This window comes from Acinetobacter sp. M5A5_2a, from assembly GCF_053345265.1.
This window is the reverse complement of record NZ_JBKEZV010000006.1, coordinates 115,343-173,013: the sequence shown is the minus strand read 5'-3', so window position 1 is coordinate 173,013 and position 57,671 is coordinate 115,343. Positions and strand designations below refer to the sequence as shown.

The following is a 57,671-nucleotide window of genomic DNA, read 5'->3' as shown; positions in this document are numbered from 1 at the left end:
TAAGTAATGTCCAACATGTAAACCAAAACCGAAAATAAGGCTGAGTACAGTATGAATAGGAGACAAGGGCTGAATTTGATTAGCGACGTAAACTGCCACACAAACGGCAACAATGAAGATGAGTTTGATATGGCGTGGAGCGTTGTACCAATAAGCCAACATGAAAACTAAACCTATTTTTTAAAAAGTGATTGCGGTGAAAAAATAAAAGCAGCAAGTGCCATAAAAGCAATTCCTTGCACACCCCAGATCAGCAAGTTCGGCATCGCTTTAACAAAAATAAGGGCAAACAAAAGGGCAATAGGGATCCAAGTAAATAGACGGTAAAGTAAACCAGTTGGGTTGCTTTGAGCGAAATGCAATTTAAAGTAACGACAGATTAAAAAAATTACCCCAGTTCCAGTAAACATCAGAATCGTATCTAAAGGCAGTGGTTGGTATTGATATAGCGCAATACAAATAAGCAGCGTAATAATTAAAATCACTAGTTTTTTAAATGTTGGGACTTGCGTATTAAACCAGAATTCCAGCATGGTATATCTTCATCTTGGGAGAGTAAAAACTGTAGCATAAAAAAGAAAAGAGGAGCCGAAACTCCTCTAATTTAGATATTAACTATTCTTTTGTGGACCCCAGTCGTAAATTTTCTTTTGATAGGCATACCACATCATCCAAAGGCCAATTAGCAACATTGGAATTGTTAGAATCTGTCCTTTTGTCATCCAGCCTAATAGAATAAAGCCTTGGTCGGCATCTGGCTGACGGAAGAATTCCATCACAAAGCGGGCAACGCCATATCCCATTAAGAATAGGGCAGAAACGGCCATACGAGGACGCGGTTTTGAACTAAACCACCACAAGATAATAAATAGAATTAAACCTTCGCAAAGCGCTTGATAGATTTGTGATGGATGGCGAACTAGGTGTAACGGATCTGTCGGGAAAATCATACCAAATGGATAATTTGGGTCAGTTACCGCACGACCATATAACTCTCCACCAATAAAGTTACCAATGCGTCCGAACATTAAGCCAGTCGGTACACAAGGAGCAATAAAGTCGAGGGTTTGGAACCATGTTTTTTGGTATTTTTTACACCAAAATAACATTGCAATCATGACGCCTAAAAAGCCGCCATGGAAGCTCATACCGCCTGTCCAGACTTGAAATAGCCAGATTGGGTTTTCGAGGAATTTATCAAACTCATAGAAAAGTACATAGCCGACACGACCGCCCAGAACGACACCTAGAGCACCGTAAAATACCAGATCGGAAACCATGTCCGATGTCCAGCCATCACGCTGTTTGGCACGGTAGGAAGCAAGCCCCCAAGCACATAAAAATGCTAATAAATACATGAGTCCATACCAATGGACTTGAAGAGGTCCTAAGTGTATTGCGACCGGATCGATATTAGGATAGGTCAGCATTGCTGCTCCTTGATCTTACGTTTTGACAGATTGTAGCGGAATGATGTGAAAAATGTTGTACATTCAATGTGTAAAGATAGGGAACAAGAATTAATGTGTATTGTGGCTTTAGCATGGCATGTTCTGGATGATCTGCCCTTGTGTCTTATGTCAAATCGAGATGAGTTTTATCATCGACCAACTGCATTGTTGCATCAGTGGGAACATACGCCAATTGTTGCAGGGCAGGACTTACAGTCCGGTGGTACTTGGATGGGGGTTACGCCTCAAGGCCGGTGGGCTGTTTTAACCAACTTCCGTGATGGGCGAGACCAAAAAACTTATGAAACTTCTCGGGGGCATTTAGTTCAGGCTTTTTTAGAATCTGATTTATTACCGATTCGTTTTGCACAACAATTAGAACAGCAACAACAAAATTTTGCTGGCTTTAACTTGTTTATGGGCAATGCTGATCAGGCTGTCTATATGAGTAACCGCGGTGAAGCTCCGCAAGTATTGGCTAACGGTGTGTATGTGGTTTCGAATGGCTTGATGTCTGATCATTGGGAAAAAACCAGACATTTACGAACACGGTTTACGCAAGAGTTTTTGCCTATGCTTCAAGGCGAGACAGAAGAATTAACATTGCAACATGCAGCGTGGGATATTCTGGAAGATGAGCGTAAGGTCACAACGGCATTATTGCCGAACACTGGCATTCAGCCAGAAATGGAGGAGTTATTATCATCCACCTTTATTCAAAGTCCCGTGTATGGAACACGCTGTTCGAACTTTCTAAGAATGACCAATAATGAATGGCTTTGGTTTGAAAAGACCCAACAAGGTGAGCACAGCGGTCAAATTGTGCAGCAGCAGATTCTTTTAAATCGATAGCAATAAAAATGCCGATCAATTGACCGGCATTTTTATAAGCATAAATGAATTAGCCTGCGATCACACCGCCATCTTTACGGGTAATCACAACAGTTGCTGAACGTGGACGTGCAGTTTTATTGCTTGGATCTTTTTGAGTTGCAGGCCAGTTACTGTCTGGTGTGGCATAACTCTTAGAATCTTCACCGGGATGTTGAACATTAATAAAAATAGCTTTGTGGTCAGGTGTCATGGCAATGCCTGTAATTTCACACTGTTTTGGTCCAACTAAGAAACGGCGTAATGTTGAGTCTGTAACTTTAGCGCCGACTAGCGTTTGTTGGCCATTTGAAGTGGTTGCAGTAGCGCCATCACCAATTTGGCCCGGTAACGCAGCAAGCATCATACAGTTCGTAACATCGGTGTAAGCACCATCATCTGTTTGAATCCAAAGCACACCACGTGGGTCAAACCACATACCATCTGGCGATGACAAATCATTGTTGTCTGTCAGACCCGATAGGTTAATGTTTGAAGCCATAGATGCTTCTGCACCAAATAGGTAGATATCCCATTTGAAGGTTTCTGCAGTTGTTTTATCATCGGTTTCTTTAAAACGGATAATATGACCGTTAACGTTACCTTTTTGCTCTTTGGTGCCGTTATATAAATCTGTGTAGTTACGTGGGTTGGCTGCATCTGTTGGGTAGTCTTTACCACGATTTGAGTTGTTGGTTAGGGTGACATAGATTTCGCCATTCACTGGGTTAACCGTACACCATTCTGGGCGGTCCATTTTTGTAGCACCGACAGCGTCGCCAGCCAAACGCGCAAATGTTACAACATCTGCTTGAGATTTGAATGGGTAAGTGGTGTTGCTTTCATTTAAGCCATTTTTGCCATAGGCAAGTTCAATCCATTGACCTGAACCATCGTTATTAAATTTGGCAACATACAATTTACCCGCGTTCATATATTTGTCACCGACCGTATAGCCGCCGTTTACATCTTTGGCATCCCATACAGCGGTAGAGACAAATTTATAGATGTATTCTCCGCGAGAATCATCACCCATATAAAACGCTAATGGTTGACCTACAACGGCACGGCAAGCACTATCTTCATGTGCAAAGCGACCTAATGATGTACGTTTAACTGGATTTTGGCGAACATCAAACGGGTCAATCTCGACCATCCAGCCGAATGTATTAGGTCCATTGCGGTAGTCTTGTGTCGGCTGTGCAGCTTTTACATCAGCATTCCAACGGTCATATAAGTCTTGTGATTCAACTTGACCAATTGCCGTTTCCCAGCCATAACGCGAACTTGTGCCTAAATAAATTTGTCGCCCTTGTTCATCAACGTTAGGGATTAACTCACCATTTTTATCTTTTAAATAAATAACCTTGCCATCTTTATCTTTTTTAGGCGCACCTTTTTCATCTTTCTCATAAAGATAGAGTTCATCTTTTTTAACGCCTAAACCGTAACGTTTTAATGCAATTTTTTCTGCATCTGTACGTGCATATTCATCGCTACCTGAACGTTGGAAATAACCAATAAAGTTTTCTTCGGTAGTTAAGTATGTGCCCCAAGGCGTATAACCGTTACCGCAGTTATTATGTGTGCCTCGAGTTTGACGGCCAGCAGGCGAGAAACGAGTTGCAAGTAGGCTAGAACCAGCTGCTGCACCCGCAAAAACCATCTCTGTTGATGCTGTAATACGTCGGTTAAAAATTGATTTTTTAACAATTTCTACTTTTTGAGTTGCTGCATCTTTTTTGATATGAACGACAGATACGCCGTGTGCATTGGTTTCACGAATCACTTCATCTTCAGGGCGACATCCATCAACTTTTGTTGGGCCTTTAGAGTGAAGGAAGGTCTGATTAATATATTCGTGATTCATCACTAACAAACCTTCAGCTGAAACACTTTCATCAAAGCGGCTTGTCGATGTATTTAAACCAAAGAAATGCATGCCGTCATGGCAGTCACCAGAACGGAACTGGAAGCTTGGACCTGATGGAATATTATTATCATCCCAGTCCCCAAACGCAGGGTTGATTGAATCACCTAAAGCGTAAATGACATTGGCTTCATAGCCTTCAGGTACAGTCACGATATCGTTGTGGTTTTTCGCAACAGCTGTGAATGTTAATTTTTCTGGTCTTTTATTTGGGTCTACAGGCGGGATTCCACCGTTATTAGAACCTGAGTCATCATTACTATCATTACAGCCTGTTAAAGTAGAGGCTAAAGTCAGAGCTACGGCACCGCTTGCTGCTTTAGTAATTAAACTACGGCGACTTACATGTTGTTCTAAAATGTCACGAAAGTGGATATTGTCAGAAGTATTATTATCCAATTCTTGGTCTTCATGATATGGCGTCAGCTCTGTCATGGGAAATTCCTAAGTAAGTAAATAAAGAGATTGTTCTAAAAGTCTCCATTAGCTTAGGTTGTGAATATGACGTGGCTTTGACGTTTTGATGATAACTTAGTGAAATATTTGATCGTTTAGTCAAAAATAAAAGAAACCTGCACAAAGCAGGTTTCTTTTATTCTGGTGAAAGAAATTATTTCTTCACAACAGATGGAGCAATTGGGTCGGCAGTGATATAGCCAACTGCTGCTGCAAATTTGTTGCTGTAGTTTGTATTAATTGCTGTATCAATTTGCGCAAGTAAATCTGCACTGATACCAGTACGAACACCGTTAGTTTCTTTGTAGAAACGGTTCCATTCATCACCAGGATGTTGGAAGTTACTCATGATGTAAGTCCAACCGTTCACTTCATCGACCGCATGTAGACCAGTCGATTCGGCACCTGCTGGTGTAGACAAGATACGGATGAGCTGTTTAGTGTCGACATTGTAAGCCCATAAGAAGTTATTCAAATGGTTACCAGAGTCTTCACCAATAAATAACGTACGTAGCTTTTCAGAGAACTTCAAGTTATCAGGGCTAGCAATCTGCTCTGGGTCAGCAGTATTACCTAAACTGTCAAAGCTAATATCTTTACCTTTAATGAGAAGGCTAGATTGGCTAGGCACCCATTCACTATTGATTGCGACATTTAAGCTGTCTTTTTGGCCGCCTGTAAGCTTATGCTCCAAAATACCACCAGCCGTGATTTTCGGGAATTTAACGTTGTGCTCAGCAAGATAACCGCTACCACCTTCAACCATTGAATCAACAATGTTAGCTAAAGCCGAATATGCTCGTTTATCTGCAATATTTACAGTCGTACCTTCGTTCTTAGTCAATGCCATTGAAGCACCGACGTAAGCAGCATAGCGGTGTGTTTCAAGGAAAGCAGCGGCAAGTTTAGTTTTGTCACTGTTATCTTTAAGCTTGAGATAAACACCAGTTTTGCTCAAATAAGTAAATTTGAAACCTTGTGCTTCCAATTCTGCTTTTTGAGCAGCTTGTTGAAGTTTTAAACGATCTTTCGCAGCTTTTGCTAAAGCTTGTTGTTCAGGATTACCTTTGTCACCTGCATCAATAGCATCTTTCTCTGCTGTTGTTGCATCGCTTGGATATTTAGCAATTTGTAGAACTGATTCAAAAATATCAGTTCCTTTAATACCGCTCTTGATTAGGTTTTCAATCTCTACACTTGTTGCATGACCAAGCTTGATCCATGAGATCTGACCAGTCGTTGTATCTGTAAGCACTGTTGTATATTTTGCAACGTAGAGTGTACCCGCAGATAAGTCTTTCTCTTTATCTGCAACGAACATGAAGAGGCCGCCGTTGGTATAGTCATCGCCCATCAAGACTGTACGATTGTCTGGAAAAACTTGTACGAGTTCGTGTGAAATACGACCTAAACAGTAGTGCTTTGTCACGTGACCCGTACCATCTGCATTTACAGTAATTTCTGGTAAATGACCGTAGTTATATGGATTAGCCGCATTTTCATCACCATACACATTTTTACTGAATGCTTTAAGTATTGAAAGTGATTGACCTAACTTTTGGTTGAAAGCATCTGGCTCATATTCTTCACTCGATAAATGAGTTCCCCATGGTGACAAGCTTGCACCACAAGTAATCCATAAACCATGCGCATTTGAAGTATCTACATTGTGATATTTAATTAAAGTCAAATGACCAGTTTTCGGGTCTTGGTCTAAAGTAAGAACAGCAATCGGAGATGATAATTTACCGTAAGTATCACCACCATTTTGGTCCTTCGATAAATATTCAAACTGGACTACATGGAATACTGGGTTACCCGTTACACCTAATGCTTTCTTGTCTGCATCTGTGAAATCTTTGCCTGTAGCTTGTTTGAAGCTAATCAGAGAACTACCGTCTGGACAGTCAGAGAAGAACTGACGCTCTTTACCAGCAACTGATTTATCGATAATTGGCTTATTATTAATATCGTAATAACCACCCGCGATAATCTTTCCACCTTTACCATCAGGAACTTCTGTACCTGTTAAGAAGAATGGTTTGTAAGCGAGTTGGTATTCAGTTTTACTGCCATCTTCCCATGAAATCGCAAGCTTTGATGCACATGCTGTCGTTGCCATCTCTGCTACAGCAGAAGGAGCTGGCATTGAAGTGAACGTTGCATTTTTAAAGTTAATTGGTTTTGACGGAGTAGTGATATCTGAATCATCATTACTGTCGTTACATCCTGCTAACGTTGCTGCCGTAGCCATCGCGCCTAATGGAAGAAAAGGAATCCCCGTAAACCATTTTAAAATATCGCGACGTGTTGGGTGGTTAGAAGCAGTTGTCATAATAAATCCGTAACTTTTGTGAGTATATTTGTTGAGTTGATTCTATGGACTAGAAATGACACTTTTCTTACACTTTTAAGTCACTTTGAAGACAGTTTATGGGTTTGTAGATTAAAAAGTGGTCTATATAAAAAAGCCTGAACTTTACATTTCAGGCTTTTTAAAAAACATGATTTTTTATTCAGCAGATTGAGCTTTTCTTTTCTCAAGAATTTTACCGAACAATAATCCAAGTTCAAAAAGCAACCACATTGGAATGGCTAACATCACCATAGAAATTGCATCTGGCGGGGTAATGAACATCGCTACAAAAAAACATCCCACAATAATAAAACGTCTTTTTTCAGCCAGACTCTTTGTATTCACCACACCTATTAAAATCAATAGAAGCGTCGCGATTGGAATTTCAAAAGTGACACCAAAAACTAAAAATAACTTTAAGCAAAAGCTTAGGTAGCTATTAATATCCGTCATAGGTGCTACCGTTTCAGGCGATACACTAATAAAGAAATGTAAAATCGCTGGAAGGGTAATGTAATATGCAAAAGCAACGCCGGCATAGAACAAAACAATGCTACCAATAAGTAACGGAAGTGCTAAATGACGTTCTTTTTGATACAACGCTGGACGAACAAAGGTCCATATTTCATACAAAATAAATGGCATTGTCAACACGAGCGCGACAAATAAATTGAGCTTGAACGGTGCCATAAAGGTTGCAGTCACATCTGTAGCAATCATTGAAGATGATGCTGGAAGTTGCAGCCTTAAAGGTTCAGATAATAATTGGTAAGTGTTATTTCTAAAGGGCAATAAGCAAAAGAATAAAAATAATGTTACCCCGACAATCCTAAATAAATGACGTCTTAAAACGACCAAATGGTTCATGATTGGCATTTGGTCTAAATTTTCTTGCGTATTTACAGTCGTTGAAGGCAGTTGGTTCATACGGCAATCTTCAATTTAACGGGGGGTGTTTCTAAAGTGTCGCTTTGAGATGCCAAAGGTGTAAATTTGGCAAGAAAGGGCACTTCATAATGGCCCGATACAGGGGAGTACATTGTAGACTGAGATATAGTTTCAGCTACCTCAGCTTTTTCTGCGTTGTCTGAAGTAGTCTGTTTTTGTATTTCTTCAAGTTGTTGTTGTACTTTGCGTTCAAGTGCTTCAATGCGGTTGAGTTCTTCTTGCATTTCTTTTCGAAATTCAGAAAGACGCAACTCTTGATCAATCTCATTTTGCAAATTGGTAATATAACGTTTTAGACGGACATACCAACGACCAGCAAAGCGGGCGGCTTCTGGAAGTTTATCCGGACCTAAAACTAAAATTGCAATAATTGCAAAACAGAGTAGCTCTGTCATTCCTACATCAAGCATGGTGGAAAACCTTTAGCTTTTCACTGATGTGCTGTCAGGAGTTTTGACTTGGGCATCAATTGTACGTGGAGTATTAAGAGCAGCAGTTTCGTCTTCTTCACGAACTGATTTTTTAAAGTCTTTTACTGCACCGCCTACGTCTTTACCGATATTTTTTAATTTAGATGTACCAAATAATAAAATAACGACAATTGCAAAAATAACAACGTGCCAAATAGATAAACCGGCCATGATCTTATACCTCTTTTCAGTTCGTTTTATATCAACAGGTTGCTATGACAACAATGTGACATTTATATGTCATTTTTAAGACAATGGCCGTCAGTCAAAATCTAAAAAGATGGGTTCTAGAAAGGATGTGTTTGTTTTTTTACTTTAGAAAGAGTTAAAAAAGAGAAGCTTAAATTACTTGAAAAGGAGAGTACATTTCATTTTGAAAAGGTGTAGCATAACAAGCTGGCTTTAATAGGGAGAGGGGCAAACGTGGCGTTATTACTGCCAATATTGGCGTTCATCACTGGACTTTTACTTGCCCAGACTTCTCTTTCAGAAACGATAAAACCTGTTCTTTCCGCTTGGCTTGCCCGCTTACTTATTCCAGTTGTTATTATTTACAACATGGTATTTTATCAGCCGGGTAGTTTGAGTTTAATGCTCTTTAGCTTCGGTTCAGCATTTCTTATTTTCTTTGCTTATTTAGCTTTATTTAAAGATAGATTATTAGCGCTTTGCGTAAGTTACACCAACATGGGCTGGCTCGGCTTTCCTTTTGCCATGGCTTTATTTGGCCCCCAAGCTACGGCGCCTATTGTGGCGTTATATATTGGAATGTCTCTGTTTGGCAATGCTTGGGCCGTGACTGCTGTAACAACTGCACCGCAAAGTAAGCTCAATATATTAAAAAAAGTTTTAACATCTCCACCATGTATTTCGATCTTTTGCGCGCTTCTACTTAGACTTCTTGGTGCTCAGCATATTGAACATCCTGCCATACACTGGGTCTATGAAGTTGCCAAGTTCGCAATGACTTTTGCTGGGATGTGTGTGTTGGGAATGTGGCTGCGCCGTACTAGAGTTTATGTAAAAGACTTAATCTACAGTACGAAAGCCCAAGCTTTTAAGGTTGTGTGTGGTTTTATTCTTTGTGGACTTACTTATAGATTTTTACCGATTCCCAATATGAGTCAGCAAATTGGAGTCATGTTTTTAATGTTCTGTTTGCCACCAGCAGCCAATATTGTAGCGCTAGAAACACATTATCAAGGGACGGGTAGATCTGCGGCTTATATTGCTTCAGGGACGATTGTGAGTTGTGTGTGTATTGCGATTTATGCAGTGTTTTTGCATCTTTATTTCTAAGTAAGATGATTAAGATCAGACTGCCTTTGAATAGTGGTTATATGCTTATTTTGTGTATATAGGCAATATTTACTTTTGTTTCGTCAAAAGTAACAAAACCATTTGTCGAACTGACGACACATCCTGAGCGATTTCCGAAGCACTGCTTTGGGAATCTGCGCAAGGCAGTGACGTGGCGACATCCATGTCGCCTAGCACGATGGCAAATGGCTTTAAAGTTAAACTAAATAAATGCTAAATAAATGCTATATAAAGTTTTACTTCTGCAAACTTTCTCTAAATAACTGCATCGCTTGTCCACGATGACTAATCTTATTCTTGTCTTCTTTAGAAAGTTCAGCGCTAGAAACTTGCAATTCAGGCAACCAGAACAGTGGGTCATAGCCAAAGCCATTTTCACCACGAGCAGCTTCTAAAATTTCACCGTGCCAAATACCTTGGAAAATTTGTGGCAAAGGATCTTCAGCATGCGTTACTAAAGCAAGTACACATACGAACATGCCTTCAATCACTTCACCATTTTTACGAAATGGTAAAAGATCATTTAATAATTTGGCATTATTCGCTGCATCGTCACCATGTTCTCCAGCATAGCGTGCTGAGTAAATACCAGGTGCACCGCCTAAGACAGGAACGCAAATGCCTGAGTCATCAGCCATAGCAGGTTTACCTGAAATTTGAGAGGCATGACGAGCTTTAATAATGGCATTTTCAATAAAGCTTAAACCATCTTCAATTGCATCAGGAATATTAAGGCGACCTTGAGGAATAATTTCTACAGGTAACTTAAGCTGTTCAAAAAGTTTTTCAAACTCTGCGACTTTACCTTTGTTATTGCTGGCAAGAACTAAACTGCCCTGATCAAACCAATGTGGGGTAGACATAATAAAACCAAACTTTATAGCTAATATCGAACGTGAGTTATGTTACGTGTTTTTTAAGAGGGGATATAGAGGGAAATAAATAGAATATAAAATGGTATGATCTAAACTAAAACCACCTTGTAGAGCATACAAGGTGGTTTTAGTCGAGTAAGGTTTTTTACGGTTGAACCGTTATTATTGTGCTTGAATCCATTTGTCTGCACGGTCACGTGCTGTACGGATTTGTTCTTGAGTCAAGTTAGCCGCAAGAGCAGTTTTCTTACCTTCTGATAGGCTAATTACTTTATTGTCGAGCATGCCATCACGAGTTGAAAGCTCATACCACTGGTAAGCACCTACGTAGTTTTTCTTTTGCTCTTCCATCATCGCGAGGTTATAGCTTGCACGGTTATCACCATTGCTTGCCGCTTTCTCGAAGTATTTACGAGCCATTGACTCATCTTTTCTAACACCAATACCGTCGGCATACATACGGCCTACGTTTAATTGTGCTGGCGATAAACCTTGATCAGCTGCTGCTTTAAACCATGTGAAAGCTTGCTTTTCATCTTTTTCTACATCTTTACCATATTGGTAGTGTGTACCAAGGTAAAATTGTGCGCCTGCTTGACCAGCTTTTGCAGCTTTCTGAAGGTCATTAACCCCCATTGTTGAAAAGCGTGCAGCCTGACTCGCAACCGATTGTGGCTGGGCGATATAATCTGCATGAGCCTGCATACTTAGCAGTCCTGCAAATAGTGTGCTAAATAATGTCTTTTTCATAGTGCACTCACTCGATAAATAGCGACTTCACCAAACAAATTAGGAACATGTTTGCTTAACAGGCTTGCCTGCTGATTTCCATTGACGGCGAGTCGATTAATAATTTGTATCTGATTTTCCGCACAAAGTGCTTCGAAATCTTTAAATGTACATAAATGAATATTGGGGGTGTTATACCACATATATGGTAGAGCATCCGATACAGGCATCATACCTTTTAATGCAAGAAAAGAACGAGTCTTCCAATGCGCAAAGTTTGGAAAAGTAATAATTGCCTGTTTACCCACACGCACCATGTCTCTTAATAAAACATCCGGTGCATCTACAGCTTGCAAAGCCTGTGCCATAACCACATAGTCAAAAGACTGGTCAGCAAAACGGCTCAAACCGAGATTCAAATCTTGTTGAATAATATTTAACCCGCGACTGACGGCAATTGCAATCTTTTCTTGATCAATTTCTAAGCCATAAGCACGAATTTGATGCTTTTGGCTCATATGAGCGAGTAATTCACCATCACCACACCCCAAGTCGAGTACGCTTGAGCCTGGTTTAATCCACTTTTCTGCCAGTTGTTGATCAATACGCATTAGCTTGCCTCCAGTGACGTCGATTTTAAGAGTTCTTCACCGCCTAAGAAAGCGCGCATTGTTTTTACATACAATGGAATCGGGAATAAGAACGAGTCATGTCCTTGTTCCGCATCAATATCGAGGTAACTTACTGGCTTATGATTGGTAATGAGTGCATCAACAATCTCTTGAGAGCGACTTGGTGTAAAACGCCAGTCTGTTGTAAAAGAAACGATCAGGAACTGACATTTTGTTTTACCCATCGCATCTGTTAACGAGTGGTTGTATTCACGTGATGGATCAAAATAATCCAAAGCTTTGGTCATGATGAGATAAGTATTGGCATCAAAGTTACGGCTAAACTGTTCGCCTTGATAACGAAGGTAGCTTTCAACCTGAAACTCGACATCAAAACCATACATAAATTTGCCTGATTTTAAATCACGACCAAATTTTTGTTTCATGGCTTCTTCTGAAAGATAGGTAATATGACCTACCATGCGAGCCAAAATCAGGCCGCGTTTTGGGTAGCTATCATTTTCCAAATAACGACCATGATGGAAGTCTGGATCAGACAAGATTGACTGGCGAGCAACCTCATTAAAGGCAATATTTTGTGCTGAAAGCTTTGGCGCACTGGCAATAATCACACATTTTTGTAAGCGGTCAGGATAGTCTACCGACCATTGTAGTGCCTGCATGCCCCCTAAAGAGCCACCAATAATGGCATACCAAATATTTACACCCAACCGGTCAGAAAGCATGGCCTGAGTTTTTACCCAGTCACGTACCGTTACTAATGGGAAATCTGGTCCATAAGGGCGATTATCATTTTCAGGATTTGGGGAAGTTGGGCCAGTTGAGCCATTACACCCACCAATATTATTTAGCGAAACTACAAAAAACTTATTTGTGTCGATTGCTTTACCCGGGCCAATACAACTATCCCACCAGCCAGCTTTTTTATCATCTTCGTGGTGATAGCCCGCTGCATGATGATGTCCAGATAAGGCATGACAGATTAAAATGGCATTTGATTTATCTGCATTTAAAGTGCCGTAAGTTTCGACCATTAATTCAAAACGTGGCAAAACACGGTCACATTCAAGATGTAATGGTTCTTCAAATTGGAACTTTTGCGGAGTGACTAACCCCACTGAATCAGCTGGAAAAGACACGGGAACATTTCGCCTTTTAAATCTTTCAGGAATAAAAAGAAAGGATACCAAGCTAGGTATCCTTTCCAAAGTCTTTTTTTAAATTAAACAGCAGCAGCAACAACCTGGTCTGTACTTAAAACGCCTTGATCAATCAAACGGTTAGTACATGCAATAATTGCTTCAATTGATGAGGTGACTGTATTGTCATGAACACCTGCACCAAATGAACCTCTACCTGTACCTTTGACTTGAAGTTCAATTAACGTTAACGCTTTCGCATTTGCACCTGAACTAATACTGCGTTCTTCATAGTTCAATACGTCAATTGGTAACTGAAGCGCATTTAAGAATGCAGAAATCGGTCCGTTACCTTCACCACGAAGTTGTTGTGTTTCACCTTCGACATCAACATCAAGTTCGATGATTTGAGTACCATTAATGTCAGATAATCTGTAGTTTTTGACTGTGTAATGATGGTTTTTCACATCAACATACGTGTCTTTAAATAAGGTCCAGATTTCTTTTGCATTAATTTCTGTACCATTATCATCAGCATATTGTTGAACAACCTGACTGAACTCGATTTGTAAACGACGAGGTAACACAACGTTGTAGTTCGCTTCTAATAAGTAAGCGATACCGCCTTTACCAGACTGGCTGTTTACACGAATAACTGCATCGTAGTCACGGCCCAAATCTTTCGGGTCGATTGGCAAGTAAGGCATATCCCAGATTTCTTCGTTTTTCTGGTACTCAAAGCCTTTTTTGATTGCATCCTGATGTGAACCAGAGAATGCAGTAAATACCAAGTCGCCTGCATATGGATGGCGAGGGTGTACAGGTAAACCAGTACATTCTTCAACCGTTGCAATCACTTCATTAATGTTAGAGAAATCTAACTCTGGCGCTACACCTTGGGTATACATGTTCAATGCAATCGCTGCAACGTCAACGTTACCTGTACGTTCGCCGTTACCGAACACACATCCTTCAACACGGTCAGCACCTGCCATAATTGCAAGTTCTGATGCAGCAATACCACAGCCGCGGTCATTGTGGCAGTGAACAGAAATGATTACGCCATCACGACGTGCCAAATTACGATGCATCCATTCAATTTGGTCTGCATAAACATTTGGCGTAGAAACTTCTACAGTCGCAGGTAAGTTTAAAATAACTTTATGATCTGGACGTGCATCCCAAATTTCTGTGACGGCATCACAGACATCTTTAGCGACTTCTAATTCTGTTGCAGAGAAACACTCTGGGCTGTACTGAAAAATCCAGTCAGTTTGAGGATATTGCGCAGCGTACTCTTTAACTTTTTGAGCAGCATTAATTGCTAATTGTTTTGCGCCGTTAACATCTACATTCAACACTTTTTGACGGAAGGTTGGAGAATTAGAGTTATAAATATGCACAATCGCACGTTTAGCACCTGCTAAAGACTCAAAAGTACGTTCAATTAAATGATCACGTGCTTGAACCAAAACTTCAATGTATACGTCATCAGGAATATGATTTTCTTCGATCAACATGCGGGTAAAATCGAAGTCGATTTGAGATGCAGAAGGGAAGCCGATTTCAATATGTTTGAAACCGATTTTTACAAGCATTTTGAACATTTTGAATTTTTGTTCCATATCCATTGGTTCAAAAATTGCTTGGTTACCGTCACGTAAATCGGTGCTCATCCAGATTGGCGCTTTTGTAATTTCGTTATTTGGCCATTGGCGATCTGGTAAATCCACTCGTTGGTACATACGGCGGTATTTTTTGCTTGGGTCAGCCAACATCATGAGAAAACTCCTTGTCTTGTAGCGCGGTTGCTCTGGATATATTTAGAAGGCAACGTCTCTACGGTTATATATGGTATCTAATTGAGAAAAATTAAAGATAATTTCGAAGTGCTGCTTTAAAAAGCAGACAAAATATTTATACGCGCGCGTGGCGCAGCATCAGGAGTTGCAGATGATGTCTTGCTTGAGTAGGCTGGGCAAACAAGTAATTCGTTTTCATCTCTAGACCGTGAAATAATAAGTTTGGTGGTTTGCTAATATGTTTATCATTTAGATATATCACATCTAAACAATGATTACACGTTGTGCAAAATTCTTATAATAATTTTAATCTCGGAAATTAGAAAATAATTTTCTAATTTTGCGCTACTTTCTAATTTATGGGAAATATTTTTCGTTATTTTGCCTTATTAAGGTAAAAAAGATTGCATCGTCTCAATAAGGCAAAAATAAATGTAGTTACAGTTCTGACCACATGCGAATTAAGTTGTGGTAAATGTTGGTGAGTTTCATAACTTCAGAATAACTATCACCGTGTGCCTTACGCAGTGCTCTGATACTTTCATCTAAATTAAATAAAAGGTGTCGCTTACTATCATCGCGGACCAGACTTTGAACCCAGAAAAAAGAAGCAAATCGAGTACCAGATGTAATACTACTTACCTCATGTAAGCTAGTAGAAGGGTAGAGTACGACATCACCTGCTGGTAATTTGACTTCGTGATAACCATAAGTATCTTCAATAACCAGATCACCACCTTCATATTCATCAGGTTCACTTAAAAATAATGTACAAGATAAATCGGTACGAATTTGCTCAGAAGTACCACGGATAAGACGAATTGAGTTATCTACATGGAAACCAAAGCTTTCATGTTCATTATAACGGTTAAAAAGTGGTGGAATAATTTTGTGAGGTAGGGCTGCGGCCTGAAACACAGGATTTTGCCAAATTGCTTTGATCACAATATCACTTAAATGATGTGTAAGTGGATCTTGTTCAGAGAGTTGCTGATTTCTTTTAACCGAAGCAGATAGAGTGCCAGCAGTAACTTTTCCTCCCACCCAATTCGCTTCTTTCATGAGTTTACGAAACTCGGCAACTTGCTCTTTGCTTAAAACATTAGGGATATGATGAATCACAGCAAACACCTTTAAATAGATATTCCATTTATAAAAAATAGCCTCGTGATGAGGCTATCTTATATGAACTTTAATTAATTCCATAAATAAAATATGGAATTTAAACTTAGTACTTAAAGTTAATTGCTAACACTGCATTACGGCCAACACCTTCAAACGCGTAGTGAGCTGGGTGAGCACTTGTGAAATAGCGCTTATCAGAAATATTGTTAATATTAAGCTGTAAGTTTACGTTTTTGTTGACGTCGTATTTAGCCATCGCGTTGTAAATGGTATACGTTGGTAAATACTTGTCTTCAAGCATCGTTGTACCCGTGTTTGTATTAGTAAACACTTTGTCACGATACTCTGCACCTGCACCTAAAGTTAGCTTAGGCAGTACTCGATAAGTAGACCATAAAGTAGCACTATTTTTAGCTACAAACGGTAATGGTTTACCTTCTTGAGCAACTGCGTTGTAAGCTGCTTTTGTGAGTTCGCTGTCTAAATAGCTATAGCCAGCTGAAACTTCCCATTTGTCAGTTACTTTACCGTTAAATCCAACCTCGAAGCCATCAACTTTACTTTCACCAGCATTAGTTGATGTATTGGCATCTATGGCGATACGAGTGTTTTGTTTCTCTGTACGGAAGATTGCAGCAGTTAAGTTTGCTCTGTTATTAAATAGATCCCATTTTGTTCCTATTTCGAAGGTACGTGCTTTTTCTGGGTCTAAATCATTTGCCTGCTGAGAAGATGTAGATAGTGCATCTGCGCCATCACCTTGGTCTACACCAACAGGGTTAGCAGAAGTTGCAAAGCTTGCATAGATACTGCCATTTTCAGTTGGTTTATAGACTAGACCAGCTTGATAAGAGAAATAGTCACTGTCATTTTCAAATTTCTGACCAGCTGCAATGCTTACGTCATTTGAGTAATTACCGTTAGCTCCACCTACTGTTTTATAAATATTTTTATTATATTTACGTTCAGTCTCGAATTTATCCCAACGCACACCTAAATTTAAAAGCCATTGAGGATTAAATTCAATGCTATCTAAAGCGTAAAGAGAAACAGTGCGGCTACGAGTCGTATACTGATTTGTTATGCTACCCAAAGTATCTGTAAATGCACCATTCATTGGATTATTTACTGATGTACACCAGCCATTCGAAAGAGCACTGCTCGCAGGGCAACTTGTGTTGTGTACAGTTGAGGTTGTACCAGAGCCATCTGTAAAAGTGTAAACACCCTGACTTGATTCTTGATAGCTCCACTCAGCACCTGTATTAAAAGAGTGCTTAAGTGCGCCAGTATTGAATTTTCCTTTTAACGCAAGCTGATCACTATATGCATCAGTATCAACAATACGACTTAAAGCACGACGAACAATAGTACCATTTTTGGTTACGTTGCCTTTAGAGTCATCTGCATTTGTATAGATGTAATCTGATTTAGATTTTGTATAAGACATTGTATTTGATAATGTTAAATCATCAGCAAGATCTTGCTCTAATTTAAACGTACCAATGTGGTTTTCACGTTTATCAAAATCACGTTCTTTCCAGCCATAATATGTCCCTTGTTTTACATCAATTGGCTTTCCACCAACAGGAAGAAAGGGAATACCTGCATCCGGTTCATCATTACTACGTAAATAGTAGTAGCTAAGTGTTCCGCGAGTTGCTGTATCTAGGCCAAATGCAAGGCTTGAGGCAATACCTGCACGGGCATATTCAGCACCATTGTTAGCACCAGCTTTTTCGTTTTCATGGCCCATAACAACAACACGACCAGCAATGCCGTTACCAAAGTCTTTGTTGGCATCAAGTTGAATATGACGATAGTTGTCAGTACCACCTTGAACACTACCTTGGTAAACATCACCTTCGTGGGCTACTTTAGGGATTAAGTTAATACTTCCACCTACACCGCCGCCACCGCCAAGGGCAGAAGAAGAGCCTTTAATCACTTCAACTTGTTCAATGGCAAACATATCGCGGTTTTGAGAAGTCGAATTACGAACACCATCAACATATACAGAAGATTGAGCGCTATAGCCACGAATGTAAGGCATATCTGTAAATGGTGTACCGCCTTCACCAGCACCTAAAGTAATGCCTGGTTCATAACGTAAAGCTTCGAGTAGGGTATTAGAGTTTGTATCTTTAATTAATTTTTGAGAAAGAATAGAGACCGATTTTGGCGTGTCTTTGAGAGGAGCCACGAATTTAGAGTTGGCTGACTGATCTACTTTTAAAGATTCTTCTTGAGTCGCTTGAGTATGAATCGTTGGTAATTGTGAAATTGCTTCTTGTGCCATGGCTGTTGTTGCAATCATTGATAGCGAAGAAGCTATCGCAGAAGAAACAATTTTTTTACGTGTTCTAATCAAAGACATGACTTCAGGACTCTAAAACTAAAAGGTTATGCGAATAATAATAATTCTTATTTATATGTACAGTTTGTGTTAATTGGATTTGCCAATTGAATTGTGAAGAAAATATGAATAACTGAATGGTTGAATGTGCATTTATGCAGCTAATCTACTGATTCTTAGTAATTGTTTGTAAAAACGATTAAACTTGAACTTTGATTGTAATTTTAGATTTATGAAGAATAACTAAAAAATTAGTTTTACTTAAGGCTTTATGAAAAATATTTAAAGAATCATAAAATTACTGTGAAATTTACGAGAATAATGACCTTCACTTAAATGAAGTGGTCGGTTAATTTTGTATATCTTGAAAGTTGTCATATAATACAGCACTTTTAAAAAAACTGTTCCTACTCACTAATTTTTATCGAGGAAGCCATGCAAGTAACGACTGAAGCGGTTTCGGGCGTTGCCCGTCGTTTAAATGTTTCTGTACCGACGAGCCGTATTAACGAGCAATTTGAAGCTCGTTTGAAGCGCACTGCCAAAACTGTGAAGATCAACGGCTTCCGTCCAGGTAAAGTACCTGAAAACGTTGTTCGTCGCGAATACGGTGCGGGCATTTATCAAGAAGTTGTAAATGACATCATTCGTGATAGCGTTTTTGAAGCAATTCAACAAGAAAAAATCAATGCGGTAGGAATGCCGAACATTGATAAAGTTGAACATAAAGAAGATGCTTTAGTTTTTGAAGCGACTGTAGAAGTTTATCCAGAAGTTACAGTACAAGCATTTGACGGTTTAGAAGTTGAACGTAAAACAGCTGAAATTAAAGATGCTGACGTTGACGCTATGATCGAAAACTTGCAAAAACAACGTCAAACTTGGGCTGTTACCAAGGGCATGGCGAAAAAAGACATGCAAGTGACTTTTGACTTTGAAGGCACTATCGACGGTGAGAAGTTTGAAGGCGGTTCTGCTGAAGACTTTAAACTTGTGTTAGGTTCAGGTCGTATGATTCCTGGATTCGAAGACGGCATCATCGGTATGAAAGCTGGCGAAGAGAAAGTAATCGATGTTACTTTCCCTGAAGACTACCAAGCTGAAAACTTGGCTGGTAAAGCAGCTCAGTTCAAAATCACTGTGAAGCAAGTTGAAAAATCAAAACTTCCAGAAATTGATGCTGAATTCTTGAAAATCTTCGGTGTAACTGAAGAAGAAGGCGTTGAGAAGTTAAAAGCTGACGTTCGCAAGAATATGGAACGTGAAGTTCGCAATGGTTTACGTAACCAAGTTAAACAAGCTGCTTTTGATGCACTTGTTGCTGCGAACGAAGTTGAAGTTCCAACTGCAATGGTTGCTCAAGAAATTGACCGTCAACGTCAACAAATGGTTCAACAGTTCACTCAACAGTTCGGTGGTGCAGGCGCGCAATCTTTTGACAAGAGCATGCTTCCTGACGAATTATTCAAAGAGCAAGCAGAGCGTTCTGTTAAGCTTGGCGTATTGGTAAGCAAAGTTTTAGCTGACGCTAAACTTGAAGTTGATCAAACTCGCGTTGATGCTTACATTGACGACATGGCTTCTTCTTACGAAGATCCAACTGAAGTGATTGAATACTTCAAAAATGATGCTCAACAACGTGCTCAAATCGAAGCAGTTGTATTAGAAGATCAAGTTGTTGATCACATCTTAGCTGCTGCTAAAGTGACTGACAAAGCTGTATCTTATGATGATTTGTTAAAAGAACAACAAGCTCGCCGTATGGGCTAATCTTTTAAGAAGTCAGAAAAAGGCGCTTTAGGCGCCTTTTTTGTTTTTCACTATGTGGTTAATTTGAGTGCGACATTAAGTACTTAGGTATAAATAATATAATATTTCAGTGCGAACCTTTTGCAATTTGAGAAATTATCCCGCATATTGTTGCCATAGGTTAAGTCACAAAAAATTTAGGAATAAATAACGTATGTATGTTCCAACAATTGAAAATGCTTTAGTTCCTGTTGTGGTTGAACAATCTTCTCGCGGCGAACGTTCTTTTGATATTTATTCACGACTTTTACGTGAGCGCGTCATTTTCTTAACAGGTGAAGTTGAAGACAACATGGCAAATCTGATTGTTGCCCAAATGTTGTTTTTAGAAGCTGAAAACCCTGATAAAGATATCCACCTTTATATCAACTCTCCAGGTGGTTCTGTGACAGCGGGCATGGCTATTTATGACACGATGCAGTTTATTAAACCTGATGTCGTGACATATTGTATGGGTCAAGCTGCTTCAATGGGTGCATTCTTGTTAAATGCTGGTGCTAAAGGCAAACGCTATTGTCTAGAAAATGCCCGTGTCATGATCCATCAACCATTAGGTGGTTTCCGCGGTCAAGCATCGGATATTGAAATTCATGCACGTGAAATTCTATTTATTAAAGAACGTTTAAACCGCTTAATGGCAGAGCACAGTGGTCAAGACTACGAAACCGTTGCTCGTGATACTGACCGTGATAACTTTATGACAGCACAGTCTGCTAAAGAATATGGTTTGGTTGATCAGGTGTTAAGTAAGCGTCCATAAGGACCTTCTGATGTAAATAACTTGAGATGTTGAAAAAGATCTCCATTTAGTTATTTATGCAGTGCATCTTGCCCTAATATTTAAGATTCTATTTGTGGAGTGAATATGTCCGAACATCCTCAAGGACAAAAACATTGTTCATTTTGCGGTAAAACGCAGTCTGAAGTCGGGAAACTGATTGCAGGTGAGGACGCATATATTTGTAATGAATGTGTGGATGTCTGCTTAGACCTTGTACAAACCAGCCAACAGGTTGAAGCAGGGGACTGGGCGAGTAAGGCATTGCCAAAACCACATGAAATACGTGCTGCGCTTGATCAATATGTGATTGGTCAAGATCTTGCCAAAAAGACGTTATCTGTTGCGGTTTATAACCATTATAAGCGCCTAAAAGTTGGTCATAATGGCCATGTGTCTAAAGAAGTAGAAATTGCTAAAAGTAACATTCTACTGATTGGACCTACAGGTTCGGGTAAAACTTTACTTGCGCAAACATTAGCTCGCCTTTTAGATGTTCCATTTGCAATGGCAGATGCAACGACATTAACCGAAGCTGGTTATGTGGGCGAAGATGTTGAAAATATTGTACAAAAACTTTTGCAAAAAGCGGACTACGATGTAGAAAAAGCTCAGAAGGGCATTATCTATATTGATGAAATTGACAAGATTACTCGTAAATCTGAAAACCCGTCAATTACGCGTGATGTTTCAGGTGAAGGTGTACAACAAGCATTGTTAAAAATGATTGAAGGTACAGTGGCTTCTATTCCTCCGCAAGGTGGGCGTAAGCATCCGCAGCAAGAGTTTATCCAAATTGATACCTCGAATATCTTGTTTATTTGTGGTGGTGCATTTTCTGGTTTGGAAAAGATTGTACAACAGCGTCAAGAGAAAGGCGGTATTGGTTTTACAGCTGATGTTAAAAACAAAGATGAAACCAAAAAACTTGCTGAATTGTTCCGTCAGGTTGAGCCAACTGACTTAGTGAAATTTGGTTTAATTCCAGAATTCATTGGTCGTTTACCAGTGATTGCTACACTTGAAGAGTTGGATGAAGAAGCATTAATGCAAATTTTGACTGAGCCAAAAAATGCATTAACTCGCCAGTATCAATATCTTTTCACCATGGAAAATGTTGATCTGATCTTTGAAGATTCTGCATTGCGCGCTATTGCGAAGAAAGCACTTGAACGTAATACGGGCGCGCGTGGTCTACGCTCTATTATGGAGAACGTACTGCTTGAAACCATGTACGATTTACCAAGCCGTACTGATGTTGGAACAGTCGTCATTAATGAAGCAGTGATCAATGGTGAAGCAGAGCCTGTTTATAAAGCTGAGCGCCAACCTAAAGAAGCTGTAACACATGAAAGTGTTGCAAAGGCCGATTTAAAGGTTATTGATTCGAAGTCTGCATAGATTTCATTCATCTAAAAAGCATGAATCGCGTGAGTGATTCGTGCTTTTTTTGTTTTCAATTTATGTGGGTGGTGTTAATCTTAAAAATACAAAATACGCATAGTTTTGCGTTGTAAAAAATAAATCAAAAACAAAACGCTTTGAGGGATGCCATGCGTTATTTAATCGTATCTTTGTGCTGTGCCGGACTGTTTGTGGGCTGTCAAAGTTCATCTCATTTAGAAAAAAATACGGGTGAATTGACTGCAACCTTACCTAAAGTCGATGTTGAAAAAGAACCCGGACTATTAGACCAATATCACGTAGGTGGTTTTGCCGTGGGTGGTTGGGTTAATCAAAAATTGGGTCAGACATTTGTCCCGATCAAACCACAAAACGCACAAGCTGCTGTTGTTTATCTCTATCGACCAGATACAAAATGGAATCGTCAGGAAATCGCGGCGATTAACCTGTTTGTAAATGGCAAGCGAATTCCGAGCCTACTACATAACCATTATTATTGGATTGAATTGCCAGCAGGGACTTATCGTCTTTCTGCGAGCCGCCCTTTATTGGGTATTCATTTTCAAGAGCCCAAATATATGGATATAACTGTTGAGGCTGGAACGTCTTATTATTTGAAATATGATGAAGAAAATAAAATGGACCGAGATGAACACACTGGCCCATTTACGTTAATGCAAGATAATATTGGCCGTAGAGAAATTGCCTTTACCGAGTTGAAATCTTCAAGCTACAACTTTGTAGCAGAAGATGCTTCAGGCAAGATTCGACATAAACCACAAGAATTAAAACCTGCCAAATATGATGAAAAATCAGATGTACATCTGATTAAACCATTTAAATTATGGAATCCTTTAACTTGGTAATGACTTGCAAAAGATAAAGAAAAGTTAAGACTTTTCTTTATCTTTCATCAATGGCGCAATAATTTTAAGCATCTCTTCTTGCATATGATCTCGTGCTTTAGGGTCATTAAAGGTCTGCTGTCCCAACTCCATCATATATTCTGAAATTTGCCCCATAATCTGCACATTTTTACGTGTAATCGATTGGCCTTCTGGGGTTTTTAAAAACTTAAGATTCGCTTGAATCTCTTCTTCAGAATATGTCTTTAAATAAATATCTTGTAAGGCTTGGGTGGTTTTAGGGTTGCTGATGAGCTGATTGCTCGAATCTTTTAAGAGTAAACCTAACTTTTTTGCAGCTTCTTTTTCTTTTGGACCTAAAGTTTTGATACCCGTGATATTACTAACGATCTGTTCTGCTTGTTGATCATAATAAGGCGTTAATTCATTAATTGATTCTTTAAGTAGGTAATCAATTTGGCTCATTTGCATGAGTTCTTTAACTGAACTTAACTTAGCAGGAGATGCAAATAAGCTTGTAGTAATGCAGCTTAAGCAGAGGCTAATTGAAAGATTTTTAAGAATAGGGCGAATAGTCATGAAATGACCTATATTCAATATATGGCGAGAGAGTGCATTTATTAATAGCACAGATTGAAGAAGTAATTGTTACAATTCTTTTCAGATTTTAAAATAAAAAAGAATGCATAAAAAAAGCACCGAATTCGGTGCTTTTCTTGATTAGCCTGCCGCAGCGTCGACTACTGGAATTTTTCCAATTTTCGCTTGCCAGATTTTTGGAGCAATTGCATGAATTGATGTACCGTTTACATCAACTGCAACAGAAACAGGCATATCTTCAACTACGAATTTGTAGATTGCTTCCATACCTAAGTCTGCAAACGCAACAACTTCAGCTTCGCGAACAGCTTTAGATACAAGGTAAGCTGCACCACCAACTGCCATTAAGTAAGTTGCTTTGTTGTCTTTGATTGCTTCAATCGCTGTAGGACCACGATCAGCCTTACCGATCATGCCAAACAAGCCAGTATGCTCAAGTACTTTACGTGTGAATTTATCCATACGTGTTGCAGTTGTAGGACCAGCAGGGCCAACAACTTCGTCACCCACTGGATCAACTGGGCCAACGTAGTAAATAAACTTACCTTTAAGATCAACTGGTAATTCTTCACCGTTGTCGATCATTTCAACCATACGTTTGTGCGCAGCATCACGACCTGTGTACATTGTCCCGCTAAGGAGTAATGTGTCACCCGGTTTCCAAGAATCCATTTCTGCTTGAGTAATGGTATCAAGGTTTACACGTTTAGATTTTGAAGAATCCCAAGTTACAGATGGGTAATCTTCAAGTTTTGGTGCCTGAATATGAGCTACACCTGAACCATCAAGCTGGAAGTGAGCATGACGAGTAGCAGCACAGTTAGGAATCATACCTACTGGTTTACCAGCAGCGTGACATGGGTAATCTTTAATTTTAATATCAAGAACAGTGGTTAAACCGCCAAGACCTTGAGCACCAATACCAAGTGCGTTTACTTTTTCAAAGATTTCGATACGAAGTTCTTCGATTTTGTTTTCTGGTCCACGGCGAAGTAATTCGTCCATGTTGATTTCTTCCATGAGCGCTTCTTTAGCAAGCATCATGGCTTTTTCAGCAGTACCACCAATACCAATACCAAGCATACCTGGAGGACACCAGCCTGCACCCATTGTTGGTACAGTTTTAAGTACCCAATCAACAATCGAGTCAGATGGGTTAAGCATCGCAAGTTTAGATTTGTTTTCTGAACCGCCACCTTTAGCAGCAACAGTAATATCTACTTTGTTACCCGGAACGAGTTTGTAGTGAATTACAGCAGGGGTATTATCTTTTGTGTTTTTGCGACCAAATGCAGGGTCAGCAAGTACAGATGCACGAAGAACGTTGCTATTTTCAAGGTAACCTTGGCGAACACCTTCATTTACTGCATCGTCTAAGCTCATTGTTAAATCAAATTTAACATCTAAGCCCACTTCAAGGAAAACGTTAACAATACCAGTATCTTGGCAAATTGGACGATGACCTTCCGCACACATGCGAGAGTTAATTAAAATCTGTGCAATTGCATCCTTTGCAGCTTGGTTTTCTTCGCGATCATAAGCACGACTCATCGCTTGGATGAAGTCTTGCGGGTGATAGTACGAAATAAACTGTAGGGCGTCCTTGATTGATGTAATCAAGTCATCTTGTTTGATAATCGTTGTCATACCAAAAAATCTCTTGAGCGGGCTGTTAGCTAGCGGGCTAAATTATATGACAAAAAGATAGTTTTGTGGGAGATTGGTTGATCTTTTGACCGAAAGTCGCATAAGACTATATAGGGGGCATTTAAACGTCAGAGATAGGAAAATTATTTATTTTGAAACGATTAAAATAAAAAAAGCCATTTGAGCGGACATCAAATGGCGAGAGGTAGAAGTGGATCAAATTATTAATTATTTAGCAGCAGCTTGCTGTTCAGCCTGAATTGCCGTTAATGCAATGGTAAAGACGATGTCATCTACCAATGCTCCGCGAGACAAGTCATTTACAGGTTTGTTTAGACCTTGCAACATTGGTCCAACGCTCACAACATTCGCAGCACGTTGTACTGCTTTGTACGTGGTGTTACCGGTATTTAAATCTGGGAAAATAAATACATTGGCACGACCTGCAACTCGCGAGTCTGGTGCTTTTTGGCGTCCAACACTTTCAACTGAAGCTGCATCGTATTGAAGTGGACCATCAATAAGTAAATCAGGACGACGTTGCTGAGCAATTTGAGTTGCTTGTTGTACCTTCTCAACATCTGCACCTGTTCCAGAAGTACCGGTTGAGTAGCTGATCATGGCAATACGAGGGTCAATTCCAAAAGCTTTAGCCGAGTCAGCAGACTGAATCGCAATTTCAGCCAGTTGTTCGGCTGTAGGGTCTGGGTTAATTGCACAGTCACCGTACACATAAACTTCATCTGGTAAAAGCATAAAGAAGATAGATGAAACTAGTGAATAATCTGGCGCTGTTTTGATGAGCTGAAATGCTGGGCGAACTGTATTTGCTGTGGTGTGTACTGCGCCAGAAACTAGGCCATCTACTTCGTCTAAAGCTAACATCATCGTACCGAGTACTACGGTATCTTGAAGTTGTTCCTTTGCCTGAAGCTCGTTGAGTTTACCTTTACGCAGCTCGACCATTGGCGCTACATATTGGTCGCGAATGCTATCTGGATCAACAATTGCTAATCCAGCGGGTAATTCAATACCACGTGCTTTTGCAACATCCTGAACCGCCTCTGGTTTTGCCAGCAAAATACAGTCAGCAATGCCACGTGCCTGACAAATGGCTGCAGCTTGAATGGTGCGTGGTTCATCGCCTTCAGGCAGTACAATTCGTTTTTTCGCTGCAATCGACTTTTGCACCAGTTCGTGACGGAAAGCCGATGGAGACAGGCGAGGGGTAGCTGCATTGTTGCTGTGTTGCTTAAGCCATTCGACATCAATATGACTTGAAACAAAACGAGTCACTTGTTCTGCACGTTCAGTATCATCGACGGGAATTTCATTACCAAAGTCAGATAAACGCTGAGCAGTTTCTAATGTATTGAGACGTGTATGTAAAATTGGTAAGCCTTGCTTGATCGCATTTTGGCAAAACTCTAAAAGCTCAGGAGCTGGTGCTTCCCGTTCAGTCAGAACCAAGCCAGCGAGTGGAATACCATTGCTGGTCGCCAAACTGCTTGCCAGTAATACGTCTGTACGCTCAGACGCACTAATAATTAGTTCGCCTGCAATAAATTTATTGAGTTCATATTCAATACTTGACGCAATTAAACTTGAATGCAAAATACGGCGTGTTTTAGCTTCACCTTGATGTACCCATTGCCCATCAATCACATTCGCAATATCTAGGGTTCTAGGTACGCTCAGCGTATTACTAAATGGAACTAAACCAATAATCGGTAAATCACTAGAACCAAAATAACGGTTATATTTTTGCAGTTCGGCCGTAAATTTTGCGATGTCTTCAGTCGGACGTAATGATGGATCAAACGCAACAGGAATTTGTGCTGTTTCTTCGGTTAATCCACGGGTACGCATAAAGAGTACACCCGCAGTACGATTTGACGCTGCACCACCAAACTGGCGTAAATGAGCATCTACTTTTTCTGCGGCTTTTTTCGGGTTTTGAATATCTGCTGTACTGACCAATACGACTTCTGCATCAAGTGCTTGTGCAAGACTTGCGTTGAGTTCACTGGCGAAGTGGTCTTGTCCGTTTGGTAATAAGCCTTCCACAATAATGACATCATGGTCTGCTGCAACACTGCGATGTAGACTCACAGCTTCTTCAAGTAATTCATCCACTTCCCCAGCGGCAATAAGCTGAGTTAATTTTTCATGCGAAATAGATTGAACAGTTTTACTTTGAAATAAATGACCGAATAATGAAGTTGTTCGATCAAGATGCTCTTGGTCTTCTTGAGAAAATGGTTTTAAAAAGCCTGCTTTAATCCCGTTACAATCAAGTGCGTAAATCATGCCTAGGCAGGCAGAGGTTAAACCAACCCCTTCACCTGTAGGAATCAATAAAATTGTATTCATATAAACCTATAAATAAATGAATATCGAGTTTTCGCTAAGATCTGATTAAGCAAGGCTTGCTACAGATGCTGTAGTTCCTGCCGCTTCAACAACTTGACGGGTTTCTTTGGCAATACGGCCTTCTTCATCTGTTGGAATGACCCAAATTTGCGGACCTGTTCCATTATCAATTCGGCCTTCAGTGCCACGTTTTAAGTTGTTGTTTTGATCTTTGTCGAGCTGCAAACCAAAATGAGGTAAATACGCTAAAGTTTTTTCACGAATATATGCCGAGTTTTCACCAATACCGCCTGTGAAAATGAGGCCGTCTAAAGTTGGTAAACCACAGCTTAAGGCAGCAAGTGATTTTGCAAGGCGATAACTAAACACTTCAATTGCGAGGCAAGCATCTTCATTACCAATTTCTGCTGCTTCAATGACTGTACGCATGTCATTAGACAATTGCGATAAGCCAAGTAAGCCACTTTCGTTATTTAAAACCTTATCAATTTTAGCCAAATCCCAACCGAGGTTTTTCGCAAGGAAGCTATGTAGGCTTGGGTCGACATCACCACTACGAGTTCCCATTACCACACCTTCAAGTGGAGTAAGGCCCATAGAAGTATCAACACTTTGTCCGTTCCATACCGCGCAAGTCGAGCTGCCATTTCCTAGGTGTGCTGTTAACCAACCACCTTTTTTCAGATTGCCTGCAAGTTCACTTGCTCGGTCAGACACATAGGCATGGCTTGTACCATGGAAGCCATAACGACGGACGTTATGTTCGGTATATAAGAACTTAGGAATTGCATAACGGTAGGCATGCGGTGGCATGGTTTGATGAAATGCGGTGTCAAAGACTGCAACTTGAGGTAATTCAGGAAATAGGCGTACGGTTGCGTCAATACCGATTAAATGTGCTGGGTTGTGAAGAGGAGCTAAAGGCGTTGCAGCACGAATACGTTCAATAATTTCAGGGGTGAGTAATTCTGCTTTGGTTAAACTACCGCCGTGTACAACACGATGGCCGATTGCCTGTGGTTTGTAGTTGGCAAGACGCGCAAGTAAAGTTTCTAAAGCTTTGGCATGGTCAGCATAGGGGATAGCAAGTTCAAGTGGTTCACCACCAACAGTCACTCCCTTAATACGAGCATCTGCTGCCCCCAAGTTTTCTGCTAAACCGTAAATACGATCTTCACGACGTTCTGAAACTAGAGCATATTTAATAGATGAAGAGCCGCAATTGATAACTAATACTGATGTAGCCACGTTGAAATACCCACGTCCTGATTTAAAATAGTTTTCCTAACTTCCTGTTCAAAATGTATTATTTTCGGCTACACGTTGAACTGGTTGTCATGTTTTAACATGTGTTGTTTTTCTGTCCAAGATAGACTTTAGCCCATTAGACTTAAGCACTATCGACCATCAAATTATTTGTAACTAATATTTGTTCAGTATAAAGCTTAATCACTGTATTCCTTGTTTTTTTATAAGGATGCAAACGAGTTTTTTGTATACATTTATGAAAAGTAAGCTTGAACCAAATTTCATTTTTAAATGTTGGTTATTGATTCTTTATTAAGAAGGCAGAAGTCTCTTTAATTAAATTTGAAAAATATATTACAAATAATATACGTAATTGAAATTAAGAATTAATAGTAGGAATGAGAATTATAAAGAATAAAACATAGGCTTATTAGAACTAAAAAATAGTATGAAAAGCTTATTATCTAGATGTTGTGAAATGTATTTCATAATATTGATATTACGATAATTTTACCATAATTTCTGAAGTTCAGTTTAAGCATAAATAATCGAGATTTTAAATAGGTTTTTGGTCTAAAACCTAAGCTTACTATGCCTCTAAGGCTTGTGCTGAGGTCATTACAGCAGCATTGACTGGGGTTGCATGTCGCTTTTCGCCTGAATAATATTATTCATCCTTTTTCAAATGATCAGAAAATATATCATTTGGTTTATTTTTTTCCGGCTTATCCGGTTGTACAGGAGCGTCCTGCATGGACTTGCCGAATCCCATACTGGCAAAAGTTACCGAGCGCGTAATTGCGCGTAGTCAAAAAACTCGTTCTGCATATTTACAACGTATTGAACATGCACAAGGCAAATTTCCTGCTCGTGGTGCACTCTCATGTGCCAATCTGGCCCATGGTTTTGCCAGCATGGAAGATAATGAAAAATTAATTATTAAAGTAGGCCGTGAGCCAAATATTGGCATTGTATCTTCATATAACGAAATGCTCTCGGCACATGCACCCTATAAAACATTTCCAGATCTAATTAAAACAGCCGCTCGTGAAAATGGTGGTGTAGCGCAATTTGCAGGTGGTGTGCCAGCGATGTGTGATGGTATTACTCAAGGTAATGCTGGTATGGAGCTGTCATTATTCTCTCGTGAAACCATTGCAATGAGCACTGCTATTGCACTGTCTCATAACATGTTTGACGCAGCGTTATGTTTAGGTGTGTGCGATAAGATTGTGCCGGGGTTGTTAATTGGTGCTTTGCAATTTGGTTATTTACCTACCATTTTTGTACCTGCGGGTCCAATGACAAGTGGGTTATCTAATGACGATAAAGCCAAAATCCGTCAGCAGTTCGCAACCGGCGAAGTTGGGCGCGATGCCTTGCTTGAAGCTGAGTCAGCTGCCTATCACGGACAAGGTACTTGTACATTTTATGGTACGGCCAACAGTAATCAAATGCTGATGGAAGTGATGGGTTTACACCTTCCAAGTGCCGCATTTGTTCACCCTCATACACCATTGCGTGACGCACTCACCGCAGAAGCTGCGATTCGTGTACTTGACTTAACTGTTGAGCGCGGAAACTACACGCCGATTGGTCATGTCATTGATGAAAAAGCAATTATAAACGGCATTGTGGCGTTATTAGCTACAGGTGGATCGACGAACCATACTTTGCATCTTATTGCGATTGCCCGTGCCGCTGGCATCTTGATTGACTGGGACGACTTTGATGAATTGTCGGCTGTTGTTCCATTGCTCGCAAAAATTTATCCAAACGGTAAAGCCGATGTAAACCATTTTCAGGCTGCGGGCGGGGTTGCTTTCCTCATTCGTAATTTGCTTGAAGCTGGTTTGTTGCATAACGATGTAACTACCGTTGCAGGTAAGGGTTTACACCATTACACCAAAGAACCAAAACTGATCGACGGTAAGCTCACTTGGGTCGATGGCGTGGTTCAAAGCCTTGATGACAAAGTTCTGCGTAGTTTCGATGAGCCATTCCAACCAGATGGTGGCTTGCGTTTAATGCAAGGGCGTTTAGGACGTGGTGTGATTAAGATCTCTGCCGTTGCTCCAGAACATCGTAAAGTTAAAGCACCTGCAATCGTGTTTGATTCTCAAGAAGCAGTACAGGCTGCATTTGATCGTGGTGAGTTACACCGAGATTTTATTGCTGTTGTTCGCTTCCAAGGCGCGCGTGCGAATGGTATGCCAGAGCTACATCGTTTAACCCCTGTATTAGGTGTTTTACAAGATCAAGGTTTCCATGTGGCATTAGTAACCGATGGTCGTATGTCTGGTGCTTCAGGCAAAGTTCCAGCGGTGATTCATTTATCTCCAGAGGCTTTGCTGAATGGTCCGATTGCTAAAGTGCAAACGGGAGATATGTTGGTGATTGATGCTGAAGCTGGTGTACTCGATATTGAGTTAGATGAAGCTGTTTGGCAGTCACGCCCTGTTGCACAACCTGAACATCAGGCAGAAAACGAAGTCGGCTTTGGCCGTGAATTATTTGGTGTATTCCGTGCAGCTGCTGCCCCAGCTGAGCATGGTGCTTCTGTGTTTGGTGCTTTGGTTGGTGAAATCGTTCAACCTTAGACTTTAATAATAATAGGAATAGAAAAGTAATGATTAAGATTGAAGATGTTGTTCAATTAGGACCAGTGATTCCTGTACTGGCATTTGAGTCTGCCGAGCAAGGTGAGCATGTATCACGCGCGCTGCACACTGGTGGCGTGAAAGTATTGGAAATTACGTTACGTACTGCCGCAGGCCTTGCCGCTATTGAGCGTGCGAGCCAGTTGGCAGATGACATTGTGGTCGGTGTCGGTACCATTACCAAGCCAGAACATTGTGCTCAAGCAAAAAAAGCTGGTGCTCAATTTGGTGTGTCACCGGGTTTGACTAAAGATTTACATTTGGCTGCACAAGATGCCGGTTTGCCTTTGTTGCCGGGTGTGATGACGCCAAGTGACCTGATTCAGGCAATTGAATTAGGTTATGAGATTGTGAAGTTCTTTCCGGCTCAGCAAGCGGGTGGAGTCGAGATGCTAAAAGCATTCTATGGTCCATTTCCAAACCTACGTTTTTGCCCTACAGGTGGCATTACTGTAGAGACAGCTCCGGACTTTTTAAAGCAACCAAATGTGGTGTGTGTTGGTGGTTCGTGGTTAACACCGAAAGCGGCAGTTGCTTCACAAGATTGGGCGGAAATTACTCGCTTGGCACAATTGGCTAGTCAGTTGAGAGCTGATTAAGTGTAGTAAATATTTATAAAAATGAAGTGCGTTTGATGTGCTTTAGAGCTTATGTCGATATGACCAGTAGTGATGCTGGTCATACCTAAATATAAAAAATTAGTGTCTCAACAGTAGGAATTATCCTGGTTGAAGACCTTTATTTGGGCTTAGTTGCCTAGATAGTTACTCCAAGGAGAAATGTCACATGGAGACGGTTCAGGGTGGCATGTTGCTTATCTATACTGTAATCGCGATTATTGCTTTAGTTGTCATGATCGCGAAGTTCAGAATTTATCCATTTCTAGTTCTTATTATTGTTTCACTCGGTTTAGCCTTGGCTGTTGGCATGCCAATGGGTGACATTGTTAAATCCTACGAAGCTGGTACCGGTAAAACCTTAGGTCACCTTGCGATTGTAATCGCACTAGGAACGATGCTCGGTAAAATGATGGCCGAGTCGGGCGGCGCAGAGCGAATAGCAATTACTTTAATTAAATGGTTCGGTGAGAAAAATATTCACTGGGCCATGATGTTCATTGCCCTTATTGTGGGGCTGCCCGTATTTTTCGAAGTGGGCTTCGTACTCCTTATTCCAATTGCTTTTAACATTGCCAAAAGAACAGGCAAGTCGTTATTGGTCGTAGGTTTGCCTATGGTTGCAGGGTTGTCCGTTGTGCATGGTTTGATTCCACCACATCCGGCAGCATTGTTGGCAGTACAGGCATATCACGCTGATATTGGTAAAACGATTGCCTACAGCTTATTAGTGGGCGTACCAACGGCGATTGTTTCAGGGCCGTTGTATGCATTATGGATCAACAAATATGTCAAATTGCCTGAGAACAATCCATTGTTTAAGCAATTTGTTGAGGTAGACAAGAAAGAAACTCGTGAGCTACCAAGCTTTGGAATTACCTTATTTACGATTATGTTGCCTGTCGTATTAATGTTAATCGGAAGTTGGGCTGATCTTTTCTTTGCACCACAAACTTTCGCAAATGACTTACTACGTTTCATTGGTACTTCTGATATCGCATTGCTTATCGCTGTACTGGTCAGCTTTATTACCTTTGGTACGATGCAGGGCTTTAACCGTGAACAGATCGAAAAATTCTGTGGTGGTTGTTTGGCTTCTATTGCCGGAATCATGTTGATTGTCGGTGCTGGTGGCGGTTTTGGCGGAATTTTGCGTGACAGTGGTATTTCTAATGAGATCGTTTCTACAGCCTTGAAGGCAAATTTGTCACCGTTATTGTTGGGCTGGTTAGTTGCAGCATTGATTCGTTTGGCAACAGGATCGGCAACAGTCGCTATGGCTACTGCTTGTAGTATTGTCGCTCCGATTGCTGCTACAGCTGGTGTCGTCGTTAGACCAGAACTTTTAGTACTTGCCACAGGGTCAGGTTCATTGGTTTTCTCCCATGTAAATGATGCAGGATTTTGGTTAATCAAAGAATATTTTGGTATGACAGTAGGGCAGACACTCAAAACTTGGTCAGTATTAGAAACCATTATTTCGGTGTTGGGTTTGTCTTTCACGCTACTTCTTAGCACTATTTTATAATTAGAGGTAAGTAATCCATGATTGTGATTGCAATGGGTGTCTGTGGAACAGGCAAAACACTGATTGGTGAGTTGCTGTCGGAGCATTTGGCTTGTGAGTTTCTCGATGGAGATACACTGCATTCGACTGCAAATAAAAGCAAGATGAGTCAGGGTATTCCTTTAACTGATGAAGATCGCATGCCTTGGTTACACGCGATTCGTAAAGCTATTGAAGAGAAGCAGCAGGCGGGTGAGACCGCAGTGTTTACTTGTTCTTCACTAAAGCGGGTTTACCGGGATATTTTACGCGGACATGACCAGAATGTGCAGTTTGTATATTTAAAAGGGTCATATGAGTTGTTAAAACAGCGTCTTGCTGAGCGAGCAGGCCATTTTTTCGACCCTTCTTTATTGCAGACTCAGCTTGATACTTTAGAAGAGCCTGATGTTCATGAGGCAATTACGATTGATATCGCATTGACACCTGAACAAATAGTTGTGCAGGTCATGCAAAAACTAGGGGTAACTGACAGTGTGTGTCGGGGGTAACCTCATTTAGAAACATTGCAAAGTCTTGATTGATTTGTGGTGCGGCTCAAGCAAAGTGAATACCAGTAATGATACTGGTATTCACAGGAACAAGGCCTGATCATAGCGGGCTAGGTTCGAATATATAAATACATAAATATATAAAACTTGGAGATAACAAGAATGAGTCATTCAAATAATTTGCAGCAGAAATTTCCCGTAGTAGATAGTATTCCTGAGAACGTGCGTCTGCCATCCCAAATTCATCAGCGTGTCTCATTAGTAGATGGTGAGCTGAAGTTGTGGGCTGGTGCAACCAAGAAAACATTGTCCCCAATCTGGACTCAGCAGTCTGATGGTAGTTTGCAGCAAGTTGAGCTTGGCAGTTATCCAATCATGGGTGAGAAGGAAAGCGACGAAGCACTAGAAGCAGCAGTACGGGCCTACAACAATGGTCGTGGTGAATGGCCAATGATGAAAGTTGGTGAGCGCATCGCCTGTATGCAGAATTTCATTCAGCGTATGGTGGAGCGACGAGACCTGATTGTTAAACTGATCATGTGGGAAATTGGCAAGAGCTTGGCTGACTCTGAGAAAGAGTTTGACCGTACTGTCACCTACATGCGTCAAACCATTGATGCCCTGAAAGACCTAGATAATGCCAACTCCCGCTTTGTGATTGCTGAAGGTACCATTGGTCAAATCCGTCGTACTCCGTTGGGCGTAGTGTTATGTATGGGGCCATATAACTATCCGCTGAATGAAACCTTTGCTACCCTGATTCCGGCTATGCTAATGGGCAATACCATCGTCTTCAAACCACCTCAATTTGGTACCTTGTTGTTTGAACCATTGCTGGAAGCATTCCGTGAATCATTCCCGAAAGGTGTGATCAATACCATCTATGCGCCAGGCTCACTGGTGGTGCCGCATCTGTTGGCATCTGGAAAAATCAACGTATTGGCGCTGATTGGTTCTAGCAAAGTGGCCGATTACTTGAAAAAGCAACATCCTAAATCTCACCGTCTGCGTGCGATTTTGGGGCTGGATGCGAAGAATGCTGCCATTATTCTGCCGGATGCCGACTTGGATCTGACAGTGAAAGAGTGTCTGCTGGGTGCATTGTCATTCAATGGTCAGCGTTGTACTGCGCTCAAAATGCTGATGGTACATCGCTCGATAGCCGATGAATTTGTTAACCGCTTAACGGCTGAACTGGCCAAACTGAAAGTGGGTATGCCGTGGGAAAAAGGTGTTTTTATTACTCCGCTGCCAGGCATGCACCGTACGGCTTACATGACAGAAGTCATTGAAGATGCCGTGGCTAAAGGGGCAAAAGTGGTTAATGTAGAAGGTGGTGAATTCTGCAAAACTATGTTCTATCCAGCCGTAGTTTATCCAGTGACTGAAGGCATGAGACTGTATCGTGAGGAACAGTTTGGTCCAGTGGTACCAGTCTCTGTTTATGATGACATTGAAACTGTGCTGGAATATGTTACTACTTCTGATCATGGTCAGCAGGTGAGTATTTTTGGTAGTGACCCTGAGCAAATTGGTCATTTGGTTGATCCGCTGGTCAATCAGGTTTGTCGTGTGAACATTAATTGTCAGTGCCAACGTGGTCCAGATGTGTTTCCATTTGGTGGTCGTAAAGATTCTGCGGAAGGCACACTGTCTGTGCATGATGCGCTGCGTGCATTCTCTATCCGTTCTATGATTGCTGCTAAACAGACTGATGACAGCAAAGGCATGCTGGCCTCTATGGTGTCTGAGCACTATTCTAAATTTGTGAATACCGACTTTATTTTCTAAGCGGTATGTAGTTAAAAAACCAGCCATCGGGCTGGTTTTTTGCTTGTAAAATTTGAATAATAAAATAAACAAAAACGCCTGATTAATATCAGGCGTTTTTGTTTGGAATAGTAGATCGATTATTGACGAATCTGACCGTCACCTAACACAATCCATTTTTGAGAAGTTAAACCTTCTAAACCAACAGGACCACGTGCATGGATTTTATCTGTAGAGATACCAATTTCTGCACCTAAGCCATATTCAAAACCATCAGCAAAACGAGTCGAGGCATTGACAACCACTGAACTCGAATCTACACGAGCCAAGAATTGACGCGCCAAACTATAATTTTCGGTCACAATCGCATCGGTGTGATGTGAACCATATTTGTTGATATGGTCAATTGCTTCGTCTAAACCACTAACAACTTTAATTGCAAGAATTGGCCCCAAATATTCGGTATACCAATCTTCTTCCGTTGCAGCTTTAACAGATGGGCCTAAAATTCGGCGTGTTTCTGGGCAGCCACGTAGTTCAACTTGCTTTTCTGCATAAAGTTCGGCAATGCGTGGTAAGAAAACATCTGCAATCTTTTCATCAACAAGCAGAGTTTCCATCGCATTACAAACACCATAGCGATGAGTTTTTGCATTCAATGTAATAGGTAAGGCTTTGTGAAGGTCTGCTTGCGCTTCGACAAATACATGACAGTTACCATCAAGATGCTTAATAACAGGAATACGTGCTTCATTCGTCACACGCTCAATTAAGCTTTTACCACCACGTGGAACAATGACATCCACATATTCAGCCATAGTAATAAGGTGGCCGACTGCCGCACGATCAGGCGTATCAATTACTTGTACTGAATGTTCAGGTAAGCCTGCTACTTTTAAGCCATGCTTAATTGCTTCTGCAATTGCTTTATTTGACTCAAGTGCTTCTGAACCACCACGCAAAATAATGGCATTGCCCGATTTGATGGCTAAAGATGCTGCTTCTAGCGTGACATTTGGGCGCGATTCGTAAATCATCCCAACGACCCCTAGAGGTACACGCATTTTGCCAATTTGAATACCTGTTGGGCGGTATGCAAGATCAGTAATTTCCCCAATAGGATCGACAAGCGCGATCACATCTTTTAAACCTTGCAACATTCCTTTAAAACGTGCGGGCGTAAGTTCAAGACGATCAAGCAATGCGCTATCGAGCTGATTGCTACGACCTTTATCCATGTCCACTTGATTCGCTGCCAAGATTGCTGCCTGATTATTTTCCAAAGCAGTATAAATAGCAGAGAGTGCATGATTTTTAAGCGAGGTAGAAGCACTTGTTAAGACGCGTGAGGCGTCACGTGCTTGTTGCCCGACTTTTTGCATATATTGTTCAATTGAATCTTGCATAGCCGTTTTTAATCGTTTACCAATGACTACGATAGTAGCAGTCAAATGCGGAACAATGAATGGCTTTTTTTGAAAAATGTGACCGCCATAAAAAAACATTTAAATATTTTGCAAACTATTAGCGACTTAAACAAGATGAGCGGTCATTTGAGCGATTGCGTATATTTCACACAATTGTTTAGAATGTTATTGTGCAATACAAACTAATACAAATTTTAAAGTTTTGTGCATAAAAGATTACGTGTTCAAGAAGGAACTCTTGCAGCATAAAAAAATTACAGCAAGGAGGAAGCAAGGATATGAATTCCATTATTCAAATGGATTCGGAGATAAACCAAGCTTATGCCGGTTTTGGCTTTTTCGATATCTACCATAGAGATAGTTTTAAACAACCTGCTCGTACAACATGGATTGACGGCTGGAAGATTGAATATATGGCGATTGCCGATCCAAAAACGATTCACAATACGCCAATTGTGATTGTGGGCGGTGCTTTCCAGAATTTTAATTCTTATAAATATTGTGTTGAACAATTGTTTGAAAGCGGTCCGGTAATCTTAATTGATTTACCTTCTATGGGTGCAAATCAGCAAATTACCAATCGGGACACAGGAGTATCTGCGGGTACTTTAGAACTACCTGATTTATCTAAAATGTTGGGACGTTGGCTGGATATTGTTGGACTACAAAAAGTTTCCGTTATGGGAATGTCTTTGGGGTCGGTGATAGCCTCTTGCTTTGCTTATCATCGTCCAGAATTAATGGACCGCATGATTTTGATGGGTGTCATGCAAAAGACCCGAAAAAGTTGGCGAATGATTTTGGAAGAGTCTCTTAAGCTCATGCAAGAAAACCGCATGGAAGAGTTTGGGCAAGCCGTGATTTTATATTTGGTGAATCATGCAAAATTAGATAAGACCCGCATGTCGCCTACAGCTAAAAAATTATTTTTTAGGCAAATGGCTGAGTTTACGGGCACAGAGCGAGAGCGTTATGAAATTAACTGTAATCGTCTTTTGCGTTTAACTGACGTGCCAATTCCAGCGTGTAAAACTCTGGTTGCTGCAGGGCAGTACGATAGTTTTACTCTGCCACATGAAAATGCAAATTTTGCTTTGCAATGTCCAGATATGGAATTTGCACTTATTGCAAATGCTGATCATGTACCTCAGTTGCAACGCCGTAAAGAAACCATGAGTTTGTTCACCACTTTCTTGAAAGGGGAATCTATCCAAAATCTGGATGGCATTATTCCCATGACACGTGAACAAATGCAAAAGATGGAACGCCGTGGTGAAGAACGGGTTCGGGTTTTACAGCCAAAAACTCAACTTACTCACCGAGAGTTTGATGTACAGGTGCCAGTGACAATTGTTGATGTCACATTCTTTGGTATGTATTTAAAAATGGATGATGTTTCGAAGCTTGATTTTGTAAATGAACATCCACGTGATTTAGCACTGCATTTAGAAGATGAAGAAGGTACTTTTTCAATTGAATGTTTAATTTTTGAAAGTACAGAGCAGGGGATTCGAGCTTTGTTCAAACATGGTAGTTTTGAACTTGCTGATCGTTTAAGCCGTTTTATTGCTCGTCAAAAACAAACTGTTTAATCTATTCCTTATAGTTGGAAGCTCGTAATTTTCGAGCTTCCAATTTTTTATGCTTATTATTTTGTTTGGCTATGGATTATCCAGACAAGATCACCTAAATGTTGCTCATGATCATTGGAAGGAACTTGCCCAAAAAATATTTGTGGCTGTTCAACTGTGGCATGTTGAAACCCCGCATCTTTAAAAAAATCCTGCACTTCTTGAGGGCTTTTAAAATGAAAACTAAAGGAACTGCGGGACATTAATTTAAGTAGCTTACTACTGTTCCAGATCAGGGTCGCCAGTTTGTTTTTAATTGGTTCAGGGTACAGATCCGTTAAATAGTGGAACGTTTTAAAAGCAGCACCGTAGTGCGCGATCGATTGAATGAGTTGTTTTAATAAATCTTTATCAAAATAGTTAATTAAACCTTCACTAATTACAACCAATGGGCGGTTCGGGTCAAATACTTCAAATGCTTGTGCAAAGGCTTCTGTAAATAAATCAACCGATAAAATTTCAGGCGGATTTTTTTCAATTTGCTGAAGCGCATTTTGTTTGGTTTGTGCCATATCGGGTAAATCAAGCTCCCGATAGGTAATTGAAGGGTAATGCTGTCTAAACCACCATCCGCGAGGGGACAGACCACATGCTATTTCAAGGACTTGTAGATCAGGATTTTCTTGAATTAACTTCTCTAAATGATGATCAAGCATCGTATGGCGTTGTTTGAGAGTGGTGCGCATGCTGCCACCCACATATTTCTCGGCCCAAGATTCTATTGGGTGAACCAAATACGCCAGTGATTTTCCTTTAGCTGTAGCAAGTGCTTCGTGAGAGATCCCCATTTGGTACCAGATATAGCCGGTATAGTGTGCAGTAAAAGAAATATGGCGGTGTTTAGAAAGTTGTTGTGTCATTCGTCCTGAACTCGGTTTATTGTTTTTGTGTGATTTGACTGATGATTTGAACCATCAGTCAAATATGTGCTTAAGTCAATTTAAAACGAATTCTTAAACTCTTCAATGGCTGTTTTGACAGCGTGCCACTCCATTCCTAGCGATAAGGTTTCACCAATCTGAATTTGTGGAATTTGACCGCGCATACGTTCTAAACGCTCTTGGTTTGGCAGAGCAAGTTTTTCGATACCTTCTAGTGCTGTGCATGCTGCATTACGGTCATTACACACAAGCCCCATATCACAACCCGCAGAAAGCGCGGCTTGAATACGTGCATCTGCACCGCCTGCTACACACGCGGCTTGCATAGTTAAGTCGTCAGAGAAAAGTACACCATCAAACTTCAAACGGTTGCGTAGAACTTCTTGAATCCAGAAAGGTGAAAAACCAGCTGGATTTGGGTCAATCTGATTATAAATAACATGTGCTGGCATGAGTGCATCAAGCTGAGGCATGAGCTTGATAAAGCTTTGCATGTCATGATTATAGATTTCATCATAGCTACGGCTGTCAATTGCAGCTGCGACATGAGAATCTGCTTTCACGGAACCGTGGCCCGGGAAGTGTTTGCCCGTGTTTGCCATTCCGGCTTTTTTCATGCCTTGCATAAATGCGCCAGCAAGAGGTGCGATATCCTCAATATTTTTAGAGAAACCTCGGTCACCAATGACATCACTAATTGCATTAAGGTCTAAAACTGGTGCAAAACTGAAATCAATACCTACAGCAAGGACTTCGGTTGCCATGAGCCAACCACACTGTTCAGCTAGCTCAAGTGCTTTTTGAGGTTGGGTAATATAAAGTTCACCAAAACGGCCCATGGCTGGTAATAAGGTAAAACCAGATCTTAGGCGCTGAACTCGACCACCTTCTTGGTCGACAGCAATTAAAATATCTGGACGAATTTGACGCATGTGGTCTGTTAAAGCACGCACTTGTTGCGGAGATTCAATATTTCGTGCAAATAAAATCATGCCACCGACTTGCGGAGCGCGTAATAGTTCAATATCTTCTTGAGTAAGTTCTGTGCCGGCGATATCCAGCATCAATGCGCCAATCATATTGGTTCCATTTGAATTTTGATTGAAAAACAATAAGCGAATTTTGCAATGTTTTGCTACATTTTGTCAGTACAGAATATGATAAAACTACACGGTATAAACAATTTAGTTGGTTAAGATTTTGAATCTGCTTAGTTCATATCGAAAACAGAGCATGTAAGATAGGAACACCCAAGGAAGTATTAAAAATTTATGAAACTTCAAACTATAGCTTGTGCAGTAGCGATCGCGACTGGCGGTTTATTCTTCTCTCATACGATGAATGAAGCGAGAGCAGCAACGAATACTGCTGTGGTTTCTCAATCGATCCAGCCAACGCAAGAGCAGGCTTTGGTGGCCCGCCAACTGGCAACTTTAGTTGATCGCCAACATTATTTGAATATGCGTCTGGATGCGACAACATCAAATCGTATTCTCGATATGTATTTAGATAACCTTGATCCAGATCACTCACTATTTTTAGACGCCGAAGTTCAAAATTATAAAAAACTATATGGTTCAAATTTTGGCGCTTCATTAAAAGCGGGGAACTTAACAGGGCCATTTGCTATTCATCAGCAATATCGTGAACGCTTAAAACAATTTTATGAGTTCATGTTGGCTGAGTTGAAACAACAGCAAAATTTAAAACAGCCAAATAGCTATATTGAAGTTGATCGTGAAAAAGCACCGTATTTTAAAACGACAGCTGAGCAACAAAATCACTGGCGCAAAATGTTGGTTTCGCAGTTAATCAACTTAACCATTAGTCGTGAAGAAGAGCAGGCGAAACAAAAAGCGCTTAAAGAAAACCCTTCACTAGCTGATGGTCAAGACTTAACTGGCCCAGAAGATTTAACACCAGCTCAGACCTTAACTAAACGTTATACACGTCAGCTTGAAAGAATTAGTCGTGTGAAAAGCGATGATGTGTTGGATAAAACATTAAATGCCATGTTGGCGACCTATGATCCACATAGTAACTATTACCCGCCAATTGATGCGATAGAACTTAATCGCCAAACGACCTTGCAACTAGAAGGCATTGGGGTGTCGATTCGTCCAGAGCGTGGCAATGAAGATTACACCAAGATTGAAACCATTGTAGAAGGTGGTCCTGCTAGTAAATCTGGCCAAGTGAAATCAGGAGATCGAATCGTTGGTGTCGCCCAAGAAGGCGAGAAAATGATTGATGTGGTTGGTTGGTCAAGTTCTGAAATTGTTGGGCTTATTCGTGGTAAACGCGGAACGAAAGTAACATTAAAACTTCTTGGTGCTGGTGCATCAATGAGTCAGGCACGTAATGTGACCTTAGTGCGTGATGTCATTCAAGAAGAAGATGCTGGTGTTCGTTCACGCACAGTTGAAGTGACACGTGATGGTAAAAAGCACCTGTTGGGTGTAATTGAAATTCCATCATTCTATTTTGACTATCGTTCACGTCGTGCTGGTCAACAGTACCGTTCAGTTTCGGAAGATACTGCCAATGCTTTTGAAGCGTTAAAAGCGAAGAAAGTAGAAGGTATTATTATTGACTTACGTAATGACCCAGGTGGTTCATTAGAAGAAGTTGCACGTATGCTGGGTCAAGTGATTAAGTCAGGTCCAGTTGTCCAAATTCGTGATGGTAATGGCAACGTTAGTGTTTTTGAAGATAATGATGGTGGTCAACAAATTTACACTGGCCCTCTTGCTGTAATGGTGAACTTAGCGTCAGCGTCAGCGAGTGAGATTTACTCTGCTGCAATTCAAGATTATGAGCGCGGTATTATTATTGGTAGTACAACAACTGGTAAGGGTACAGCTCAGGTACAACTTGATACTCTGGCATACGGTCAAGCGACTTTAACTCAGCGTAAGTTCTACCGTATTACCGGTGGTAGTACACAAAATAAAGGTGTAGTGCCAGACATTAAACTCGTCGATATCTATAACGAAGAGTTTGGTGAACGTAAATCGAAGAATGCGTTGAAGTGGGACACCATTCCTACAGCGCCATTTAAACGTGAAGGTTCTGTTCAACCTTATGTCACAAAGTTGTCTCAGTCTTCTGAACAACGTGTTGCTGTCGATCCTCAGTTTAAATATTTAAATAAACGTACTGCGATTGCTAAGGTTACAAGTGAGCAAAAGCAAGTGGTACTTGATATTGATAAACGCCGTGCAGAATTGCTTGGTTTAGAGAAACAGACTCTAGATGCAGAAAATGAACGCCGTGCAGCAAGTGGCCAAAAGCCTTTTGCAAACTGGGAAAGCTATCAAGCTTCATTAGATGCTCTAGCTGAATCTCGCGCTAAAATGAAAGCATCGCAACGTCCTGCATTGCCAGAAGAAGAAACTTTTGTGACTGAAGCTGCAAATGTACTTATGGATTATGCAAAATTGCAAAATCGCTAAGCGTTATTAAGTTTTAAGAGAAAAGCATACTGTCATCAGTGTGCTTTTTTATTTTTCATGTCAGTAAACTGTCATGCATTTATCATCAAAGTGTCAAAAAAACTGCTTAATCTTTAAGCATGAAAATAAATACATTGATGGATGGCGCTATGCAAAGCTCATACGCGACAGCACTATTAAAACAACAGCAACTTCCTGAAAGCTTCCAATTCTATTTTAAACAAAAGCAGCAGTTGTCTAATACTCACTTACTACATGAGTTGGTTCGCCCGCGTTTAAAAATTGCGATTGTTACAGAAACATGGCCACCTGAAATTAATGGTGTGGCACTTTCATTATTACAGTTATGCCAAGGCTTACAAAAGCAGGGGCATAAGATTTTATTGATTCGCCCAGAACAAAAAGCAAAATGCCATGACTTTACACCAGAGCAAGAATGTCTGGTCATGTCGCAAGCGATTCCAAAATATCCGACTTTACAGTTTGGCTGGCCACAATATTTAAAAGTATCGAAAGCTTTTGAAAAGTTTGTGCCAGATGTAGTCCACATTGTGACAGAAGGTCCTTTAGGTTTAACTGCCATGCAGGCTGCAAAAGCAAAAGCTATTCCGGTTTCTAGCGGCTTTCATTCACCCTTTCAAGATTTTAGCCGATTCTTTGATTTGGCTTTTTTAGTCAAACCGATTCAAAAGTACCTGTGCTGGTTTCACAACAATACTCAAGTGACCTGTGTGCCGAGTAAAGATACTCAAGAAGCATTACGAGGTTTCGGTATTACGTGTCCACTGGTTGTTGTTGGGCGCGGCGTAGATACGACAAGGTTTTCACCAAAGCACCGTTCTGAAAGTTTGCGAAAGCAATGGGACGCCGATGAGAATACTCGCGTTATGCTTTATGTGGGGCGTTTGTCTCCAGAAAAAGAAGTGCAAGTGCTTATTGAAAGTTATGCAAACTTACAAACTGTACAGCCAAATAAAACTAAGTTAGTGATTGTGGGAGATGGCCCAGATTTTGCTCGCTTAAAGTCATTGCCTGAAGCGAAGGGTGTTATTTTTACCGGAAGTCTGAGAGGTCAAGATTTGGCAGTTGCCTATGCGAGTGCAGATGTATTCGTATTTGCGAGTCAAGTTGAAACGTTTGGTAACGTAGTTTTAGAGGCAATGGCAAGCGGTTTGCCAGTTATCGCGTATGATTATGCATGTGCACATCAATACTTAACACATGGTGTGAATGGCTGGTTAAGCCCACTTGGACAAAAAAGCCACTTTATACAACAAATTTATCAGCTTCCTTCAGTACAACAACTTAGAGAAATGGGCGTACAAGCCTGTCATAAAGTACAGCAAAGCGGTTGGCAACTTCCGGTTCAGCAATTGGAGCAGGCATTTTATCAGGTAGTGAAGGAGCCCTCGTTGGACTTCACCTAAGTATCCTAAAATAGGAGAATGACCATGAAATTTAAGAATGCAAAAATAAAAATACTCGATTTAGATTTGAGAGGCTGTTTATATCTTAATAATTTCTCTCACTCACAACGTGTTGCCCTTTTTTTCAAAATCATCAGCCGTGTGGGTGATGGACCATTTTGGTATCTAATGCTGGCAATCGTATGGGGGATGCAAGGCATCACCTATAGCCTGCAAATCATCTACTTGTTACTGGGTGGTTCTGTTGGAACGGCAATCTATAAATTCTTAAAACATAAAACAACGCGACCTCGTCCTTATCAGGTGCATCAGGTGATTGTGCTCGGTGAAAGGCCACTTGATCATTTCAGCTTTCCATCTGGCCATACGCTTCATGCCGTGATGGTGACAATTGTCTTGGGCTATATCCAGCCTGTCCTGCTTGCGGCGATGTTTCCTTTCATGGTGCTCGTGGCATTGTCTCGAATGGTGCTTGGTCTACATTACCCAAGTGATGTGATTGTAGGGGCTTTAATTGGTGCTGCTGTGGCAAGTTTAATTATTTTTGCTGCACCTTTATTGAACATCGCTTTATAAGCATCGGTAATTTTTATCAGCTTAAGCTAACGATTAGGTTTGTGGATTTGCTAAAGTACACAGTTCTTGATTTAGCAGATTAAACAGATAGGAGCCGCTATGGGCTTACGTTGGACAGATACGATTGATATTGCCATTGAATTGTCAGAAGCACATCCAGAAGTTGATCCGCAATGGATTCGTTTTACCGATTTACATGCATGGGTATGTGCTTTACCAGATTTTAATGATGACCCAAATAAATCGACAGAAGGATTGCTAGAAGGGATCCAAATGGCCTGGATAGACGAAGTTCGCTAAAAACAGTAGAAAAAATCGCAACTTTTACACATACAAAGCTGATTATTGCCTATGACATCGGTATAATGCGGCAAATTTTTTAAAGTTTAAATCTTAAAATAAAGGAGCCACTCATGGCTATTGAACGTACTTTGTCTATCGTAAAACCTGATGCAGTGTCTAAAAACCACATCGGTGATATTTTTGCTCGTTTTGAAAAAGCGGGTTTAAAAATTGTTGCGACTAAAATGAAACACCTTTCTCAAGCTGATGCTGAAGGTTTCTATGCTGAGCATAAAGAACGTGGTTTCTTTGGTGACTTAGTTGCATTCATGACTTCTGGTCCAGTTGTAGTATCTGTTCTTGAAGGCGAAAATGCAGTTCTTGCACACCGTGAAATCTTAGGCGCTACAAACCCTAAAGAAGCAGCTCCTGGCACTATCCGTGCTGACTTTGCTGTAAGCATCGATGAAAACGCTGCTCACGGTTCTGACTCAGTTGCTTCTGCAGAGCGTGAAATTGCTTACTTCTTTGCTGACAACGAGATCTGCCCACGCACTCGTTAATCGAAAGCATTCAAACCAGATAAGTGGTATACTACTTATCTGGTTTTTTTATTCTCTCAAGAGAATATTGTTTGATTCTTGAACAATATCTTCAGTTTTTTGACATGGTTTAGGTAAATACACATGAGTTCTGCAGAGGTCGTTTCATCTGAAAATCTTGATGGACAGCAGCAATCTTCGTCCACGCTGGTAATCCCTGCTGCCGAAAATAAAGTGAATTTACTCGGCATGTCTCGTACTGAATTAGAAAAATTCTTTGAAGACATTGGTGAGAAAAAGTTTCGTGCCGGACAAGTCATGAAATGGATGCATCAATACTTCATTACTGATTTTGCTGAAATGACCAATATTTCAGGCAAATTACGTGAGAAGCTTGAACAGATTTGTGAAATCAAGGCGCCTGAAGTTGTTCACCGTCATTATTCAAAAGATGGCACACGTAAGTGGGTTTTTCGCGTGGGTGATGGTGCAGGATCTTTGGTTGAAACTGTATTAATTCCTGCTGAAGATAAAACAGGCTTGCGCAAGACTTTGTGTATTTCGTCACAAGTAGGCTGTGCATTGGACTGTTCATTTTGTTCAACAGGTAAACAAGGTTTCCAACGTGATTTAACTCCAGATGAAATCATTGGACAACTCTGGATGGCAAACTATTCTTATATGGAAGAAGTACCCGTTGCTGAGCGTGAGCGTTCAGTGACTAATGTCGTGATGATGGGTATGGGTGAGCCATTGCTCAACTATGATGCCGTATTAAGCTCCATGCAGATTATGCTTGATGACTTTGCCTATGGCATGTCTAAGCGCCGTGTGACTTTATCAACATCAGGTGTTGTACCAAAAATTGACCAACTTGCAAAAGACATTGATGTTGCTTTAGCAATTTCTTTACATGCACCAAACGATGAATTACGTAACGAATTAGTGCCAATTAATAAAAAATATCCATTGGCTCAGTTAATTGCAGCATGTCAGCGTTATATTGCCAAAGATGGTAATGAAAGTTCGCGTAAACATGTGACTATTGAATATGTGATGTTAGAGGGCGTAAATGATCACCCTGAACATGCACAGCAAATGATTAAATTATTAAAAAACTTACCAAGTAAAATTAATTTAATTCCATTTAATCCGTTCCCGCATGCGCCATATGGTCGCTCAAGCCGAAATCGAATTATCTCGTTCCAAAAAACTTTGTCTGATGCTGGATTTGTGTGTACGATTCGTCAAACACGTGGTGATGATATTGATGCTGCATGTGGACAGTTAGTCGGTCAAGTGGCTGATAGAACTCGTCGTGCTGAACAGTGGCAGAAAAAAGTCACACAGCGTCAAGAGATTTTGCGAACACAAGGATAAATTGAGGGCAGGCTTTGAGTACTCCAAAGTTAAAAACGGTATTTTGTATGGGAGTTGCAGTTGCGCTTTTGGCAAGTGGTTGCCAGACAACGCATACGCAAAAAAAAGACCCAGAAAAAGCGGTAAAGGTGCGTACACAACTTGCTGCTGAACATATCCGTTCAGGTGACTTGGATTCGGCAAAGCGAGCTCTTGATCAAGCCTTAAGTGTAGATAGCCGTGATGCAACGGCAAATATGATGATGGGTATTTTACTACAGCAAGAAGGTAGTAAGCCGAACTTAGAAAAAGCAGAACATTATTTTAAACGAGCAATTTCATCTGAACCAGATAATGCTCAAGCACATAATAACTATGGTACTTATTTATACCAAATGGAACGCTATAATGATGCGATCGAGCAATTTCGTATTGCTGGTACAACATTAGGGTATGACCAACGCTATCAGGCGCTAGAAAATCTGGGGCGTATTTATTTAAAATTGGGTGATGTTGCGAATGCTGAAAAAACATTCAAGCAATCACTCCTTGCTAACCGCGACTCTTATATTTCAATGTTAGAGTTAGCGGAAATTTTTTATTTGCAGCAGCAGATTCCGGCTGCTACACAAATGTATGAGCAATATGTTCGTACAGTGGGGCAGAAAAATCAGGGTGCAAGAGCACTTTGGATTGGTGTAAGAGTGGCTCGAGCCAATGCGGATAAAATGGGAATGCAAGTGTTAGTAAATCAATTACGTGCCTTGTTCCCAGAAAGTCCAGAATATCAACGTTATTTGCAATTACAGTATAGTACTGAGGCCGTATGGAAATAAATCCTAATTCACAGCAGCCAACTGGCTCAAGCTTACCGACTTCTGCTTTAGGAAATATTCAACGTCCTGGTGAGTATTTACGTCAAATTCGAGTTGCTCAGAATAAAGAGTTAGGGCAAGTTTCTTCAGATCTAAACATGCCGGTCAAAACTCTAACCGCTTTAGAGCAAGATGATTATAAGTCATTGCCAGAAGCGACTTTTATCAAGGGTTATTACCGTTCATATGCAAAATATCTAAATACAGATGCGACGGCAATTATTCAGCGTTTTGATGAGATTTATGCAAATGATACTGGGCTTTTACCAAATCATGCCTTAAATAACTCACCAATTAAAATCATGGGTAAACTCCCAGGTTCTAATAGTGACCGTAATAAGAAATGGTTAAAGCGCGCACTGCTTGCAATTTTGGTTATTGCTGTTGTGTCATTGATTGTTATGGGTATTCAAAAATGGACTTCAAAGAAAGAAGATGCTGATTTACCTAAAGTAAATCAATCTAATGTTGAAGTTTTACCTATGAAAGGAAATGCCACCTCAACAGTGGGTGATCAATTGGTGCTAAACTTTAACCGACCAACTTCTGTTCATATTGTTGATGCAACAGGTAAAGTTTTGGCGACAGGTCGTCAGTCATCAACTTTAAATTTAAATGGTGAGTCTCCATTTCAGATTCGTCTTGATGATGCAACTGCTGTGTCATTAAGTTTAAACCAAGAACAGATTTCATTGTCTCCATATACGGTAAACGGTAAAGCTGAATTCCGTTTATCCCGCTAATACCATGAGTTGAGCGATACAATGATAGAGAACCCAATTAAACGTCGACCAACGCGTAAAATCCGTGTTGGGTCGGTGTATGTCGGTGGCGATGCACCTATTAGCGTGCAAAGTATGACAAACACTGAAACTTGCGATGTTGATGCAACCGTTGCTCAGATTGAACGTTGCGCTGAAGCAGGTGCTGATATTATGCGTGTTTCGGTCCCATCTATGGAAGCTGCTGAAGCATTTGGCGCAATTCGTAAGCGCGTTTCAGTACCATTAGTTGCCGATATTCATTTTGACCATAGAATTGCCTTAGCAGTTGCAGATTATGGTGCAGACTGTTTGCGTATTAATCCGGGGAATATCGGGTCCGACCAGAAAGTTCGTGAAGTCGTTGCTGCTGCACGTCATCATGGCATTTCAATGCGTATTGGCGTCAATGGTGGTTCTCTAGAAAAAGATTTACAAAAAAAATATGGCGAGCCTACAGGTGAAGCACTGCTTGAGTCTGCATTACGCCATATTGATATTTTAGATCGACTCAATTTCCATGAGTTTAAAGTCAGTGTAAAAGCATCTAATGTATTTTTAACAATGGATGCTTATCGTTTACTTTCAAAACAAATCGATAATCCATTACATCTTGGTGTAACTGAAGCTGGTATTTACCGTACTGGTACTGTGAAATCAGCGATTGCCCTTGGCGGATTATTGATGGAAGGTATTGGCGATACGATGCGTATTTCGCTTGCTGCCGAACCAGAAGATGAAATCAAGATTGGTTTTGATATCTTAAAATCATTGGGACTTCGCTCTAACGGGATTAACTTTATTGCTTGCCCGAGTTGTTCTCGCCAAGAATTTAACGTTATTCAAGTGATGCAAGCTTTGGAAGAGCGTTTAGAAGATATTCGTACTCCAATGGATGTGTCAGTGATTGGTTGTAAGGTAAATGGCCCGGGTGAAGCAAAAGAAGCCGATATCGGGGTTGTCGGGGCGGCGCCTCGCTCACTGGTTTATCGTAATGGTGAAAAAAGCCATTTAATCGATACCGATCAATTGGTTGATGAAATCGAAACAATGGTTCGTCAACGTGTCCAAGAGCTTGAAGAAGCTAAATCTAAAGAAATTATTCGTAGTTCATCATGAGTTCAATAGTCGCAATCAAAGGTTTTAATGACGTCTTGCCAACGCAAACAGTAGCGTGGAGACGTCTCGAGCAATATTTAGCATCTTTAATGGATGCTTATGGTTATCAACAAATTCGTTTGCCGATTATTGAACAAACGGGATTGTTTAAACGTACTATTGGTGATGCAACCGATATTGTTGAAAAAGAAATGTATACCTTTTTTGACAAAGGTAATCCACCTGAGTCGTTAACCTTACGTCCAGAGGGTACGGCAGGTTGTGTTCGCGCGATGCTCGAACATAATTTGTTGCGCGGTGCTACGCCACGCGTGTGGTATATGGGACCTATGTTCCGCTATGAAAAGCCACAAAAAGGCCGTTACCGTCAGTTTCACCAGTTTGGCGTGGAAACTTTTGGCGTAGCAACACCTGATATTGATGCTGAATTGATTTTGTTGACTGCACGTTTATGGAAACGTATGGGTGTTGCTGATAAGGTTCAACTTGAGTTGAATACTTTAGGTGAGGCTGATGAGCGTGCTGAATACCGCAATGCATTGGTTGCTTTTTTAAACGAGCATAAAGATGCGTTAGATGAAGATTCTCAGCGTCGCTTAACAACAAATCCATTACGTATTTTAGATTCTAAAATTGAATCTACCCAGAAAATTCTGGAAAATGCACCGAAATTGCATGATTTCTTAAAAGAAGATAGTTTGGATCATTTTAAGCAGTTACAAGATTATTTGACTGCTGCTGGCATCCAGTTTGTAATTAATCAGAAGTTAGTACGTGGTCTGGATTATTACAACAAGACTGTTTTTGAATGGACGACTACGGCACTTGGTTCACAAGGTACAGTATGTGCTGGTGGACGCTACGACGGTTTAGTTGGTCAGTTAAAGGGTAAGCCGGATCAATCTGTACCAGCAGTTGGTTTTGCGATGGGTATGGAGCGTTTATTGCTTCTACTTGAGCAAGTTGAACAGGCCGAAGTTATTCGTGATTGTGAAGTCTTCTTGGTTGCAGAGCCTGCTTATCAAACCAAAGCTTTGATTTTAGCTGAACAATTACGTGACCAGTTAGAAGCTGCAAATAGCAGTATTCGAATCAAAACTGGTTCGCAAGGCAGCATGAAAAGCCAGATGAAAAAAGCTGATCAGGCTGGAGCAATCTTTGCTTTGATTTTAGGGGAACGAGAGTGGGATGCACAGCAGCTTGCAGTAAAAGAACTAGCAACAGCTGAACAGTCACAAGTCGCAATTGCTGGCCTCGTACCATTTTTAATCCAAAAATTTACAAAATAAACTGAAACATCTGGAAAAGGACAATCACATGAGCGTAAGTGATGAAGAACAATTCGACAGCTTAAAGTCGTTCGCCAAAAAATATGGTTCTGCCATGATTAGCGGAATTCTCATTGCGTTGATTGCCTTTTTTGGGTGGACATACTGGCAAAAAAAGAATCTGGCAACTAGCCAAGTAGAAACTGCAAAAGTACAGCAGTTAATGGATGAGGCAAATGCAAGTGCCGATAATCCTAATGCCTTAAGTTCGGTAACTGCGTCGGCAGATAAAATTGTAAAAGATGATATCGACTCTGTTCAGGCAATACAGACTCAGTTTGTATTAGCAAAATTAGCCTATGAAAAACAGGACTATGCTGCTGCCGAAAAAGCATTAAAGAAAGTTGAAAATTCAAAAGTAAAAGATGAAGGTTTGATTCAGGTTGTAAAATTGCGTTTAGCAGATGCACAATTGGCGCAAAACAAATATGATGAAGCACTAAAAACCTTGTCTGGTAACGTCGATCCAGCATTTAAAGCAACGGTAGAAGAGTTACGTGGTGATATCTTTGTTGCTAAGAAAGATGTTGATTCTGCTAAAAAAGCGTATCAGGCAGCTTGGAATTCGTTACTAGAACGTAAACAAGAGCGACAAATTTTACAAATTAAACTCGAAAGTGTTGGCGTTTTAGTTGAAGATCCACAGATTGAGCGCCCAATTTTGGAAACACAGGTGGAAGAGTCTTAATGAATCAGAAATTCAAACTGCCTTTGGCAATTGCAATCGCATCGGCTGTACTGGTGGGATGTTCGAGTAATAAAGTAAAAGAAGTCAAACCTAATCCGCTACCGAAATTGACCGAGTCGAAAAAGACCTTAACGCCAGTGTTTTCGCGTAGTGTTTCTTCTACTGATAAGGCTGATCCATTACGTTTGCAACTTGATGCAAGCGACGGTGTGGTTTTCACGCTTGATCCAAAAGGCGAAGTAGCTGCATATCGTGGTAAACAACGCATTTGGGAGAAGAAAGTCAGCAAATTAGGCTTGAGCTCTGGTGTTGAAGCTGCTGAAGGAATTGTTGTTGTTGGTAATAGTAAAGGGCAACTCTTTGCACTAGATCAAGCAACAGGCGAACAGAAGTGGACTGCACAGTTATCTGGCGCATTGTTAAGCCCGTCATTGGTTCAATCTGGACGCGTTATTACCATTGCTAATGATGGTACAGTATTTGCGCATGATGCTACTTCGGGCCAACAAGTTTGGGCTTATAAATTACCAAATGTACAATTTAGTTTACGTGGTCAGGCATCACCGGTGAGCCTTGATCCTCGTACTGTATTAATTGCATCTGCGAATGCGTATGTTTATGCAATTGATACGATTAGTGGTATTCCACGTTTCCAACGTCGTGTTGCAGTAAGCGAAGGTCGTTCTGATATTCAACGTTTAATTGATATCGATGGTGATCCTACTGTAGCTGGACAGTTTATGGTAACGACCAGTTTCCAAGGTCAAGTGACTGTTACCGATCTTGCTTCTCAACGTGTAGTTTGGAGTGAAGATTCGAGCAGTACTAAACGTCCAGAAGTTTATGACAACAAAGTATTTGTCTCTTCAGCAGATGGTAAGTTAACAGCTTACGATTTAGCGTCTGGCGAAAAAATCTGGGAAAATGATAGTTTGTTAAACCGTCATTTAAGTAATCCGGTTGTGCTAGGACAAGATCTTGTTGTAGGTGATTTAGATGGCGTATTGCATCTTGTTGAACCAGCAACAGGTAAATTAATTGGTCGTTCAAAAACAAGTGGTGAAGTTAATACATTACGTGTTATCGAGAACCAACTTTATGTTTCGACCAGAAAAGGTGATTTAAGTATTTGGCAGAATCGTTAATTTCGTTCGCTTGTGCTAAAATAAGCGCTTAACAAATTACGCTGTTAAAAATATCGGGGTGTTTGAATTAAATCAGTTCAAAGCCCCGTCTTTTATTATGGTCATCTCTGACCTTAAAATATATCTCCTGTACTGTTTTTAATGCTCATGCCATGAGATATGGCTGGTCTTGAATTAAGGTTATTGTATGAAACCCGTTATTGCGCTCATTGGTCGTCCGAATGTCGGAAAATCAACGTTATTTAACCAGATTACCAAGAGTCGTGATGCACTTGTAGCCGACTTCGCGGGCCTGACTCGTGACCGTAAATATGGTGATGCGACTTATCAGAATAAGTCTTTCATTGTTGTTGATACTGGCGGTATTGGTGAAAATGAAGGCGGTATTGATAACTACATGGCCGAGCAGTCAAAAACAGCGATCAATGAAGCAGATATCATCATTTTTGTGGTTGATGCGCGTGCTGGCTTATTGGCTTCGGACGAGCAAATTGCCCGTGAACTGCGTACTTTGGGTAAAAAAGTTTACTTGGTTGCCAATAAAGTTGATGGTGTTCATGCAGAAGCTGCGTTGGTTGAGTTCTACAAACTTGGTATGGGTGAACCCTTACAAGTTGCTGCAAGCCATGGACGTGGTGTACAGCAAATGCTTGAGGATGTCTTAGTAGACGTACCTGAAGATGAAAATCCAGAAGAGCATGACAAAGCAACAGGTTTGCGTTTAGCGATTATTGGTCGTCCAAATGTGGGTAAATCGACTTTGGTCAATCGATTGCTTGGCGAAGATCGTGTAGTAGCATTTGACCAACCTGGTACAACTCGCGATTCGATTTATATCCCATTTGAACGTGATGGCCGTCAATATACCCTTATTGATACAGCGGGTGTGCGTCGTAAAGGTAAAGTTGATGAAATGATTGAGAAATTCTCAATCGTGAAAACACTACAAGCCATTAAAGATGCACATGTGATTGTGGTGGTGTTGGATGCTCGTGAAGGCGTAGTTGAACAAGATTTACATTTGATTGGTTATGCACTTGAAGCTGGTCGTGCCATGGTGATCGCCATTAACAAATGGGACAACATGACCGAATACGATCGTAAGCAGTGTAAGTTGGATGTTGATCGCCGTTTTGACTTTATTCCTTGGGCGAAAGTCCATTTAATCTCGGCATTGCATGGCACTGGCGTAGGGGAAATGTACCCAACCATCCATCGTGCTTATGATTCATCGCACTTAAAAGTTTCTCCTGCGAAATTAACCCAAATTTTAAATGATGCGACTGAAGCGCATCAACCACCAATGATTGGTGGTAAGCGTATTAAAATGCGTTATGCACATATGGGTGGACAAAATCCACCAACGATCGTAATTCACGGTAATAAGGTCGACAAAACCCCAGCGGATTATCGTCGTTACCTTGAGAATGTGTTCCGCAAAGTTTACAAACTGGAAGGAACGCCAGTGCGTGTCGATTTTAAAACGTCGGAAAACCCATTTGAAGGACGTAAGTCACAAGTGGATGAGCGCGTTGCGGCACGTAAACGTCGTTATGTACAGAAATTCAAAAAAGCTGAGAAAAAGTTTAAACGTTAAGCTTTTTAAAGTTCAAAAACCCAAAGTCTTCTTTGGGTTTTTTATTGCAAATAAATGAGCATGTGCCAAGAGTTATGAAAAAGTGTGAATGATAAACGTAATTTTTTGTAAATTTCATAACGAATGCTATAATCAGCATCTTTATAAAATAATTTATATTTCGACAGAATAATGCTGCTTAGGGTTCACTTTTAGCATGGTAACATTACATCTTGCTCAGCTTACATTTACACATGCTCAGCCCTCATATACAGCCCTTGACTGTATTCCAGCTATGCAGCGTAGACGGTTATCGCCATTAGCTAAACTTGCTTTAAATAGTGCGCTTGGTGCATTAGATGGCAGTAAAGCTGATTATATAGTTTGGGTGTCACGATATGGTGACGAGTCTAAAACGTTGAATATCTTACAAGACGTTTTAAGTGAGCAAACTCCATCACCTACACAATTTTCAACGTCTGTTCATAATGCAATTTCTGGGCTTTATTCTATTTTATGCCAGGATGACACGCCATCTACCAGCTTAAGCTGTTCATGGACTGAAAGTTTGATTGAGGCCTATGCTCTTTTAAAGTCAATGAAAGATATCCAGCAGGTATTAGTCGTTGCCTATGATGAACCCTTACCCCAAATTTATGCTGAGGCAGTCGATTTCCCTGCCTATGCGATGGCTGCTGTCGTTACTCTAGAGCAACCTAATTTACAAATTACTTCGTGGACGCATACAGATGAAGCAGAGGGCCCTACTTTTGCTCATTTTTGGCAGGATGCTGACCAGTTAATATCTGCATTTGGGTGGAACAAATGCTAAATCTTAAAAATCTCAAACAAAAGGGTAATTATTGTTGGCGTGTAGCTGCAACTGGTTTTAGTTTTGCCAGTTTCGGGCTGGGTGGTATGGCAATTGCCACCGTCATTGCACCCGTGCTGAATGCCACAACCTCTGATTCTGAAAAGCGCCAGCAGCGTGCGCAGAATGTGATTAAGTATAGCTTTAAAGGCTTTACCGAAATGATGGTCAAACTGGGCATCATGACTTATTCGGTTGAAGGTTTGGAAAAGCTACAGAATAGTCGCCAAGAACTAGTCATTGCTAATCATCCGAGTTTGATTGATGTTGTAGTACTAATTGGTATGATGCAGCAGGCTAATTGTGTGGTGAAGCAGTCTCTTTGGTCGAACCCCTTTACCAAAGGACCTGTACAAAGTGCGGGTTATATTTTGAACGCAGGATCTCAGCAATTTGTTGAAGACTGTGTGACGCGTCTGAAAGAAAATAATGCGGCTTCTCTTTTAATTTTTCCGGAAGGAACGCGTACTGAAAAAGGGATGACCTTAAACGAATTTCAGCGCGGTGCAGCCAACATTGCCATTCGTGCAAATGTACCAATTCGCCCAGTAATTATTACCTGTACACCATCGACATTAACCAAGAATGAAAAATGGTACCACGTACCATCTCGACCATTTCATATCGAAGTCAAAGTACTCGATGCTGTACAAGTTTCAGATTTGTTAGATGATTTAACAGTAGGACCTAAACAAGTTCGTCAGTTAAGTCGTAGTTTTTATAAAATTTTTGATGAAGAGTTATCTTGAAATGAGCAATCTTGCTGATGAACTAAAGCAAATGATTATTGATGTTTTGGCACTAGAAGATATCACTATTGCAGATATTGATACAGAAGCTCCATTATTTGGAGAAGGTTTAGGATTAGACTCGATTGATGCACTGGAGTTGGGACTGGCTTTGAAAAAGCGTTACAACATTCATTTAAATGCGGAGTCGGATGAAACCAAACAGCATTTTAAATCAATCCAAAGTTTAGTTGCTTTAGTTGAAGCACAGCAGAAGTCATAAGGAGTGTGATGATGTTATCTCAAGAGCAAGTATTAACTAAACTCCGCGAATGGATGGAAGATTTGTTTGAAATTGAACCGGAGTCTGTTCAACTCGATTCAAACTTATATTCAGATCTTGATGTAGACAGTATTGATGCAGTTGATTTAGTTGTAAAAATTAAAGAATTAACGGGTAAGCAAGTAAAACCTGAAGATTTTAAAAATGTGCGAACCGTACTGGATGTTGTGACGGTTATTCGGAATATGACTGCTGAATGAAGCTCGTGATTAAAGGGATGATTACAGCACTTTTTGTGTTGTATCCCTTTATTGTGGGGTGGAGTTTGACGCACGGTCAATTTGTTTGGGTGAGTGTGTTACTCATCGGATTAGGTGTGGTCAGACTTTTTAGTAAAGGCAACTCATTATTATGGCCTTTAACTGGTT

Annotated in this window: 51 protein-coding genes and 2 pseudogenes (2 of these 53 running past the window's edge); 30 read left to right on the top strand and 23 right to left on the bottom strand. The window is 40.6% G+C overall.

From position 1 onward, the window contains the following. From ACLBWE_RS09570 to lgt, 3 genes and pseudogenes are all read right to left on the bottom strand, one after another. Positions 1 to 162: pseudogene (locus ACLBWE_RS09570) on the bottom strand (hypothetical protein); its annotated part reaches 208 nt to the left of the window's first position; the annotation flags it as partial. 11 nt (positions 163 to 173) lie between these two features. Continuing rightward, positions 174 to 533: a hypothetical protein gene (locus ACLBWE_RS09565; RefSeq protein WP_009392979.1), complete on the bottom strand. Its 360-nt coding sequence runs from the start codon at positions 531 to 533 to the stop codon at positions 174 to 176. A 78-nt stretch (positions 534 to 611) separates the two neighbouring features. Then, entirely contained in the window at positions 612 to 1,430 is an 819-nt protein-coding gene (gene lgt / locus ACLBWE_RS09560; RefSeq protein ID WP_005036980.1) for a prolipoprotein diacylglyceryl transferase, read from the bottom strand. A 93-nt stretch (positions 1,431 to 1,523) separates the two neighbouring features. Here lgt and ACLBWE_RS09555 point away from each other — a divergent pair, with 93 nt between their 5' ends. Next, a complete protein-coding gene (locus ACLBWE_RS09555) occupies positions 1,524 to 2,303 on the top strand; it encodes an NRDE family protein (RefSeq protein WP_447602723.1) in 780 nt (259 codons plus the stop codon). A gap of 49 nt (positions 2,304 to 2,352) precedes the next feature. On the opposite strand, the gene ACLBWE_RS09550 is transcribed toward ACLBWE_RS09555, so the two are convergent. The 5 genes from ACLBWE_RS09550 to ACLBWE_RS09530 all read right to left on the bottom strand — a co-directional run bounded on the left by ACLBWE_RS09550 (position 2,353) and on the right by ACLBWE_RS09530 (position 8,652). Next, positions 2,353 to 4,686 carry a PhoX family protein gene (locus ACLBWE_RS09550; protein WP_447602541.1) on the bottom strand — a complete coding sequence of 778 codons (2,334 nt, stop codon included), beginning with the start codon at positions 4,684 to 4,686 and terminating at the stop codon, positions 2,353 to 2,355. Between the two features lie 175 nt (positions 4,687 to 4,861). After that, positions 4,862 to 7,042, bottom strand: a complete 2,181-nt coding sequence (locus tag ACLBWE_RS09545) for a PhoX family protein (protein WP_447602539.1) — start codon at positions 7,040 to 7,042, stop codon at positions 4,862 to 4,864. 177 nt (positions 7,043 to 7,219) lie between these two features. Then, positions 7,220 to 7,990: a twin-arginine translocase subunit TatC gene (gene tatC / locus ACLBWE_RS09540; RefSeq protein WP_447602537.1), complete on the bottom strand. Its 771-nt coding sequence runs from the start codon at positions 7,988 to 7,990 to the stop codon at positions 7,220 to 7,222. Next, positions 7,987 to 8,421: a Sec-independent protein translocase protein TatB gene (gene tatB / locus ACLBWE_RS09535; RefSeq protein ID WP_017388418.1), complete on the bottom strand. Its 435-nt coding sequence runs from the start codon at positions 8,419 to 8,421 to the stop codon at positions 7,987 to 7,989. The genes tatC and tatB overlap by 4 nt, the downstream gene beginning before the upstream one ends. Before the next feature lie 12 nt (positions 8,422 to 8,433). Further along, on the bottom strand, positions 8,434 to 8,652 hold the full coding sequence (locus ACLBWE_RS09530) for a Sec-independent protein translocase subunit TatA (protein ID WP_004794775.1): 219 nt from the start codon (positions 8,650 to 8,652) through the stop codon (positions 8,434 to 8,436). Between the two features lie 252 nt (positions 8,653 to 8,904). Here ACLBWE_RS09530 and ACLBWE_RS09525 point away from each other — a divergent pair, with 252 nt between their 5' ends. Then, positions 8,905 to 9,780 carry an AEC family transporter gene (locus ACLBWE_RS09525; protein WP_427960781.1) on the top strand — a complete coding sequence of 292 codons (876 nt, stop codon included), beginning with the start codon at positions 8,905 to 8,907 and terminating at the stop codon, positions 9,778 to 9,780. A gap of 257 nt (positions 9,781 to 10,037) precedes the next feature. On the opposite strand, the gene rdgB is transcribed toward ACLBWE_RS09525, so the two are convergent. From rdgB to ACLBWE_RS09490, 7 genes are all read right to left on the bottom strand, one after another. After that, positions 10,038 to 10,664 (bottom strand): RdgB/HAM1 family non-canonical purine NTP pyrophosphatase, encoded by a 627-nt coding sequence (gene rdgB, locus ACLBWE_RS09520; RefSeq protein WP_005036968.1) that lies wholly within the window; start codon positions 10,662 to 10,664, stop codon positions 10,038 to 10,040. A gap of 174 nt (positions 10,665 to 10,838) precedes the next feature. After that, positions 10,839 to 11,426, bottom strand: coding sequence for a tetratricopeptide repeat protein (locus tag ACLBWE_RS09515; RefSeq protein WP_016801941.1), 588 nt, complete (start codon positions 11,424 to 11,426; stop codon positions 10,839 to 10,841). Continuing rightward, positions 11,423 to 12,016 (bottom strand): methionine biosynthesis protein MetW, encoded by a 594-nt coding sequence (metW, locus tag ACLBWE_RS09510; protein ID WP_447602533.1) that lies wholly within the window; start codon positions 12,014 to 12,016, stop codon positions 11,423 to 11,425. Before metW ends, ACLBWE_RS09515 begins: the two co-directional genes overlap by 4 nt. Further along, complete coding sequence (gene metX / locus ACLBWE_RS09505; RefSeq protein WP_447602531.1) at positions 12,016 to 13,176, bottom strand: homoserine O-succinyltransferase MetX; 1,161 nt, start codon at positions 13,174 to 13,176, stop codon at positions 12,016 to 12,018. The genes metW and metX overlap by 1 nt, the downstream gene beginning before the upstream one ends. Before the next feature lie 83 nt (positions 13,177 to 13,259). Further along, complete coding sequence (gene leuA / locus ACLBWE_RS09500) at positions 13,260 to 14,957, bottom strand: 2-isopropylmalate synthase (protein WP_004641067.1); 1,698 nt, start codon at positions 14,955 to 14,957, stop codon at positions 13,260 to 13,262. Between the two features lie 459 nt (positions 14,958 to 15,416). Then, the gene (locus tag ACLBWE_RS09495) at positions 15,417 to 16,100 is read right to left on the bottom strand and encodes a Fe2+-dependent dioxygenase (RefSeq protein ID WP_045435188.1); all 684 of its coding nucleotides are present in this window, start codon (positions 16,098 to 16,100) and stop codon (positions 15,417 to 15,419) included. Positions 16,101 to 16,206: 106 nt separating this feature from the next. Further along, positions 16,207 to 18,480: a TonB-dependent receptor gene (locus tag ACLBWE_RS09490; protein ID WP_447602528.1), complete on the bottom strand. Its 2,274-nt coding sequence runs from the start codon at positions 18,478 to 18,480 to the stop codon at positions 16,207 to 16,209. Positions 18,481 to 18,894: 414 nt separating this feature from the next. On the opposite strand from ACLBWE_RS09490, the gene tig reads away from it, so the two are divergent. The 4 genes from tig (at position 18,895) to ACLBWE_RS09470 (ending at position 23,316) form a co-directional block, all read left to right on the top strand. Further along, positions 18,895 to 20,229 (top strand): trigger factor, encoded by a 1,335-nt coding sequence (tig, locus tag ACLBWE_RS09485; RefSeq protein WP_005036955.1) that lies wholly within the window; start codon positions 18,895 to 18,897, stop codon positions 20,227 to 20,229. 193 nt (positions 20,230 to 20,422) lie between these two features. Further along, positions 20,423 to 21,028: an ATP-dependent Clp endopeptidase proteolytic subunit ClpP gene (clpP, locus tag ACLBWE_RS09480; RefSeq protein WP_003654845.1), complete on the top strand. Its 606-nt coding sequence runs from the start codon at positions 20,423 to 20,425 to the stop codon at positions 21,026 to 21,028. 105 nt (positions 21,029 to 21,133) lie between these two features. Continuing rightward, a complete protein-coding gene (clpX, locus tag ACLBWE_RS09475) occupies positions 21,134 to 22,447 on the top strand; it encodes an ATP-dependent Clp protease ATP-binding subunit ClpX (protein WP_045434957.1) in 1,314 nt (437 codons plus the stop codon). Positions 22,448 to 22,599: 152 nt separating this feature from the next. Continuing rightward, positions 22,600 to 23,316: a DUF2846 domain-containing protein gene (locus tag ACLBWE_RS09470; RefSeq protein ID WP_447602525.1), complete on the top strand. Its 717-nt coding sequence runs from the start codon at positions 22,600 to 22,602 to the stop codon at positions 23,314 to 23,316. A gap of 24 nt (positions 23,317 to 23,340) precedes the next feature. Here ACLBWE_RS09470 and ACLBWE_RS09465 read toward each other — a convergent pair whose 3' ends face one another. From ACLBWE_RS09465 to ACLBWE_RS09445, 5 genes and pseudogenes are all read right to left on the bottom strand, one after another. Beyond that, entirely contained in the window at positions 23,341 to 23,895 is a 555-nt protein-coding gene (locus tag ACLBWE_RS09465; protein ID WP_056482926.1) for a DUF2059 domain-containing protein, read from the bottom strand. Positions 23,896 to 24,036: 141 nt separating this feature from the next. Continuing rightward, on the bottom strand, positions 24,037 to 25,563 hold the full coding sequence (locus tag ACLBWE_RS09460; protein ID WP_004641080.1) for a fumarate hydratase: 1,527 nt from the start codon (positions 25,561 to 25,563) through the stop codon (positions 24,037 to 24,039). A gap of 228 nt (positions 25,564 to 25,791) precedes the next feature. Further along, complete coding sequence (pta, locus tag ACLBWE_RS09455; protein ID WP_447602522.1) at positions 25,792 to 27,936, bottom strand: phosphate acetyltransferase; 2,145 nt, start codon at positions 27,934 to 27,936, stop codon at positions 25,792 to 25,794. A 45-nt stretch (positions 27,937 to 27,981) separates the two neighbouring features. Continuing rightward, the gene (locus tag ACLBWE_RS09450; protein WP_017391295.1) at positions 27,982 to 29,184 is read right to left on the bottom strand and encodes an acetate/propionate family kinase; all 1,203 of its coding nucleotides are present in this window, start codon (positions 29,182 to 29,184) and stop codon (positions 27,982 to 27,984) included. After that, positions 29,166 to 29,285: pseudogene (locus tag ACLBWE_RS09445) on the bottom strand (hypothetical protein). Before ACLBWE_RS09445 ends, ACLBWE_RS09450 begins: the two are co-directional and overlap by 19 nt. A 651-nt stretch (positions 29,286 to 29,936) precedes the next feature. On the opposite strand from ACLBWE_RS09445, the gene edd reads away from it, so the two are divergent. The 5 genes from edd (at position 29,937) to ACLBWE_RS09420 (ending at position 36,310) form a co-directional block, all read left to right on the top strand. Further along, positions 29,937 to 31,784 (top strand): phosphogluconate dehydratase, encoded by a 1,848-nt coding sequence (edd, locus tag ACLBWE_RS09440; RefSeq protein ID WP_447602520.1) that lies wholly within the window; start codon positions 29,937 to 29,939, stop codon positions 31,782 to 31,784. Between the two features lie 29 nt (positions 31,785 to 31,813). Further along, entirely contained in the window at positions 31,814 to 32,443 is a 630-nt protein-coding gene (eda, locus tag ACLBWE_RS09435) for a bifunctional 4-hydroxy-2-oxoglutarate aldolase/2-dehydro-3-deoxy-phosphogluconate aldolase (RefSeq protein WP_005044873.1), read from the top strand. 187 nt (positions 32,444 to 32,630) lie between these two features. Continuing rightward, positions 32,631 to 33,989: a GntT/GntP/DsdX family permease gene (locus tag ACLBWE_RS09430; RefSeq protein ID WP_447602517.1), complete on the top strand. Its 1,359-nt coding sequence runs from the start codon at positions 32,631 to 32,633 to the stop codon at positions 33,987 to 33,989. Between the two features lie 17 nt (positions 33,990 to 34,006). Then, the gene (locus tag ACLBWE_RS09425) at positions 34,007 to 34,519 is read left to right on the top strand and encodes a gluconokinase (protein ID WP_005036944.1); all 513 of its coding nucleotides are present in this window, start codon (positions 34,007 to 34,009) and stop codon (positions 34,517 to 34,519) included. A 162-nt stretch (positions 34,520 to 34,681) separates the two neighbouring features. Beyond that, positions 34,682 to 36,310 (top strand): NADP-dependent glyceraldehyde-3-phosphate dehydrogenase, encoded by a 1,629-nt coding sequence (locus tag ACLBWE_RS09420; RefSeq protein WP_205469912.1) that lies wholly within the window; start codon positions 34,682 to 34,684, stop codon positions 36,308 to 36,310. A 119-nt stretch (positions 36,311 to 36,429) separates the two neighbouring features. Here the strand turns inward: ACLBWE_RS09420 and ACLBWE_RS09415 are convergent, their stop codons facing one another. Then, a complete protein-coding gene (locus tag ACLBWE_RS09415; protein ID WP_003654861.1) occupies positions 36,430 to 37,695 on the bottom strand; it encodes a glutamate-5-semialdehyde dehydrogenase in 1,266 nt (421 codons plus the stop codon). Between the two features lie 299 nt (positions 37,696 to 37,994). On the opposite strand from ACLBWE_RS09415, the gene ACLBWE_RS09410 reads away from it, so the two are divergent. Continuing rightward, positions 37,995 to 39,308: an alpha/beta fold hydrolase gene (locus tag ACLBWE_RS09410; protein WP_416659241.1), complete on the top strand. Its 1,314-nt coding sequence runs from the start codon at positions 37,995 to 37,997 to the stop codon at positions 39,306 to 39,308. Positions 39,309 to 39,364: 56 nt separating this feature from the next. Here ACLBWE_RS09410 and ACLBWE_RS09405 read toward each other — a convergent pair whose 3' ends face one another. After that, positions 39,365 to 40,207 (bottom strand): class I SAM-dependent methyltransferase, encoded by an 843-nt coding sequence (locus ACLBWE_RS09405; protein ID WP_447602514.1) that lies wholly within the window; start codon positions 40,205 to 40,207, stop codon positions 39,365 to 39,367. An 80-nt stretch (positions 40,208 to 40,287) separates the two neighbouring features. Further along, positions 40,288 to 41,307: a beta-N-acetylhexosaminidase gene (gene nagZ / locus ACLBWE_RS09400; protein WP_447602512.1), complete on the bottom strand. Its 1,020-nt coding sequence runs from the start codon at positions 41,305 to 41,307 to the stop codon at positions 40,288 to 40,290. 192 nt (positions 41,308 to 41,499) lie between these two features. On the opposite strand from nagZ, the gene ACLBWE_RS09395 reads away from it, so the two are divergent. The 18 genes from ACLBWE_RS09395 to ACLBWE_RS09310 form a co-directional block, all read left to right on the top strand. Then, the gene (locus ACLBWE_RS09395; RefSeq protein WP_427961597.1) at positions 41,500 to 43,683 is read left to right on the top strand and encodes a carboxy terminal-processing peptidase; all 2,184 of its coding nucleotides are present in this window, start codon (positions 41,500 to 41,502) and stop codon (positions 43,681 to 43,683) included. Between the two features lie 137 nt (positions 43,684 to 43,820). Beyond that, complete coding sequence (locus ACLBWE_RS09390; protein WP_447602721.1) at positions 43,821 to 45,110, top strand: glycosyltransferase family 4 protein; 1,290 nt, start codon at positions 43,821 to 43,823, stop codon at positions 45,108 to 45,110. Positions 45,111 to 45,134: 24 nt separating this feature from the next. Continuing rightward, on the top strand, positions 45,135 to 45,686 hold the full coding sequence (locus ACLBWE_RS09385; RefSeq protein ID WP_003654868.1) for a phosphatase PAP2 family protein: 552 nt from the start codon (positions 45,135 to 45,137) through the stop codon (positions 45,684 to 45,686). A gap of 99 nt (positions 45,687 to 45,785) precedes the next feature. Continuing rightward, entirely contained in the window at positions 45,786 to 45,986 is a 201-nt protein-coding gene (iscX, locus tag ACLBWE_RS09380) for a Fe-S cluster assembly protein IscX (RefSeq protein ID WP_003654869.1), read from the top strand. A gap of 113 nt (positions 45,987 to 46,099) precedes the next feature. Continuing rightward, positions 46,100 to 46,531, top strand: coding sequence for a nucleoside-diphosphate kinase (gene ndk / locus ACLBWE_RS09375; RefSeq protein WP_003654870.1), 432 nt, complete (start codon positions 46,100 to 46,102; stop codon positions 46,529 to 46,531). A gap of 123 nt (positions 46,532 to 46,654) precedes the next feature. Beyond that, positions 46,655 to 47,890: a 23S rRNA (adenine(2503)-C(2))-methyltransferase RlmN gene (gene rlmN, locus ACLBWE_RS09370; RefSeq protein WP_003654872.1), complete on the top strand. Its 1,236-nt coding sequence runs from the start codon at positions 46,655 to 46,657 to the stop codon at positions 47,888 to 47,890. 14 nt (positions 47,891 to 47,904) lie between these two features. Further along, complete coding sequence (pilW, locus tag ACLBWE_RS09365; protein ID WP_003654874.1) at positions 47,905 to 48,705, top strand: type IV pilus biogenesis/stability protein PilW; 801 nt, start codon at positions 47,905 to 47,907, stop codon at positions 48,703 to 48,705. Further along, positions 48,696 to 49,487 carry a helix-turn-helix domain-containing protein gene (locus ACLBWE_RS09360; protein ID WP_004641111.1) on the top strand — a complete coding sequence of 264 codons (792 nt, stop codon included), beginning with the start codon at positions 48,696 to 48,698 and terminating at the stop codon, positions 49,485 to 49,487. The genes pilW and ACLBWE_RS09360 overlap by 10 nt, the downstream gene beginning before the upstream one ends. Positions 49,488 to 49,508: 21 nt before the next feature. After that, a complete protein-coding gene (gene ispG, locus ACLBWE_RS09355; RefSeq protein WP_004641112.1) occupies positions 49,509 to 50,624 on the top strand; it encodes a flavodoxin-dependent (E)-4-hydroxy-3-methylbut-2-enyl-diphosphate synthase in 1,116 nt (371 codons plus the stop codon). Beyond that, positions 50,621 to 51,913, top strand: a complete 1,293-nt coding sequence (hisS, locus tag ACLBWE_RS09350; protein WP_447602507.1) for a histidine--tRNA ligase — start codon at positions 50,621 to 50,623, stop codon at positions 51,911 to 51,913. The genes ispG and hisS overlap by 4 nt, the downstream gene beginning before the upstream one ends. A 28-nt stretch (positions 51,914 to 51,941) precedes the next feature. Then, positions 51,942 to 52,640 carry a YfgM family protein gene (locus tag ACLBWE_RS09345; protein ID WP_004641116.1) on the top strand — a complete coding sequence of 233 codons (699 nt, stop codon included), beginning with the start codon at positions 51,942 to 51,944 and terminating at the stop codon, positions 52,638 to 52,640. Further along, the gene (gene bamB, locus ACLBWE_RS09340) at positions 52,640 to 53,785 is read left to right on the top strand and encodes an outer membrane protein assembly factor BamB (RefSeq protein ID WP_419296434.1); all 1,146 of its coding nucleotides are present in this window, start codon (positions 52,640 to 52,642) and stop codon (positions 53,783 to 53,785) included. The genes ACLBWE_RS09345 and bamB overlap by 1 nt, the downstream gene beginning before the upstream one ends. A 187-nt stretch (positions 53,786 to 53,972) precedes the next feature. Then, complete coding sequence (der, locus tag ACLBWE_RS09335; protein WP_005036930.1) at positions 53,973 to 55,382, top strand: ribosome biogenesis GTPase Der; 1,410 nt, start codon at positions 53,973 to 53,975, stop codon at positions 55,380 to 55,382. Positions 55,383 to 55,578: 196 nt separating this feature from the next. Next, complete coding sequence (locus ACLBWE_RS09330) at positions 55,579 to 56,193, top strand: beta-ketoacyl synthase chain length factor (protein ID WP_447602504.1); 615 nt, start codon at positions 55,579 to 55,581, stop codon at positions 56,191 to 56,193. Further along, positions 56,178 to 56,981, top strand: coding sequence for a lysophospholipid acyltransferase family protein (locus ACLBWE_RS09325; RefSeq protein ID WP_209831544.1), 804 nt, complete (start codon positions 56,178 to 56,180; stop codon positions 56,979 to 56,981). The genes ACLBWE_RS09330 and ACLBWE_RS09325 overlap by 16 nt, the downstream gene beginning before the upstream one ends. Position 56,982: 1 nt before the next feature. After that, positions 56,983 to 57,243, top strand: coding sequence for a phosphopantetheine-binding protein (locus tag ACLBWE_RS09320; protein ID WP_000067033.1), 261 nt, complete (start codon positions 56,983 to 56,985; stop codon positions 57,241 to 57,243). Between the two features lie 5 nt (positions 57,244 to 57,248). Further along, positions 57,249 to 57,503: an acyl carrier protein gene (locus ACLBWE_RS09315; protein WP_080592314.1), complete on the top strand. Its 255-nt coding sequence runs from the start codon at positions 57,249 to 57,251 to the stop codon at positions 57,501 to 57,503. Beyond that, positions 57,500 to 57,671 carry the start of a COG4648 family protein gene (locus ACLBWE_RS09310; RefSeq protein WP_127493167.1) on the top strand. 383 nt of this gene lie beyond the right edge of the window, so only the first 172 of its 555 coding nucleotides appear in the window; it begins with the start codon at positions 57,500 to 57,502; its stop codon lies beyond the right edge, outside the window. The genes ACLBWE_RS09315 and ACLBWE_RS09310 overlap by 4 nt, the downstream gene beginning before the upstream one ends.

Bases quoted from the DNA above. Each gene is read 5' to 3' on its own strand.
- ACLBWE_RS09385 (WP_003654868.1), top strand. From the start codon at position 45,135: ATGAAATTTAAGAATGCAAAAATAAAAATACTCGATTTAGATTTGAGA.
- ACLBWE_RS09410 (WP_416659241.1), top strand. From the start codon at position 37,995: ATGAATTCCATTATTCAAATGGATTCGGAGATAAACCAAGCTTATGCC.
- ACLBWE_RS09565 (WP_009392979.1), bottom strand. From the start codon at position 533: ATGCTGGAATTCTGGTTTAATACGCAAGTCCCAACATTTAAAAAACTA.
- ACLBWE_RS09390 (WP_447602721.1), top strand. From the start codon at position 43,821: ATGGATGGCGCTATGCAAAGCTCATACGCGACAGCACTATTAAAACAA.
- rlmN (WP_003654872.1), top strand. From the start codon at position 46,655: ATGAGTTCTGCAGAGGTCGTTTCATCTGAAAATCTTGATGGACAGCAG.
- metW (WP_447602533.1), bottom strand. From the start codon at position 12,016: ATGCGTATTGATCAACAACTGGCAGAAAAGTGGATTAAACCAGGCTCA.
- ACLBWE_RS09415 (WP_003654861.1), bottom strand. From the start codon at position 37,695: ATGCAAGATTCAATTGAACAATATATGCAAAAAGTCGGGCAACAAGCA.
- tig (WP_005036955.1), top strand. From the start codon at position 18,895: ATGCAAGTAACGACTGAAGCGGTTTCGGGCGTTGCCCGTCGTTTAAAT.
- tatB (WP_017388418.1), bottom strand. From the start codon at position 8,421: ATGCTTGATGTAGGAATGACAGAGCTACTCTGTTTTGCAATTATTGCA.
- tatC (WP_447602537.1), bottom strand. From the start codon at position 7,990: ATGAACCAACTGCCTTCAACGACTGTAAATACGCAAGAAAATTTAGAC.
- der (WP_005036930.1), top strand. From the start codon at position 53,973: ATGAAACCCGTTATTGCGCTCATTGGTCGTCCGAATGTCGGAAAATCA.
- ACLBWE_RS09405 (WP_447602514.1), bottom strand. From the start codon at position 40,207: ATGACACAACAACTTTCTAAACACCGCCATATTTCTTTTACTGCACAC.
- ACLBWE_RS09490 (WP_447602528.1), bottom strand. From the start codon at position 18,480: ATGTCTTTGATTAGAACACGTAAAAAAATTGTTTCTTCTGCGATAGCT.
- clpX (WP_045434957.1), top strand. From the start codon at position 21,134: ATGTCCGAACATCCTCAAGGACAAAAACATTGTTCATTTTGCGGTAAA.
- ACLBWE_RS09530 (WP_004794775.1), bottom strand. From the start codon at position 8,652: ATGGCCGGTTTATCTATTTGGCACGTTGTTATTTTTGCAATTGTCGTT.
- ACLBWE_RS09425 (WP_005036944.1), top strand. From the start codon at position 34,007: ATGATTGTGATTGCAATGGGTGTCTGTGGAACAGGCAAAACACTGATT.
- ACLBWE_RS09555 (WP_447602723.1), top strand. From the start codon at position 1,524: ATGTGTATTGTGGCTTTAGCATGGCATGTTCTGGATGATCTGCCCTTG.
- ACLBWE_RS09330 (WP_447602504.1), top strand. From the start codon at position 55,579: ATGGTAACATTACATCTTGCTCAGCTTACATTTACACATGCTCAGCCC.
- ACLBWE_RS09470 (WP_447602525.1), top strand. From the start codon at position 22,600: ATGCGTTATTTAATCGTATCTTTGTGCTGTGCCGGACTGTTTGTGGGC.
- rdgB (WP_005036968.1), bottom strand. From the start codon at position 10,664: ATGTCTACCCCACATTGGTTTGATCAGGGCAGTTTAGTTCTTGCCAGC.
- ACLBWE_RS09550 (WP_447602541.1), bottom strand. From the start codon at position 4,686: ATGACAGAGCTGACGCCATATCATGAAGACCAAGAATTGGATAATAAT.
- ACLBWE_RS09465 (WP_056482926.1), bottom strand. From the start codon at position 23,895: ATGACTATTCGCCCTATTCTTAAAAATCTTTCAATTAGCCTCTGCTTA.
- bamB (WP_419296434.1), top strand. From the start codon at position 52,640: ATGAATCAGAAATTCAAACTGCCTTTGGCAATTGCAATCGCATCGGCT.
- ndk (WP_003654870.1), top strand. From the start codon at position 46,100: ATGGCTATTGAACGTACTTTGTCTATCGTAAAACCTGATGCAGTGTCT.
- ACLBWE_RS09430 (WP_447602517.1), top strand. From the start codon at position 32,631: ATGGAGACGGTTCAGGGTGGCATGTTGCTTATCTATACTGTAATCGCG.
- ACLBWE_RS09515 (WP_016801941.1), bottom strand. From the start codon at position 11,426: ATGAAAAAGACATTATTTAGCACACTATTTGCAGGACTGCTAAGTATG.
- ACLBWE_RS09345 (WP_004641116.1), top strand. From the start codon at position 51,942: ATGAGCGTAAGTGATGAAGAACAATTCGACAGCTTAAAGTCGTTCGCC.
- ACLBWE_RS09320 (WP_000067033.1), top strand. From the start codon at position 56,983: ATGAGCAATCTTGCTGATGAACTAAAGCAAATGATTATTGATGTTTTG.
- pta (WP_447602522.1), bottom strand. From the start codon at position 27,936: ATGAATACAATTTTATTGATTCCTACAGGTGAAGGGGTTGGTTTAACC.
- ACLBWE_RS09545 (WP_447602539.1), bottom strand. From the start codon at position 7,042: ATGACAACTGCTTCTAACCACCCAACACGTCGCGATATTTTAAAATGG.
- clpP (WP_003654845.1), top strand. From the start codon at position 20,423: ATGTATGTTCCAACAATTGAAAATGCTTTAGTTCCTGTTGTGGTTGAA.
- eda (WP_005044873.1), top strand. From the start codon at position 31,814: ATGATTAAGATTGAAGATGTTGTTCAATTAGGACCAGTGATTCCTGTA.
- hisS (WP_447602507.1), top strand. From the start codon at position 50,621: ATGAGTTCAATAGTCGCAATCAAAGGTTTTAATGACGTCTTGCCAACG.
- lgt (WP_005036980.1), bottom strand. From the start codon at position 1,430: ATGCTGACCTATCCTAATATCGATCCGGTCGCAATACACTTAGGACCT.
- iscX (WP_003654869.1), top strand. From the start codon at position 45,786: ATGGGCTTACGTTGGACAGATACGATTGATATTGCCATTGAATTGTCA.
- ACLBWE_RS09360 (WP_004641111.1), top strand. From the start codon at position 48,696: ATGGAAATAAATCCTAATTCACAGCAGCCAACTGGCTCAAGCTTACCG.
- ispG (WP_004641112.1), top strand. From the start codon at position 49,509: ATGATAGAGAACCCAATTAAACGTCGACCAACGCGTAAAATCCGTGTT.
- ACLBWE_RS09420 (WP_205469912.1), top strand. From the start codon at position 34,682: ATGAGTCATTCAAATAATTTGCAGCAGAAATTTCCCGTAGTAGATAGT.
- ACLBWE_RS09395 (WP_427961597.1), top strand. From the start codon at position 41,500: ATGAAACTTCAAACTATAGCTTGTGCAGTAGCGATCGCGACTGGCGGT.
- leuA (WP_004641067.1), bottom strand. From the start codon at position 14,957: ATGATGTTGGCTGACCCAAGCAAAAAATACCGCCGTATGTACCAACGA.
- edd (WP_447602520.1), top strand. From the start codon at position 29,937: ATGGACTTGCCGAATCCCATACTGGCAAAAGTTACCGAGCGCGTAATT.
- ACLBWE_RS09460 (WP_004641080.1), bottom strand. From the start codon at position 25,563: ATGACAACGATTATCAAACAAGATGACTTGATTACATCAATCAAGGAC.
- nagZ (WP_447602512.1), bottom strand. From the start codon at position 41,307: ATGATTGGCGCATTGATGCTGGATATCGCCGGCACAGAACTTACTCAA.